Below are 57671 nucleotides of genomic sequence, written 5' to 3' on the forward strand. Positions count from 1 at the left end.
CAGATTAATTATGCCTTAGATAAGGATTTGGGCTACGAAAAAGATCAATTGATCTTAGTGGGTTTAGATGGAGAGCTATTCGGAAAATATGAAATCCTAAAGTCCAGATTAGAATCCAATCCCAAAATCGAATCGGTCACTCGGACCACACATAATCTCATTGGGAGAAGCAGCAATACGGGAGACATCAATTGGGAAGGAAAGGATCCCGAATTCAATGCGCTGTTTGAGCGGTTTTTTGTCGATTATGATTTTGTAGAAACGCTTGGGATGGACCTAATCGAAGGTTCGGATTTCTCAAGAGAAAAAGGCGCGGACTCTATCCAATCCGTGATTGTCAATCGGCGCGCCTTGGAAATCATCACTCAGAAAGATCCTGACCTCAGGACCATTTCGATAGGGGATGAAGTAAGACAAATTACCGGGGTGGTCGAGAATTTCCACTTTCAAACCTTTCATGAAATCATCGAACCGGTCTTTTTCGTGCTCAATCCTTCGTTTGGATTCAATTCATTCGTTCGGGTGAAGCCAGGTGAAATGGAGGCTACTCTAAGCTTTATCCAGTCTGTCGCCGAGGAGCTCAACCCTGAGTTTCCATTCGAATACCGATTTATGGATGAAAACTATGCCCGAATGTATCAGGACGATATTCGACTCCGAGATCTTGCCCAGTATTTCAGCATCCTCACGATTTTGATTTCTTGTCTAGGTCTGCTCGGATTATCGGCCCACGTGGCGGAGCAAAAGACCAAGGAAATCGGCATTCGCAAAGTCCTCGGTGCTTCTACTTTCAACATCCTTCAGGTGATCAATCGGGAGTTCATCCTGGTAGTGATGAGTTCGATTATTCTTGGTTCTGGCTTCGCATACTGGTTTATGCAGGATTGGCTGGAAGGCTACGCCTACCGGATTGATTTTGAGTGGTGGTTTATTCCTTTTGCAGCAATTTTAATTTTAGGCATTGCCTTGATTACAGTTACTCTGCAATCCATCAGAGCTGTGAGAAGCAATCCCGTGCAGGCGATTAAATCTGAGTAGGTTGAAAATCAGAAAAGAAACAAAGAGAACTAGCAAGTGACATTAGTCCAAAGTCTAAAGATTTTGGACCAATGCAAATCCTACAACTAACCGCGCATACTTCACCATTTACCCTACCTACCGATGATTAGCAATTACTTAAAAATAGCATTCAGAAGCTTGCTCAAGCGCAGGATGTTCTCCTTGGTCAATCTCCTCGGTTTGGTACTGGGTTTGGTGACTTTTCTGGTACTCTTTGCCTATGTGGCTACCCAATGGAGCTACAATGACTTCCATACCCGAAAGTCAGATCTCTACCGGATCGTAGTCACAGAAGGTCAGGGAGACTATGAAATATTTCTTCCACCTGGCTATACGTCCATTCTGGAACAAAACTTTGAGGAAGTTGAGTCGGTCAACCGTATCGCTACAGGTATCGGCAGCGGATTGATCGCTGTTCCAGGCACTGACTTGGCCTTTACCGAAGAGCAAATCAACTTTGTGGAAGGAGACTTTTTTCAGGTTTTTTCATTCGATAAAATCCGCGGAGATGCCGATCTCACCGCTCCCAAGTCGGTGGTCATCACCGAATCCCTTGCCCAAAAACTATTTCCAGATCAGGACCCTTTGGGAAAAATCTTTACCCTGAGCAACCAATTCGGCAAAACCGAACTCACCGTCACGGGGGTAATTGCAGGTATTTCGTCCCGGTCTGATCTCAGGGGAGAGGTTTTTGTCTCTATTCATACCCTCGAAAATCCAGCCTATAGACAAGGCAATGACTGGGCAGATCCTGACGGGCTGGAGTCCGGCTTTGTCAATCTGCTGCTGCTCACCCGACCCGGAGTATCAAGTGAGGAATTTGCAAAAAGGCTGACTTCGTTTATACAGAAAAATCCGGGTTCCGAAAAAACCCAAATTCTCCTGCAGCCATTGGACGCTATTCATTTGGGCAGCAGCATCAGCGATCCTTTGCCGAGCTTTTCAGAAATGGGGAGTGTCTTGATCTTCATGGCTATTGCCATTCTGATTTTGGGAATCGCCTATGTCAACTACCTCAACCTATCTTCAGCTTCCATCCTCACACGAATCAAGGAAATCCGAATGCGCAGGGTTTTGGGGGCTCAATCTTGGCAGCTAGCCCAGCAGTTTATGACAGAGACACTCATGCTGCTGTTAGTGGCACTGGGGATATCCCTTGTTTTGGTCATCGGTATTGCTCCCTATCTGGATGAGCTTTTTGGTACGCAGATTTGGATAGGCTCGCTGCTCCAGCCGATGGTGATATTGGTGATTTTTGCTGTTCTGCTTAGCTGCAGTCTGAGTTCGGGACTGTATGTGGTAGTGCTTTCCGGTAGATTTGATCTGAAGTCGAAATTAAATGCTAAGCCCGAACAGCACGGGTTGAGGAAGTCTCTGGTGGTTTTCCAATTTGTCATTTCTGTGGGAATCATCATCTGTACCCTGCTCATCAGAGACCAGTTGACCTACATGCAGGATCAGACGCTGGGAATGAATATTGACCAAAAAGTGGCAATAGCCGGCCCAAATGACCTCGGTGAGGACCGATCATCCCAAATGAACGCATTTAAAGAAATGCTCAGGTCAAAATCTTACGTCAAAGAGTTGGCGGGATCAAATAACCTTCCTGGCGTGGGTTATAATTTTTCAGCAAGCGGTATCAGCCCTATGGTACCGCGTCCCGAAGATGAAGAACACAACTATTCCATGTTGATTATTGATGAGCAGTTTTTGCCGGTGTATGAGATCGAACTCTTGGCCGGAAGAAACTTCACACCGGAGGAAGCACTGGCTAGCTGGAATTCTGCCCATAAGGTCATTTTAAATGAAAAAGCAGCCAAGCAGCTGGGGTTTGAAAAGCCGAAAGATGCAGCAGGCCAGACGATTCTCTGGGGTGAACCGTTTGAGGTGGTAGGAGTGGTAAAAGATTACCATCACATGTCGCTCCGGGAGGAGATCAAGCCTAGTTTGTTTCTTCCAAGTCAGGCAGTCGGATTTTTCACTCTGGTTTTGGAGCCTTCCCAACTCAAGGAACGATTAGCCGAGATTGAGGGGCTATACAAGCAGGTTTTTCCCGGAAATCCTTTTTCGTATGCTTTCACAGATGAATTGTTTGCCAGGCAATACCAGCAAGAAGCACAGTTAGGATTGGCATTTACCATAGCAGGGATACTTTCTATTGTGATTTCCTGTTTGGGCCTTTTTGCGCTTGCAGCTTTTACGGTCCAGCAGCGTACCAAAGAGATCGGCATCCGAAAAGTATTGGGAGCCAGCAGTCAAAGTCTCGTGGTGCTGATCGGAGGAGATTTTCTTCTTTTGGTGATGCTTGGGATTGGAATTTCCATCCCTATTTCCTGGTATTTGATGGATACTTGGCAGGAGAATTTTCCTTATCGTGCGGGTCTTTCCATTACTACATTCATTTGGGCGAGTGTAGGTAGTCTTACCATAGCCCTATTGACAGTTGGCCTACAGGCTATCCGTGCTACTTGGGCCAATCCGGTCGACTCCATTCAAACCGAATAGGATGGGAATAATCTTCTTTCTAAAAAAAGTCTGAGAAAAATTAAAATGGGATGCAACCTTCCTGTTTGGTCACGCATCTACTCATTGAAATCTAAACCAACTCTATCTAATTTTCTTTTTTTTCAATCATCAAAATATCAAGGTATTAACTAATTATTCAACTAAGAAAACATGAAAAACAAGACATTACTTTCGCTTTTGTTTGCCTTGGTCCTTCTAGTAAGCCAGGCAGTTGCTCAAAAATCCGAAACCCGCACGCCAGGCTCCTTCTCCAAAGTGGAGACAGGCGGCAGTTGGGATGTGATCATTACTAAAGGCGGCAAAGACGAGATCAAATTGGAGTCTTCCTCTTTGGATTTGTCAAAAGTGATCACCGAAGTCCGTGGTGGGAAACTTGAAATTAAGCTCGAAAAGGGCAACTACCGTGATGTGGATCTCAAGGTATTCATTATTGTCAGAGAACTCGAATCTGTGGGCGTATCCGGATCGGGAAGTGTTAAACTGATGTCTGATTTTGGGGCGAAAGAGTTTGCACTTGGTTCTTCTGGTTCGGGAGTGATCGAAACCCAACAAATCAACGCCGAGCGATTGGCTGTTGGTATGAGTGGTTCGGGTGAAATCCGTGTTGGTGGAGGTCGGGTAGAGGAGCTGACTATTGGGCAGTCTGGTTCGGGAGATTTTGAAGGAATGGACCTGGTGGCTCAATCTGTGAAAATAGGAAAATCCGGTTCCGGCGAAACTTCCATTACAGTAGAGCAAAGCCTGACCGTAGGTTCATCTGGTTCAGGGAATGTGTATTACCGAGGAAATCCAACCGAGAAAAGCATTGGAAGCAGTGGTTCTTCCCGTGTGATCCAAAAGTAAATGAAAATCTAGTTTAGTCAAGTTGATTTCCTGCCGGCACCTCAAGTGCCGGTTTTTTTTTAGAATGAATGCTTAGGATAAATCCACTTGAAGTGAGGGAGCTAATCTTTTGCGGAAACTGTTCTCGACCGTTATCGGACAATTTTGTTCGGGATATTTTTTCTTCGAGGAAGAAAAGGCCATTTCATGCATCTGGGGCAGTATGTGCTATGGCACAGAAGTGGAACTCGCTGTGCCAAAGCTAAACCAAAACTACCATGAAAATCCACCTACTTCTTAGCCCGATCACTAGTTTGGGTTTGGTAATAGGCTTTGCTTCCTTACTGTTGGCCTACCTTGCCGGTTCATTGCAATCCTACCGGGTAGCCCTCCAAAATCCTGTTAATTCCATCAAGGCGGAGTAAACCTTGCTTACCTACCAATTAAATTCCCTTCCTCAATGCGATACATCTTCTTTTTTCTAGTTCTATTAACTGCTCAACAAGGCATGTGTCAAGAGTCTCTTTCTCAACTGGTGGATCAATATGCCAAAGAAAATAATTTCAGCGGGGTAGTATTGGTGGCCACTGATGGCAAAGTAGATATCCTAAAAGCTGTAGGCCTGGCAGATCGCGAAACTGACAAAGCCATGCAGACAGACAGCAAATTTCGGATCGCTTCCATGACCAAGGTGTTTACCGCCGTGCTGACCATGAAGCTGGTGGATGAGGGGAAGTTGGTTTTGGACAAGCCAATCTCAGCCTATCTTCCTGAGTATGTCGGCGAGGGTAAAGACAAAGTCACCCTGCACCACCTCCTGACCTATTCCTCGGGAATCGAAAATACCGCCGAACCCTTGGGTATGAAACCCTATCAGACCCTACTTTCCCTCGATGAGTATATCTCCCGCTTTTGCTCCGGTCCACTTGTCTTCGTGCCTGGAAGTGAAAGTCGCTACGGAAATACAGAGTACATTTTACTTCAAAAAATCATCGAGAAAGTCTCGGGCCGATCCTTTGAAGAGAACCTGACAGCCCATATCCTTGGCCCGCTCCAGCTCCGCAATACAGGCATGTACACAGGAAAGAATCCCCCTAAAAATGAGGTCACTTCCTATACCTTGAAGGATAGCCTCAAGACGCTGACTCGTGATGAACCCTACCTGCCCGAGATGTATTTTGGGGCAGGAGGGATGTATTCCACAGCCGAGGATTTGCTGGCGTTTGATCAAGGGCTATTTGGGGAAAAGCTCCTGAGTCCTCAATCTACCAAGCAGCTGCTTACCTTTCACCCGGATTTGGGCTATTCGGCTTATGGACTTTGGGGTTCGGATGGCTGGGGCACCTTTTCCGAAAAATTCTACTACCGAACAGGTGGGATTTTGGGATCCACATCCAATTGGATTCATACCCTTGATAGCAAAAAGACCATTTTGATCCTGAGTAATACCAATCAGACTAACCTCTTTGGTCTATCGGAGGAATTGTATCTTTTGGGTACAAAGGAAGAGACCTTGCTTAACTCTGGAAGTATAAAATGAGAATGCCCGCTATCGACCAAAAACGTTCGAGTTGGGCTTCTTGAGTTTTCTGAAAATGCCCTTTTGACCCATTTTGAAGCATTTTCTGCTGGCATAAAAGTGGAACTATCCCGATCATCGAATGCACTGAACCTACTGATACTATCCTGATATGCTCAAAAACTACTTCAAAATCGCCCTTCGAAATCTGCTTCGTAACAAGCTCCGGACTTCGATCCATATACTTGGCTTGTCATTGGGCATTTCGATCGTTTTTTTCATTTTCAATGTCATCTGGCATGCCTACAGCTTTGACCGATTTCATCCGGATAGGGAGCGAATCTTTCGGATCAATACCCTGACCGAATGGGATATGGGAGAAAGCTATCCCACTCCCGGGACTAATGGGCCTTTGGGAGAAGTGATTGATTCGGAGATTTCATTTATTGAGGCGAAGGGGCGAATTTATACATTGTGGGAGGTCTTGACCTTAGTCCCTGAGGGCAACCGAGTCTTGGGAAGATCCAGTGAAGTTACATTTGCAGATCCCGGATTTTTTCAGATTTTCCCCAGAAAATGGCTCGCTGGCAATCCTGCTTCGGCGCTGGAAAAGCCACTTTCTGCGGTGATTACCCAAAGTAATTTGGAAAAGTATTTTCCGGGTGTTCAACCTTTGGATGCGTTGGGCAAAGAGTTGGTCTGGATCGATGCCGATACGATTCGTGCGCAAGTCACCGGAGTGGTGGAGGATTACACCGAAAATTCGGACTTCATCTTCAAGGACTTTATCTCCTTTGCCACCATACAGACCGAGGAGCAGAAGGAATGGTACGGGCTACACCATTGGGGCAATGTCAACTCCAGTTCCCAGCTTTTTGTGAAGCTGGAAGAGGGTTCGGATAAAAATCAGCTCGAAGCCTCACTTGCGGCCATTGTTGATAAAAATTTAGAAAAAGATGATCAGGCATCCACTACCTTTTTGGCGGAACCTTTGGCAGAAATGCACTTCGGAGAGACCTATTCGGGGACTTCGGTTTCCAAGGTCTTTCTGAATGGACTGGTTTATATTGGTCTGATTATCTTGGTTTTGGCTACGCTCAACTTTGTCAATCTGGAAACTGCCATGGCCATCGGGCGCAGCAAAGAGGTGGGCATCCGCAAGACACTCGGCGGGAGAAGATGGGAGCTGATTTATCAGTTTTTGGTAGAGACGTATTTGATGGTCCTATCCGCGGGGTTGATCGGATTGGCTTTGGCAGAGTTGATCAGGAATCTGTTTAGCAGCTATTTGCCTACAGGTTTTGTGGTCGAGTATTTACAGGTGTCCAACTTGGCGTTTTATGCGCTATTTCCATTGATTCTGACGGTTTTATCCGGGATTTACCCCGCTTTGATCCTTTCTTCCTATCAGCCTGTGAGGGCGATCAAAGGAGAAAGAGTTGCGTCCACTGGTTTTTCTTTAGGGGTCTTTTTGAGGAAAAACCTCACCGTTTTGCAGTTTTCGGCTTCCATTGCCTTTATCATTTTGGTATTAGTCCTACAGGCACAGCTGCGCTATGTGTCCAGTCAGCCGCTAGGCTTTGAAAAGGATGCAGTGATGTATGCCAAGCTCCCCTTTATGTCCGATCCGGATCAGATGCTTAGAGTACAGCAGTTGATGAATCAGGAGTCGGGAGTTTCAGGGGCAAGTCTCAGTGGAAGCTTGGTGTCCTCCAACAGCCTCTGGACTTCAGATGCGTGGATTCCAATGGATACTACTGAAAAGCAGATTTTCACCCAAGTAATGAATGCGGATTCGGCCTTTGTAGCTGTGAATGGCATTCCGCTATTGGCAGGGAAAAAGTCGACAAACCGGGATGATGAGATTTTGGTCAATGAGAATTTTCTCAAGGAAGCCGGCTATTTGGATGCATCTGCTGCACTTAATCAGACGATCCGATTTGGAGGGGAAGAGCGAAAAATCGTTGGTGTCATAAGCAACTTTCATTCCCGCAGTCTTCGGGAGGAAATCCGTCCGCTGTTGTTGACTTACAACCCTAGGTTTTTCCAGACCATCTCCGTCAAGCTCCAAGCGGGCCAAAACCTTGCCCAAGCCAAGCTGGCTTTGGAGAGTAGGTATAAGGAAGTATATCCCTACGAAAGTGAAGAGTTTCACTTCTTGGATGAGGCAATTGGGGAGTTTTACCAAGAGGATCTAAAAATTCGAAATGTCCTCACGGCGGCTACCTTTTTAGCTATTTTGATCTCTGCTATGGGCTTGTTTGGGCTTTCGTCTTACACCATTGCGCAGCGAACGAAGGAGATCAGTATTCGAAAAGTGCTTGGTGCTTCGGTGATTCAGATTTTGAGTTTGATCTCCAGGGAATATGTCATTTTGGTTATGGTCTCTTTTGCCCTTGCGATCTACCCGGCTTATTATTTTCTCAAAGATTGGCTGGCCGGATTTTCTTATCGCATGGACATGCCTTTTGGTTTGTTTGGTGTGGCAGGGCTTGGGGTACTTTTGCTATGCTTGCTGATCGTGGGGCTGCATTCTTATCAGGCAGCCAAGGCTAATCCTGCGAGGGTGCTGAAGGATGAATGAAAGCAGGAAGATGGAAGATGGAAGACAGGAGACAGAAGACAGAAGACGGGAGACAGAAGATGGAAGACGGAAGAAAGAAGGAAGAGAGAACAGAAAAGATTTCGGAATTGGGATTTCGGAAGTGCATGAATGCGGCTGAAAGGTTACTGAAACCTAAAACAAATCCAACGTTTTTCGCCGTCGGTAGGATAGCGACTACTTGGAAAATGTTCATTAGTGAAAAAATTGAAAGGAGATTTTAAAAAGCTTACTGGTAGTCAAAACTCTATTTGGAAATATCTGAGAGTGTTTTTGTAATTATCCTGAGCTGAAAGGCAGGTATCCATCAAGTATTCGTTGACTTTGCCCCATTCCTGTAAGCCTCTGTAATAAAAGAACTTGACGTCGTCTCCAATGATAAAGGGGACGATGTCATTTGCGAGGCATTCCTTAAACATAATTAGTCTTCCCACACGGCCGTTTCCATCCTGAAATGGATGGATGAGCTCAAACTGATGATGAAAATCCAAAATATCATGTAAAGTTTTGGTTTCCTTGTTGTGATAGTTTTTAAGCAAAGACTTCATTTCAAGTGCTACAGCATCAGGTGATGTGGTCTCATTTCCTCCCACCTCATTAGGTATTTTTTTGTATTCTCCCACATTAAACCAGTCTTTTCTACTGTCGGATGTTCCTGATTTGAGTAGGAAATGGATCTCTTTGATCAGTTTTTCAGAAAGTTTAGCAGTTGCCTTTTCTATGATAAAATCTATGCATCTGAAGTGATTGGTCGTTTCGATGATGTCATCGACATTGATTATTCCATTGTATTCTCCGATGGTATTGGTCTCGAAAATCAATCGTGTCTGATCTTGGCTTAGTTTACTTCCTTCTATCCGGTTGGAATTATAGGTCAGTTCGATTTGGGTTCGATGATAAATACCACCTTTGAGCCTCATCTTTTGTTGTTCTTTTAGCTGATGAAGCAAGGGATTTCTTTCTGAGGAAACAGACTTATTTTTCTTTAGTGGTAGTGTGGCGTCTTCGGGAATGTTCCATGTTTTGCCGGTAAGAAATGCACCTTGAATCTTTCCAAGAGCACAGTAATTCCGAACTGTTCTCTCTGGAGTTGCCCATTTCTGGGCAAAGGATGCGACTGATAAATAATTCATTTGTTTTTTTTCTTGCCGATATCGGCAAAAATAGCTAGAAATGATTTGCCTTTTTTTATTTCTTGCCGATAGAGGAGAATTTTTCTCTCTCCACCTTCAAGGGGCCAAAAACTTTTTGGCTGCGCATACAGGTTGCAAGCGTAAAAAAAGTGTGATAAAAAGAGCTCAGAATGATCAACTGATAAACCTAATCAAGTTTACTTTAGCCCTGAATTCCCCAATCAAACAACCATCTAGGATTTTGAAATAAAATCCCATGAAAAGTCGATTTCTCCGATAGATTTGTATATCTCTAGTATCTAAACCCAGAATAAGATGCAATTCAAAGTTTTCCGAACATTTGTAGTCCTACTTTTTATCTTTTCGCTTTGCCTGACAGCAAAGGCCCAAAAAGCAGAAAAAGGTTTTACCCCACTTTTCAATGGTAAAAACCTAGACGGTTGGGTGGGAAATAAAGATTCCTACCAAGCCAAAGACGGTATGATCGTCATCGAACCCAAAGGTGGAGGTGGAGGTAATCTCTACACCGAAAAGGAGTATGGAGATTTTATCCTGCGTTTTGAGTTCCAGCTTACACCCGGAGCAAACAATGGTCTGGGAATACATGCTCCGCTGGAAGGAGACGCGGCCTATGTAGGAAAAGAACTTCAGATTCTCGACAGTGAGCATGAGAAATACGCCAAACTGGAAACCTACCAGTACCACGGTTCGGTCTACGGTGTGATTGCTGCCAAAAGAGGCTTTTTGAAGCCAATTGGGGAATGGAATCAACAGGAAGTAATCGTAAACCATCCCAAAATCAAGATCATCCTCAATGGCACCACCATCCTTGAAGGTGACTATCTCGAGGCGAGTAAAAATGGAACCTTGGATAAAAAAGATCATCCCGGATTGCAAAGAAGTTCTGGCCATATTGGCTTTTTGGGTCACGGCGATGTAGTCCGATTTAAGAATATCCGAATCAAAGAATTAACTAACCCTCAACCCTAAACTATCAAGAATATGAGTAAGAATTATCAGGTCGTAGACCGAAGAGACTTTTTGAAAAAGTCCGCATTAGGCATTGCAGGATTGGCTTTAGCTCCTTCTTTGCTAGCCAAGGCACAGGCCGCAGGCAAGCTCAGAACCGCCCATATTGGTTTAGGAGGAATGGGAATGGCCGACCTAGCTGCAATCGCATCTCATCCCGAGGTGGAAGTAGTGGCTTTGTGTGATGTAGACAGCAATGCGATGAGCAATGCCACTGCCCTCTTTCCCAAAGCAAAGACCTATGCGGATTACCGGGTATTGCTGAAAGAAATGGAAGATCAAATCGACGCTGTGGTGGTTTCTACTCCAGACCACACCCATGCCCCGGCATCCTTGATGGCTATGGAAATGAACAAAGCGGTCTACTGCCAAAAACCCCTCACGCACCATGTGACTGAAGCCCGTGCGATGAAGAAGATGGCCGAAGACAAAAAACTGGTGACCCAAATGGGGATTCAAGTGCATTCTTTCTACGATTACAAATTAGCCACACTTCTGATCCAGTCAGGCATTATTGGTAAAGTCCACACGGTACGGGCATGGTCTCCCAAAAACTGGGGCTATGATGGAGGCGAACCGAAAGGAAGTGATCCTGTACCGTCAAACTTAAACTGGAACTTGTGGCTGGGAACAGCAGCTGAGCGTCCATACAAAGAAGGGGTGTACCATCCGGGCAACTGGAGAAAACTGCTGGATTACGGTTGCGGTACCTTGGGTGATATGGGTGTGCATATTTTTGATACACCTTACAATGCGCTGCAGCTCGACGTGCCTCGCACGATTGTGAATCAGTGCCGTAAGCCAACCGGTTTTGGCTTCCCTGAAAACAACATCGTGACTTACGAATTCCCTCAGACCCCCTACACAGCCGAGACGCTCAAGTGGGTATGGTATGATGGACCTGGTGCTCCGGCTGATCATGAAGATCTCAAACTACCCAATGGTGATGCTTTGCCAGATCAGGGCGCAATGTTTATAGGAGAAAAAGGCAGATTGCTTCTTCCTCACTTCCAGCAGTTGCCTCGATTGATCGTAGATGGGAAGTACAAAGAATTTGACGTTGCTCCCTTCAAACTTGGCGCACCTGTGAAAGATTATGAGGGAGAAAGCAAAAAGCACTACCACCAATTTGTGGACGCTTGCTTGGGCAAAGGAGAATGCTCTGCACCATTTGAGTATTCAGCCCGACTCACGGAGACGATTTTGCTGGGTGTGATTGCAGGTCGATTCCCAAATGAAACACTGCACTGGGACAGCAAAAAGGCCAAGTTTGCCGAAAAGAAAGCGAATAAGTTCCTAGGCGGGAAGTATCGGAAGTTTTGAGAAAAAAGTTGGAACACAATAGATGCAAGACTTTAGGTACAAGATGCTAGAACCTAGGAATAAGGTTACTATTCATTTAAAATCTTGATTATTGAGAATTGGAAATTGAAAATTGCCTTCGTCCGCTGGCGAACAAAAATGTTCGAGAAATCTAATCTTCAAATTTGAAAAATAGCCTCTGAAGCGATTCAGGGGCTTTTTTGTTGGCATGAATCTCGAATCTGTTTTGCTAATCTTATTGACATGATTCAACTCAACGAACTGGACAAATACATCGAATCCCGATTTCAGCGGGTGTTTCTCCTCAAAGGAATCAACCTTACCATCAAAGAAGGGGAGTTTGTGACACTCATGGGGCCCTCAGGCGCCGGCAAATCTACTTTGCTCAATATTCTGGGCCTTTTGGATGAGGATTACGAAGGGACTTATTCCTTTTTGGGAAAAGATATCCGCGCGATGAAAGCCAAAGAAAGGTCCAATCTCCACAAAAGCGAATTTGGGTACATCTTTCAGGCTTACCATCTCATCGATGAGCTGACCGTCTATGAAAATATCGAAACGCCTCTGCTGTATCGAAATGTGTCCACGACTGATCGTAAAAGTCTGATTGCGGAACTTTTGGACAAGTTTAACATAGTAGCAAAAAAGGACCTTTTTCCAGCCCAGCTTTCTGGAGGTCAGCAGCAACTCGTGGGTATTGCCCGCGCCATTGCCGGTAAGCCAAGAATTCTCCTTGCCGATGAACCTACGGGAAATCTCCACTCGGCTCAGGCGAAGGAAATCATGCAGGTGTTTCAGGAACTGAATACCGAGGGCACAACCATCATTCAGGCTACGCATGCCAGAGAAAATGCAGATTACGGAACCCGATTAATACAATTGATAGACGGAAGAATAACAAGTGATGAAGCAATTACATACTAAGGTTTGGATCACCTTCTTGATTTTGGTGGGTTTTGTGTCTTTGACAAAGGCTCAGGATACCCTTAAGTTGACATTTCAAGAGGCTGTATCCATGGCATTGGCCAAAAATCTGGAATACCGGATCCTTGAAAACAATCAGGAAATTCTCAAAAAAGAAACCCTCACGGCTTGGTCAAATCATTTGCCCTCAGCCAACATCAATTCATCCTTTTTGCGTCAGACGGGTCAGCAGTTCCAGCAGATCGAAGGGGAAATTGTCGTGACCAAGGAATCCAATGAGATTCTTTCTCCCGGACTTTCGGTGAGTATGCCGGTGTTCAATGCCGGAAGGAGAATATTGGATACCCAATCGTCCATACTCGCTCAAAAGGCAGGAGAAAAAGGACTTGAAAGGGCCAGGCAACAAGTGGTTTTTGACGTGTCGAGAAGATACATGCAGGTTTTGCTCGATCAGGAACTCTTGAAAATTGCTCACGAAAATGTGTTGAATCAAAAGCAAACCTTGATTCAGATCGAGGGATTTGTGGAGGCAGGACTACGTACGATCTCTGACCTGTATAATCAGCAGGCGGAAGTGGCACGATTGGAATCCATCCTGCTCGATGCCGAACTGACCCTCGAAAACGACCGATGGCTGTTGGTGGAATACCTTCAGATGGAAGTAAATACCATTCCCGTTTTAGAAAATGTATCACCTGAGGAGCTGATGGGAGAGTTGAGCGATCAAGATATGGATCAGCTCGTTCAGCTGGCACTGAGTAAGCGGCCCGATTTGCAGCAACAATCTTTGCTGACCTCCTCCTTCAAAAAGGATGTGCAGGCGATCAAAGCCATGCTGCTGCCTCGTGTGAATGCATTTTACAACTATGGTACGTTTTATACTTCGCTGGACAATCGGAGCGTGAGCACACAGTTGTTTGAGATTTATCCACAAAATACGATAGGTCTTTCCTTGGGTATCCCGATTTTCAATGGTTTCCAATCTAGATTGGATGTGGCAAGGGGAAAAATGGCATACCAAAATCAAGTGCTTCGCAAAGAAGCTCTCGATCGGAAAGTGTATCAAGATGTCAGGCTGGCTTACCAAAACTATCAGGTGGCCTTGAAAAAAGTCAGCAACGCCTCGATTAGGCTCGTTGCTGCAAAAGAAGCCCAGCAAGCTGTCAGTGAGCGCTTTCGATTGGGACTTTCGGATTTTCTGGACTTGTCGGTAGCCAATCAGACACTTGTCAGTGCGCAGTCTGATCAGGCACAGGCTAACTTCACCCTTTATTTTCAAGCAGTGTTGATGAATTTTGCTTTGGGCAATTTATGAGAATCGTCCGTTATTGGAAGTCAAACTATTGATAAGATACATGGTCAATAAGACAAAAAAACACCTCTCATAGTGGAGAGGTGCTTTTTTGATGTGCTGATGGCTATGGATTGACCCAGTTATTCCGTAAACTTATTCACTATCTTAAATTCATTCATTACTCTGTATGCTGCTCTAGTAATGTCTGCCGAGAAATTTGGAGAGGCGAGATCAAAGTCTGCCGCAGTGTAACCCTGCCAAATGGTATTGCCTTTTTTGCTGTCGATCACATAGATAACCAGCATACCTTTGTTTTGCGAGTATCTTACTTGATTGTAAGTCTCATCCTTCTCTTGTTCGCGCTCTATCTCTCCTTCATCGTTTCTAAAGGTGTATCCTGTCCGATTCATCCAATAATCAAACTCAGGCTGAACATATCCTCTGTACCGGATTGAATCTGTGAAAATCTTGTAGCTGACCAACAAGTCTGGTTTGGATTCTTGCTCACGAAATCCTTGAGAACCCAACCTCGCACCAATGGTAGCCGTTAGCACTGGTGAAATTACAGTTGTGTCTAATTCAGGGGATTCTACAAAAGCGAAGGTCTTATACTTTTTGAAGGAACCCGTGTAGTTGTAATCGTAGTCTGTGACATAATCCTTAGATGAAAAACAGGAAGCAGTCAATACAAGTAGAAAGAAAAGGAAAATAGAAGGAGCTTTCATAAGGTAGTGGTTGAGTCGTAAAATGATAATCTACTTTGACCTTGGATTTTAATAGGGCTAACCTTTGGTTTAAGAATTTTGTTTGTTCAATAGTTTAAAATTCAGAGGAATACCTTTCTAATTTAGAGATAGGGCAAAAAAAAATCCAGTCTAATGCTGGATTTTAATGAGCGATGACTAGGATTATTTACTGAGGAGCTGATGGTGGATTCCTACTTGAAGTTGGCCTTTAGAAAGCGAATTGGTGGTTTGCTCCATGAAACCGAGTTGAATAGCGAAACCTTTTTGAAGTCTAAATCCAAGTCCTGCATAAATCCTGTTTCGGTCAAAAAACTGCATCGCGGGAGTTAGTCTTTCGCCATTGATGAAAATTTCGTCATAAATCTGGAAGTAAATCGAACCTTTTTCTGAGAGCTCTTTAGAATTGAGGGGCACGTTTAGAAATAATGCATATCGGAATCTTGTTCTAAAATCCTGGTTTTCGATCCAACGCTGTTCGTAGCGATAGCGATGCATCAAACCAATTTTTCCAGCTTTTTGACGAAGAATAGCTTCTTGATACAGTCGATTTTCATGCAGCGTTGCATCTGAATCACCGGCAGTTCCATTGGTAATACTTGCATATCCTGCCAAAAAACTAGTCTGACCGGATTTAGAATTGTATTGAATCCCGCTTCGGATGAGCAGTTGATCCAGATCTGAGGTGGTGTTGAAATTCCTCAATTGCATTTCTCCATGAATGGCCCAAGGAGAGTCTTTCCAACGGAAATTGCCGAAATACATGTACCATCCACCCAAGTCATTAGGATTTTGAGCCAGTAACAGGCTTGGGGAAAAGAATAGGATAAGAAGTGCGCAAAGTTTTTTCACAGATCAAAAATCAAAAAAAGTAGCGAGCTTGTACTAAGGATATTTATTTAATGTTCGATTCACTTTTGAATTTGGTTACTTCATCAGCTGTACACAAGCAAAGGATTACGCATCATCTTCAAGTGATAAATGTCCCAAACCGATCGTTAGATCTTGATTTACTTTTGCAGATTCATAATGAATGTTGCTCATGAAAGAGTTTTGGAATACCCGATATCAAGAGCGTGATTATGCTTATGGCACTGAACCCAATCGGTTTTTTGAAACCGAGATTCGCAAAATTCCGATCGGAAAAGCGCTTTTTCCTGCAGAAGGAGAAGGGCGAAATGCTGTTTTTGCGGCGTCTTTAGGCTGGGAGGTAGTAGCTTTTGACCTAAGCGAGGCAGGAAAAACCAAGGCGCTTAAACTAGCCGATACCAGAGGTGTATCGATCACCTATGAAGTGGCTACACTTCAGGAGTTTGAGGCCGAAAAAGAAGGCTTTGATGCGTTAGTCTTGGTATTTGCCCATTTTCCCAACCCTTTGCGAAAGACATTTCACCAAAAACTGACAACCTTTCTCAAACCAGGAGGAATCGTAATCTTGGTAGGATTTTCAAAGAAGCATGCAGCTTTCAATTCTGTAAATGAACAAGCTGGAGGGCCTAAAGATCCGGCCATGCTTTTCTCCAAGAAGGAATTGGAGGGGGATTTTGATGGATTTGATATCCAACTTCTCGAAGAAGCCGAAGTGGATTTACAAGAAGGAAATTATCATTTGGGAAAATCGGCAGTGATTCGATTGGTAGCCAGAAAGAAATAGGAATCAGGATCTTATTTTTTCAAACTAACTTCCCTAAATTCAGAGAAACTTTTTTTTGATATGCAAACTGAAAAACGATTTTGTCAACACTGTGGCAAACCGATTCAAGGTCGCCCCGACAAGAAATTTTGTGATGATGCCTGCCGAAATACCTTCAATAATCAGCAGAATGCCGTCACCACCAATTTTATCCGAAATGTGAATCATGCGCTCAAGCGCAATAGGAACATCCTGTCTGAACTCCTTCCCGAAGGAGAAAAAATGGCCAAAACTACCCGAGATAAGCTAAATCTAGAAGGATTTAATTTTCGATATTTTACTCACATCTTCCAAAACCAAAAAGGGAATGTGTATCACTATTGCTATGATTTTGGATACCTAGCCTTGGAAAATAACTGGTTTCTGATCGTGCGTGGCAAAGACTGATCGTGGCCTTATTTTTCTGAAATTCTTCCGGGCTCTCGATTGCCTGTTCCCTGTCTTTGGGTGAGTTGATCGCCCATATCTGACCTTGCTTTTTCGGCAAATTGATGAAGCATCTTTACGATTTCAGGGAAGTTGCTGTAAATGTCTGTGGTTTCTCCTGGGTCATGGGATAAGTCAAAAAGTTGTTCCTTTTCCAGTCGGATATGAGCGTATTTCACAGGTAATCCATCGTTTCGGAGTTCTGATCCTGCCGAAATCGTGCGGTAAACATGAGGAAAAACCAGTTTCCATTTGTCATAAATGACCGCCTGCAGTTCGTTTTGGTTGTAATAGGCGAAATAGGGGGTTGGTTTGACTTCTTTTCCCTGAAGCAGGTTCCACATCGAATTCCCATCGATTTTCAAGGGAGGCAAAGTAGCACCGGTGATTTCTGCCAAAGTAGGAAGGATGTCGATCGTCATGGTCGGTTGCTTCAGCGTGGTGCCTGATGGGATTTTTCCCAGCCAAGCCATCAATGCTGGGACTCGAATGCCTCCATCCCAGGAAGTACCTTTACCTTCCTTGAGCCCACCCTGGAGTCCTGCATGACCTCCGTAGGAAAGCCAAGGACCATTGTCGGAGGTGAAAATGATCAGCGTATTTTCTTCCAATCCAAGTTCCTTCAGCTTTTTTCGGATTTGCCCCACTGACCAATCGATCTCCATCATCACATCTCCGTAAAGTCCTTGGGAAGATTTCCCTTTAAACTTCTCCGAAACAAAAAGCGGTACATGAGGCATGCTGTGAGCGAGGTATAGGAAAAAAGGCCAATCCTGATTTTTATCGATAAACTCCAGCGATTTTTGAGTATACCAAGTAGTCAGCTCGCTTTGATCCTCAAGAAAAGCAAGTGTTTTTTCTCCTTGAATCAGGGGCAGGGGAGGGTAGTAATTTTTGGTTTCGGGATGGTTCGGCCACATGTCATTGGAGTAGGGAAGGCCAAAGAAACTGTCAAATCCCTGCCGGGTGGGTAAAAACTCTGGGTGGTGGCCCAAGTGCCATTTTCCGACCATGCCTGTGGCATACCCTTGAGATTTGAGCATTTCGGCGATGGTTGTCTCCTTTGGATTCAATCCATGCTTGGCGCTGTGGTCGAGTGCTCCATGAATCCCGATTCGATTGGCATAGGCTCCCGTCAGCAAAGCTGCCCTAGAAGCACTACAGACAGCATGAGGCACATAAAATTGCTCAAACTTGGCTCCGTCAGCCGCCAACTGATCGAGGTTGGGAGTCGTCCAACCCTTGGCTCCATATACCCCTAGGTCTCCATATGCCAGGTCATCGGCAAAAATCAAGATGATATTCGGCTTATCGGATTCTCCCTTATTGGCTAGAGGCAACTGAAAAAATCCTAGAAGCAAGAGGAGGGTCTGAAGAATCATGGGGATTACGGGGCTATGGTGATTTTGTCCAAGATATGTCTTCCGATTTTTTTTCCTTGGGCAATTCCGTTTTCGATTCCATCACGAAAGTGAATTCCTCCATAAAGTCTCGAAATAGAGGCCTCGTCTGCGGCTTGATAGAAAGAAGAAAACTGTCTTTCAGGCAAGCCAAAGTAAACTTCAGAGGTGTCCAAAAAGGAAAAATTATCGCCAAAATAAGCAGTCAAGATCTCTGCTGATGCACTGCTTATGACCGAGTGTCCTGAGGTGTATTCGGGAAAAGGAGGGGTTTGCAGTAAGGGTTTCCAGGAGTTGTCCACCTTTTGGTTGATGACTGTTTCCGGGCGGATTCGGTTGGTTTCATACTTGGCTTTCCAGCAGGATACAAAAGCGTCGTGAAGGCTCATGCCTACCAAGGCATGGATATAGGCAGTTTCAGCAAAACTGAGCTTAGCCTTTTCGGCGGCGATTCCCGTGATTCCTATCCAATGTCCCCCGGGAGATATCTTTTTTACCCCAATCGACATGTGCCCGGCAAATTCCACTTTGAATGGATTGCAGTCCCAGAAGTTGGCGATCAGCTTTTGTTCCTCGTTCAAAGATTTGCCGATTTGGTAGACTTCCTGAAGTTGGATTTGGAAAGGGCTGCCTTCGGTAAGGTCAAATGGGGCCATTTCCCTTGGTTTGAATTTTTCCAAGTCGGTCAGGAAAAAGGTCTTCATGGTTTTCCATTCAGGCTCTACCGCTGCCATGTAGGCAGGCGGAGTGGGATACCAGTTTCCTTCCCCTTCTTTCGGTGTATAGCGGGTCAGGGCGGTCAGTTGGATGTAGCCATCAGTTTTTGCAAGGTCAAGCACTTTTGCAGCCACTGTTTGAGCATACTGCAGGTGAGCTTCCAGTGATTTCTTGGATATGTACTTTTCCTTCAGCCCTCTCTTGATCCAGTTTTCCTGAGCTTTTTTTAATACATACCCGGAAGGCATGATTTTTTCACCCACCAAAAACATGGCATGTATTGCTGTAAATTCTAAAGAATTTAGGGAAGGAGTGGGTAGGCTCAATCCAGAAAATCGGGTAGCAGGAAGAATGTCAGGGTGCTTAAATGGATTGGTCGATTTTGAAATAGCGAGGTACGCGGCGAGATTGGTATACGCATAGATTCTCGCAGCTACGGGGGGACTTGCCACATCGGTCACCATTACTTCCGTAATGTGAAAAAGCTCCTCAGCGTAGATTTTTGGCCAATTAGTAGGGTTCTCTTGACCAAAAACAGAACCAGTCAAAATCAGTAAAACGCAAGATAGGAAAAGCCTTCGCATCATTTCAGTCGGTAGATTTCGGGTAGGTGCTGGTTGATTCCGAAAATAAACAATCTTTCACCGGCAGATTGGATTTCCACAATGGATTTGATGTCTTTTTGGAGGGTAATTCCCGAATCGATCGGACTCAAAGGCGAAAATTCCCCTTTTCCTTTTCCCAATAGGACCAGACCCAGTCCCGCGTCAATTTTACCAATCCGGATTCTGGCTTGGCTTTGATTGCCCCCCAGAATCAGATCCTGGACTCCGTCCTGATTGAGGTCAGTCACATGGATGGAATAGATGGGGAAATACTGAGCTTCACTGGGTAAGGCGTGGGCTTTGAATCCGTTACCAGTATTCTCAAAGTAAAAGGACTGAAGCGTATTGATTTCCAGCTTTTGAGCTGATTCCAACTCAGTTGGAGTGAATAAATCGGTCAGTTTAGCTTTGGAATACGAAGCGTAATCGGTGAATTTGCTCCGCATGCTTACCATTTGATCCAGAAGTTCATCTCGGCTGGCAAAAGGAAACAGGCCATCGCCGATCTGACTTTCAAAGATCGGATCAATGCTTCCGTTTTGGTCAAAATCTGCCGCGTAGAGTCTGAGCGGAAATTCCTTCGATGCCTTCAATTGAGAGTTGAAGCCAAAGTTGCCCACAATCAAGTCCAAGTCCCCATCTCCATCCATGTCAGCCTGACTGAGGCTATTCCACCAACCTGAGAGTTGATCATCAAAGTAGCTACCTGATTCTTCCAATCCTGAAGTACCATTGAGGAAGACTTTTGGCATCATAAATTCACCGACTAGGATGAGGTCATCGCGACCGTCACCGTTCAGGTCTTGGCTTACTCCACCAGTCAGCAAGCCGATTTTCGGATTTTTGAGAAAGTTGGATGTTTGGTCACTGAAGTTTCCTTTGCCATCGTTGATCAGGATTTTTGAATCGGGAATCTCCGGATAGCGCCCCGGAATGATTTTTCCTCCCACAAACAAATCCGGAAAACCATCTTGGTTTAAGTCCAAAGTCACTGCAGTTCCAGTGCTGATGAAATACCTTGGAAAGGCAGCCTGAGGCACCAAAACGCCGGAGCCATCATTGAGATATAGCCTGTCTCTTAGCGCTTCATCGGTGCTGAGGTAGTCGTGATATCCTCCGCTTCCCACAAAAAGATCCACTTTTCCATCTAGGTTGAAGTCCTCAAAAAGTACCACTGCATCCGTAAAGTCCGCAGAAGATCTAAACCCTCGGTAGACTTCCCAAGAATCCGCTGTTTTGGTATAAATCCGTGCCGGATTGCCTTTAGACCCCCCAATGAATAGTTCGGGATTACCGTCACCATTCAGATCTGCGGAGGCCATGATGGGCCCCAAATGACTTGGCATGGTAAGTAGCAGGGGCTGTCTTTTAAAGTCATTGACTGTCGATAGACTGGGATTAAAATCTAGACTTTGGTCAGCTTTTTCAAATAGCGTTGAATTCCCAGAAGTAATTGCTAAAGAATTGGAAGTCCCTTTGGCTGATAGGGTAAGGATCTGATTCGATTTTATGCCAAACAGTTTATCTATGGATTGATCCGGCCAAATGACCACCAAACTATCGATCATCGTGGCATTGCCTAGCCCGAAGTGAAGTCGGTAAGAACTCGAAGATTGGAATCCCCTGACAGGCTGTTGCTCCTGAAATTGAAGTTCACCACCCGCATAGGCAGTAAGTTTTGTTCCGATGGCAAAAGGATTTTTTCCGGGAAAGCTTACATCCACTTGAAGCCAATTTCCCTTTTGGCTTTTGTTTTCGAGGATTTCAGAAACCTGATTCAGGTGGTTTATGACCAAATCCAGATCTCCGTCATTGTCCAAGTCACTGTAGGCTGCTCCGCTGGAAAAGTTTTTTTCTGAAAATCCTGCCGTCAACGAGCGGTTTTTAAAAGTGATATCTCCTTGATTTTCATAAAAGTAATTATGAACTGGAGTAGAACTCATCGAAGTCACCAAATGAAGCGTGTCTGCTTTTTCTTTCGCTATGGCCTGCTTGAAATAGTAATCTCCTTTGTACTTCAGAAAATCGCGATTGGTGTAGTCTCGATAGTAGCCATTGGAAATGAAGAGGTCCTTTTTTCCGCTGTTATTGGCGTCAAAAAAAAGTGCTGACCAGCTCCAGTCTGTGTTGGAGATACCGGCTGCTTGTCCGATTTCCGAAAAAACACCCTTTCCGCGATTGAGGTGCAGCATATTTCGCATCAGTTGATGATGAAATCCTTGTTTCAGCATCAGGTTGTACTGCTCGTAGTTTTCAGGGCCGTAGAGGAGTTTTTGCCGTTCGTTGTCCTCGGGCAGCATGTCCAAGGTGAAAATGTCGGGCAGTCCATCATTGTTGACATCGGCGATATCTGCCCCCATGGAAAAATGGGAAATATGGGGAAGTAAACTGGAAGTCTGATCTACAAAGGTCCCGTTGCCTTGATTGATATACAGGTAGTCGGTCTCAATGTAGTCATTGGTCACCAAAAGATCCATCCAACCATCCTGATTGATGTCCGACGCGATCACTGCCAATCCAAAACCTAATGCAGAGCCTTTAATTCCTGCGGATTCACTGATGTCAGTAAATTTTCCCTGATCGTTTCGGTAGAGTTTATCTCCTGCGTAGGGGTGTCTTTGATTTTTTTCCCGATCAAATTCAAGTTCGGTAATCACTTCGATGTGGTGATTAAGGAGGTATAGATCCAAGTCACCGTCGTGGTCAAAGTCGAAAAACAAACCTTGGGTACTATTGGACGGATCATCGATTCCAAACTCAGTTGCTCTTTCCGTGAATTTGAAATTTCCGGCATTGATCCAAAGTTCGTTTCGTCGGGATTCCGGTGATTTTTTACCTGAGTAGCATACGTAAATGTCCAAGAGGCCATCGCCATTGACATCTGCCATGCTTACTCCGGTGGTCCAGGTATCTTTTCCTGCTATGCCGGCAGATTTGGTGATGTCTTCAAATTTAAGCCCACCCAAGTTTTTATAGAGCTTGTTTCCGGTCATATTGCCGGTGAAAAAAATATCATCCAGTCCGTCATTATTCAGGTCACCTACGGCAACTCCACCGCCATTGTAAAAGTATTCGTACCGGAGGATGTTATTTTGCTGGTCTTCTTTAAGTTGATTTTTGAAGGCTATGCCAGACTTTTTTGCGGGTATTTTTTCAAAAACGCTCTGGAATTGCTGACAGAATCCTTCGGAAGATGAAAGGAAAAAAATAGCAACCAGAATCTTTGTGTGAAAAAATACCCGCATCATCTCAATCTGATCTCTTAACCCAACCTGTTGATCACATCATCAAACAGTTTTTCATTTACTACAGCTACTCCTCCCATCAGACCGACATCTTTACCAAGTTGATACAAGGCCAACTGAGTTTTTTCTCGTGATTTGGCCATACTGTAGATATTCAAAGCCTGCTGAATTGGAGTGATGAGGTATTGATTTGCCTCAGCTACTGAACCACCGATAATGATCAATTCGGGATTCAGCAGCTGGATTAAGATGGAGATTCCCCGGCCAAGGTCTAGCCCAGCTTCGGAGAGAATTGTGATCGCTCGCTGATCTCCGGCGAGCGCAGCCTCGACTACTATTCCCGGTTCGATTTCTCCCTGATGATCTCTCACCATTCTTCCTAAAATGCTGTCTCTGTCCATTTTCATGGCTTCTTCTGCCATTTTTACGATTGCTGTTCCTGATGCTACGGATTCCAAACAACCTTTTTTGCCACAGGCACATGTAGTATCTCTGGACTCGAAAATTGGTGAATGAGAAAATTCACCTGCAAATCCTGAGGCGCCCTGATAGATTTTTCCATCGATGATAATCCCGAGCCCGATACCCCACCCAATGAAAATGCCCAGGACATTTTTGTAGGTATGTTCAGAGCCAAATTTGAATTCGGCCAGCGTCATTGCTCTGGCATCATTTTCTAAGAAGATCTTCTTGTTGAATCTAGCTTCTAGATTTTCTAGAAGGGTTTTCTTGCCAAACTTCAGGTGAGTGTAGTTGACTCCACCAATCGAATCGACCAATCCAGGCATCGAAAAGCCAATGGCAATTACTTTTTCGCTTGGGATACCGGAGGATTTGAGGAAATGATCAATATGAGCACAAAGAAGGTTGAACGTTTCTTCCTCATTATTTAAAGTCACTTTATGGTTTTCCTTCCCAAAAGCCAGCTCATGATTGCAATTATACAGAGCCAAGCACATAGTGAATTTGGATAGGTCTACGGATAGCACGTAAAATGCATCAGGTGCTAATCGATAGAGATCCGGTTTTCTTCCACCCTGAGATTCAGCTCGTCCTTGTTTGATCACCTCTCCGGAGGTCATCAAGTCGCTCAAAAGTGCATTGACAGTAGGAAGTGAAATACCCACTTCATTGCATATTTCACTTGCGGTATTGGCACCTTTCAGGTAGAGATTCTTTATGATCTTTATTTTATTGATATAACTTTTTATCTCTACAACTCCCTCCATTTTGGAGATTACTTCCTGAGGATTGATTAGGTTCATAAGTATTAAGTATGGCTTGAAGTAAGGCAAATTTTAGGTTTCAAAAAATACTTTATGAAAAAAATTAAATAATGTTCTCCAATTTCAAAAAACTTGTTCGACTTTATTTCTATTTGTTTCCAAATTTCTCAAAAAGATTTACAATTTCTTCTTTGCCGCCTGTAAGGTTGAAATTGTTAATTTTAGCCTTTCTATAACTTATTCATCATGTCTGTTTTGAGTCTTAGCCCTGAAATGGGGAAAAATGAAGTATTTAAGCAAGTTGAAATTTTTTTGGCTGAATCGGGTTTTAGGATTCACTCCAGTGATCCACAGCGTCCGTGGGGTGGATTTTTTGTTTTGGAGGAAGGTGATATTCGAAAGTTTAAAGACACCTTCTTTCCCTCAGTGGTACTTACTGAGGATCAGTTTGCTCAGAAGCTTAGTCCCAAATTTCTTTTGGTATCCCCTGGTGCGAGGCTCTCTTGGCAATACCATTTTAGAAGATCTGAATTGTGGACTTTGATTGCAGGTACAGGGTCAATTTCCAGGAGTTTGATAGATGATCAGTCTGCACCTGTTTCTCTGGAGATCGGAAAGGTAGTGGAACTGGCAAAAGGGGAAAGGCATCGGCTAATCGGTAATTCTGGCTGGGGAATCGTGGCGGAAATTTGGGTTCACACGGATCCTAATCATCCTTCGGATGAATCAGATATTGTAAGGTTGCAAGATGACTACTCCAGAAATTAAAAAAGCCTGGGGCATCACACCCAGGCTTTACAAAAAATCTGATTTTGTTGTTCGAATCCTCAATCACCCTTAAAATAAACTTTCACAGTTTATACTATGAATCCGAACGATATAAAAAGGGACTGAATCTAATGATTTGAAATTGAAATTCAAATATTTGTATATAAAAAGTCATTACATGTTTTGGAATGACTTTTTATTTCAAACGAGCTTGTCGATTTTTTTTGCGATCTCCTCAGCCTCTGCCATTAGCTTGTCAGCGGCTGTTCTATTGGAGTGTGATAACTTATGTGCATCAGCCATCATCTTGGCGTAGGCTTCCTGCAGCTTTTCTTTTTCAGATTTCTTTTTAAATAGTCCAAACATGGTTTTGTGTTTTCTAGACCAACAGGACTTAGAGAGGGATTGTTTTAAGGGAAAAACTGAATCGTTTTCGACTGCTCTTCTACGACTTCGTCATCTTTGAAATTAACAAGGTCTTCCAATCTTCCTGAAGAATTATAAAACCGCCAAGGTCCCTGTTTTTTACCTTCTTTCATGGCACCTTCAGAAGCTTTTTTGCCGGTTTCATGATAATAAATCCAAGTACCATCTGCTTTGCCTGATTTATAGCTGCCCTCAGACTCTTTCAATCCATTGACATAGTAGGTAATTCGGGTTCCTTCTCCGTTTTTGAGAGTTCCTTTGTCCAAGATCTTTTTTCCATCCAAGGCGTAATATTCCCCTACATTTAGTAGCCTGCCATTATCCCAAAATTCTTCCTGGGTCAACTGTTTGTTGTCATAAAAAAGCCCCCAGATGCCATTTTCAAATCCTAGGTTGTAGGATCCGACTGATTTCAATTGACCTCCATCGTAATAATAAAACCATTGACCATTTTCTAAGCCAAGGGTATATTCTCCCTCAGCAATGAGGATCCCGATTTTATTAAAAAATTTCCACAGCCCGGTTTTCAGGTCGTTTCTGTATTCTCCTATGGAATACAGTTGACCATCGGGATAGAAGTTTTTCCAAATACCGCTTTTAGATCCGCTGATGTATTGTCCCTGCACAGAAATCTGACCTGAACTGTGGTATTCCACGTACTCGCCTACAGGTACTCCCAATTCGTATTGCTTCTTTTTGGAAACTGCCTTATTAGGAAAATATTCCTCCCAAATTCCTATGGCGATGTCGTTTGCGTATCGCTCAATTCTGGCAATTCTTCCCGTTTGATAGTAGTATTTCCATTCTCCTGTTTTTTTTCCGGATTCATCGTAATACTCCTCAGATTCGAGTGTTTTTGTTCCTGGGAAATAACTTTTCCATTCCCCAATCTTTTTTCCATTTCGGTAATTTCCCGATTCCAATACCACATTTGGGAATGAATACCGTTTGAAATTCCCTTCAAACTGACCTTTGGAAGCCATGGCTTCTACAACCACATTTCCCTCGGGATCATATTCCAAGTAAGGACCTTCACGTAATCCCTCACTGTAAAACTCCCGGATTGCAATTTCTCCAAATTCAAAAAACGTGACCCATTGGCCTGTTTTTAGTCCCTTGTCATATTGGCCTTCTACCTTTACACTTTTGGGATCCACATAAGCTGGGGCGTTAGTGGTACCAAAATACTCGATGTATTTTCCTACTAAGACGCTGTCTTGAAAAATCATCTCTCGCTTGAGAGATCCTGCCTCATCATAGAATCGGGCAGGTCCAAAAAGCTTTCCATCTCGGTAGGCAGCCATTTCCTTTAATTTTCCATTAGGATAAAAAGTTGACCATGTACCATCTCTCTTTCCGTTTTTGAAGGTGCCCTCTGTGATTAATATGTTGGACTTTCGATTATAAAATTTCCATAGACCTGTTTGAATATTTCTATCCAAGACGCCAGTGCCCATGATACTTGAATCGGGACTATAAATCACCGAGACTTTTGGCGACTGTGAAAAGGAGTAAAAATGAACAAAGGAAAATACCGCGAGCAGCAAATATTTCATAAGTAGAGTTTTTCGGCTAGGGTGGGGGGCTTGCCCTTGGTTAACGTACATAGAGATAGTTATGACATAGGTACGTGTGAATTCTTTTACTGTTTAAAATTAATTTAAATCCCAACTTAGGAACTATGTTTTAATTCAAGACTGATGATTTTTTTTATTTCACTTACAAGGAGTCGGACAGTGGATTTTAGCTCTCCAAAAATTGGAACCTCTTTGATCCAGAGCTGGAAGTCAGCCGCTCTGATCTCTGTCCGGATTGGTGAAGCAGTAGTTTTTTTATCCAAAATCAAAGCTCCAAAATCCCAAGGATCGTCCACCTTGCCCAGTTGAAAATCACAGTTAAGTAGTTCATTCGAGGGGATTTCAGCCCTTTTGCCCAGAAAAATCAGGATAAAAAATCCATGGCCAAACCAATTGAGAAGTCGAATATTGCAGCCGACCGCTTTGTCAAAATCCCTTATCAGGTCAAGTACTTGATAAGGATAGCCGAGTAGGTCATTTCCTTTGGTGACTTTTTTTCCCCTGGAGGCTTTAAAAAATGCAGTAAGCTCTTCGTTTGATATGGAATTTCCTACCGTCTCCAGGAGGTGGAGGAATTGGTTCTTAAGCTGATTTTGCCTTTCCATGACTGACCTATCCAGCCAAAGATCAAGATCCAAATCCTCCTGATTTTCTTTCATTTTACCATCTTAACAATGCAGATGCCCAAGCAAAACCAGACCCAAAGGCAGCCAAACAAACCAAATCACCATCTTTCAATCTTCCTTGTTCCCAAGCTTGGGATAGTGCGATTGGGATTGTTCCCGCAGTCGTGTTGCCTAGGTACATGATGTTGTTAAATACTTTTTCATCCGGAAGTTGAAGCTTCTGTTGGATGTACTGACTGATTCTAAGATTGGCTTGGTGCGGTACGAGTAGGTCAATTTCTTCCTTGCTTACTCCATTGTGGCTCAAGGCCTCCTGAATTACTTCCATAAATCGAACTACGGCATGCTTAAACACTGCGTTTCCGTTCATTTTTAGGAAAAAGTCACCCCGCTCGATCATTTCTTGAGAAATTCTGACTTTTCCGCTGGAGCTTGGTGCGATGCAATAAAGTTCTTCAGCATGAGCTCCTTCTGAATGGAGGTGAGTACTCAGGATTCCAGGATGGTCATTTTCTGCTCTGCCCAAAATCACAGCACCGGCTCCATCTGCAAAGATGACCGCGCTGGATCTTCCCTCGTCGCTCTTGTCCAAGGCAGAAGACTGAATCTCAGCACCGACCACGAGGATTTTTTTATACATCCCAGTCTTGATGAATTGATCAGCGACTGAAAGAGCATAAATAAAACCCGAACATGCATTTCGAATATCCAATGCACCAATCGATTTCAAACCAAGTTCTCTTTGGAGCAAAACCCCATTGCCAGGCAAAAAGTAGTCTGAGGTGATGGTAGCGAAAATGATAAAATCTATTTCTTCAGGAGCCGTTTTTGACCGTTCCATTGCCAATCGGCTGGCTTTGGCTGACATGTTGGTGACAGTGTCCACTCCAGGGGTATACCATCTTCTTTCTTGAATGCCGGTACGTTCGACGATCCATTCATTGGAGGTATTCATCATTTTGGAGAGGTCCTCATTGGTGACGATTCTCTCCGGCACGTAGTGCCCTGCACCAAGAATTCTTGAATTATACATGTTTATTTGGGTCTAATACATTTGGAAAAGCTGTAAATATCGGTTGTGTCACAGACTCCTACAAAATTCCATAGGATTTGGAGTTGTTTATCCAAACAAGGTGTAATTGCCAAACTGATCCATGGGGGAGGTTCTCCTCAATATGCTTGGAGAGTCATTTAGCACCGAATTGACCAAAGGAGATACGGTATAGCTCTGCATCAGTTCTGCTGGATAAGTAGTGAGCATTTTAGAGAGATCTTCTTCCGAAGTGTATTTATCCAGCCATTTTTTCTCCTGATCTCTTTTTAAAATTACTGGCATGCGGTCATGAACTTCCTCTACTAGTTCATTTGGAGTAGTAGTAAGGATCAAAAAAGTGTGTTGTGATTCGCCAGAGACGGTTTCATATTCTTCCCAGATCCCCGCAAAGGAGAAAATCTCTTCTTCTCTTAAGGTAAACCGGTAGGGTATTTTGGTCTTTTTCCCGAGTTTTTTCCATTCAAAAAAGCCATCTGCAGGTATCAGGCATCGTCTTCGCTGAAAAGAACCTTTGAATGATATTTTTTCATTGACGGATTCTGCCCGTGCATTGATGAGTTTTTGAGCTACGGGTTTATTTTGTCCAAAATCAGGAGTGATTCCCCAATAGAAAAAAGAAAAGCCTTTAGGACTATCTGAGGTGATCACAGGAACTAGCTGTGTGGGTGCGATATTAAATCTAGGTTTGAAGTCAGCAAGCATCTCTGCCTGAAAGCGTTCCTCAAGTTCGATTTTACTTTTATTCAGTGAATAGCGACCGCACATGTGCTTGATTTTTAAATATTCGGTGGGAAGTTAGAGATCATGGTTAATAAATTCAACTGCCCGAGCTTCAGAGTAATAGGTTTTTTCTGCCGAATTGGATGCAAAGCCAACATGTCCTCCATGCTTTGGGAATTCAAAAAATACAAGATCCAGTTTTTTTGCAAGAGAAAAAGGATAGCAGGTTTGGCTGAGAAAAGGATCATTCTGGGCATTCAGAATCAAAGTGGGGACTTCAATCCTGTCAAGAAACTGCAGTGAAGAATTGACCTGATAGTATTCTTTTGCATCGGCAAAACCATGCAAAGGCCCTGTAATCATATCATCAAAGTCACGAAGAGATTTTACTTTTTGAAGTTTTTCCAAGGGCAATTCATCCGGAAAAAGAGCTGCTTTCCGTGAGACTTTTTCTTTGAGTGTTTTTAGAAATCGCTTGGAGTACATCAGGTTTTGCCCGGTGGAGATTTTGTCACAAGAACCTCCCAGATCCAATGGAACAGAGATGGCAGCGGCTTTTTTTATTTTAGGAAAGCTGTTTTTTACTTCACCCAGAAATTTCAAAGTGAGATTTCCGCCCAGGCTAAATCCAACCAAGTAAACTTCCTGGTAATTTTTTTGGGTATGTGTGAACACCGACATCAAATCATAGGTGGCGCCACTGTGGTAGAATATTGCTTTTTGATTGAGCTCTTCGCTACAACCCCGGTAGTTCCAAGTGAGAACATCAAACCCTTCGGAGAAGAATTTTTGCGCCATTCCCAGCATGTAAGGTCTTGAACTGTTGCCTTCTAGACCATGACTAATGATGACCAATCGAGAATGGTTTCCTTTATACCAATCCAAATCCAAAAAGTCGCCATCGGGTGTTTCAATGCGCTCTCTATGGGGGTTTTTGAAAGTTACCTGTCTAAAAAGAGCAGGGTAAATGGTTTCTAAATGTCCATTAAAAAGCCATTTTGGTCTTTTGTAGGAGCTGTTAGGAAGTAATGGCATGGTGATAAGAGACCCAAAAGAGGTCGGAAAATACAGGATATAAATTTGAATAAAGCGTTTTTAAAAACTATTTTTGGGCTCTTTAAAAAACGACAAGCTCTAAATTACCTATGGCCGAAATTATAAGAATGCCAAAAATGAGTGACACCATGGAAGAGGGTGTGATTGCGTCATGGTTGAAAAAAGTAGGTGACACTGTGAAGCCAGGGGATATCCTTGCCGAGGTGGAAACTGACAAAGCTACCATGGAGCTCGAATCCTACGAAGAAGGTGTTCTTTTATACATTGGAGTTCAAGAGAAAGATTCCGTGCCTGTCAATGGCATCATTGCGATAATCGGAGAAAAGGGAGAGGACTTTCAGCATTTGTTGAATGGCTCTACTCCAGCTCCAGCAAAAGCTGCTGAAGTACCAGCTGCTCCAACAGCTGTAGAAGTGAAGCCTGCTGCTGCTCCTGCCGAGAAGATCGATACCTCATCCATCAATGCGACGGTGATCACGATGCCAAAAATGAGTGATACTATGCAAGAGGGAACTATTGCTTCTTGGCTCAAAAAAGTAGGCGATGTGGTGAAATCAGGTGAGATTATCGCTGAAGTCGAAACTGACAAGGCTACCATGGAATTGGAGTCTTATGAAGACGGAGTCTTATTGTATATAGGTGTAGAAGCTGGAAACAGTGTGGCTGTAGATGGCGTGATCGCGGTGATCGGTGAAAAAGGTGCCGATTACCAGACGCTTCTCAAAGCCCAGCAATCCGGTGGTTCAAAATCTGCTACACCAGCTGAATCAACTCCAACGCCAGCCATAGAAGTAAAGGCTACTCAAGCTAGCCCAGCTCCTGTAGTAGCTGCCCCAGTGATTGAGACATCAAATTCTTCTGCAAACGATCGACTTAAAGCTTCTCCTTTGGCCAAAAAGATTGCCGCTGAGAAGGGGGTTGACATCCGCCAGGTGCAAGGTTCAGGCGAGGGAGGAAGAATCGTGAAGAAAGACATTGAAACATTTGTTCCTGCCGCTCCAAAAGCAGCTTCTGCTCCAGCACCAGCAGTGTCTAGTCCAGCATTGGGTCAGGAAAGCTTCCGTGAGGAGAAGGTTTCACAAATGCGTAAAACCATTGCCAAGCGATTGGCAGAAAGTAAGTTTGGCGCTCCGCACTTCTACCTCACCATGGAAATCAACATGGATAAGGCGATCGAAGCGAGAAAGAGCATGAATGAGTTTTCATCAGTGAAGATCTCCTTCAATGATATGGTGATCAAAGCTGCAGCAGTTGCTTTGCGCCAGCATCCCAAAGTAAATTCAAGCTGGTTGGGTGACAAAATTCGTTACAACGACCACATCCATATCGGGATGGCAGTAGCAGTGGAGGAGGGACTTTTGGTTCCGGTGATCCGCTTTGCTGACCAACTTTCACTTTCTCAGATATCCAATCAGGCGAAAACGCTGGGTGGTAAAGCCAAGAACAAAGAGCTACAGCCAAAAGATTGGGAAGGAAATACCTTTACCATCTCCAATTTGGGAATGTTTGGTATTGAGGAATTCACTGCCATCATCAACCCGCCTGATGCTTGCATTTTGGCAGTAGGTGGTATCAAAGAGACAGTGATCGTAAAAGACGGTCAGATGAAGATTGGAAATGTCATGAAAGTGACGCTCAGCTGTGACCACAGAGTTGTGGATGGAGCGGTCGGTTCGGCTTTCCTTCAGACTCTAAAAGGTCTTCTGGAAGATCCGGTCAGAATCCTGATCTAAGAATACCTGCCAAAAAGTCCTGTTCTGATAGCTATCGGAACAGGACTTTTTGCTTTTGTATGGTTCTTGTGTAATTCAGATCGAGAATTATTTAGAATTTAATTGTCACCTGTTTACTGTTCGAAGTTCAACGTTTTTGATATCGAACCTTGAACTATGAACTCTTCTAACCAATAAAGCCACAAATGGAAAAAATCAAATCAACCACTGTCGTTGCCATCCGCCACAATGGAGAAGTCGTCATCGGAGCAGATGGTCAGGCGACTTTGGGAAATACAGTCGCTAAAAGTACGGTCAAGAAAATCAGAGTGCTGCAAGGTGGGAAGATCGTGACTGGATTTGCCGGTTCGACAGCCGATGCATTTACCTTACTGGAAAAATTTGAAGAGAAGCTAGGCGCCTTCGGAAACAACATGAAGCGTGCAGCAGTAGAACTTGCCAAAGAATGGCGTATGGACCGTATGCTGAGCCGATTGGAGGCGATGATGATTGTAGCGGACAAGGATGATATTCTGATTATTTCCGGTACCGGAGACGTCATCGAACCGGATATGGAAATTGCCACGATCGGTTCCGGTAGCATGTTTGCCCAGTCAGCTGCCAGAGCCATGAAGAAGTTTGCTCCTAACCTGACAGCGGAGGAAATGGTGAGAGAAAGCCTCCACATTGCTGCCGATGTCTGTATCTATACCAACCATAATTTGGTGATCGAAAAAGTGAAGGCCTGAATTACTGATCAAATTCATAGTCGAAGCCGGAATTCTTTTCCGGCTTTTTTTGTGTTTCACAAAACCTGAAGGGGTTCTTGGATGTTATTCCAGTGTATTATCTCATTCCGATGGAAACACCTACTGTCAAAAAGACAAGCAAAAAAGACTACCGCAAGCTGATTTTGGAAGGTTTTGTAAATCATGTCTTAGAACATGGGACTCAGCCCAATTCCGTATTCAAGTTTGCAAAAGAGTTGAAAATGAAAGAGGAGGAATTCTATACCTATTTCACCTCCTTCGAAGCAATCAAGTCGGCCATTTGGGTGTCGATCTATGACTTTACATTAGAATCAATCGAATCTCAGGAAGTATTCAAAGAATACAGTGCAAGAGAGAAATTTCTTAGCTTCTTGTTTACCTGGATTGAAGAATTAAAGAAAAATCGTTCCTACCTGTTGAGTTTGTATTCAGACAAAACTCAATCATTCAAATCTCTTCCCGTCGACACGAAGGAGTTTAAGGAGAAGTTTAAAGACTTTGCCAATGAGATCGTATTAGAAGGGAAAGAGACCCAGGAAATCGCAACTAGGCCTTTTATCACGGAGAAATACGACGAGGCACTTTGGCTTCAGGTAGCCTTTGTCTTTAGATACTGGCTGGATGACCGCAGTCCAAGGTTTGAAAAAACAGATGCTGCGATTGAAAAATCAGTAAATCTCGCTTTTGACCTGATGGGAAAAAGTGCATTAGATACCTTCTTGGATTTCGCCAAGTTCCTCTACCAAAATAAATAATTCATGTCTGGCAAAGTAAAAGAGCAGGAAGCCATTCCGGTTTCCAAAGTGCAGCGGGCGGCCAAATTCATATCCACAGGAGCTAAAGTAGGAGGAAATTACGTCAAGCATTACGCAAAAAAGATGGTCAATCCATCCCTTGACAAAGAGGAGTTGCACCAAAACAACGCTTCGGACATCTACAACTCTTTGAGCGAACTTAAGGGTTCTGCCTTGAAGGTAGCTCAAATGATGTCCATGGATAAAAATCTACTTCCTAGAGCTTATCAGGACAAGTTTACGATGGCGCAATATTCTGCACCGCCTTTGTCTTATCCGCTTGTGGTCAAGACCTTCCAAAAGTACTTTGGAAAGACACCTGAACAGCTTTTCGATACCTTTACCAGATCAGCTGTCAATGCTGCCTCGATTGGACAAGTCCATCAAGCCACTAAAGACGGTCAAACTTTCGCAGTAAAAATTCAGTACCCGGGTGTTGCAGACTCTGTAAGTTCTGACCTCAAATTGGTAAAGCCTTTCGCTCTCCGAATTTTGAATATGAACGAAAAGGAACTTGACCATTACATGGAGGAGGTAGAAGAAAGGCTTGTAGAAGAAACAGATTACCACTTGGAGGTCGAGCGTTCGCGAGAAATCTCAAATGCCTGCACTCATATTCCCAATCTTAAATTTCCCAAATACTACGATGAGTGGAGTTCTGAGCGAATCATTACGATGGACTGGATTTCCGGCAAGCACATCAAGGAGTGGATGGAAACCAATCCGAGCCAAACGTTAAAAAACCAGGTTGGTCAGGCGCTTTGGGACTTTTACCATCACCAGGTACATCATCTGAAGCAGGTACATGCAGATCCGCATCCGGGTAATTTCATCATCGAACCGGACGGTACGTTAGGAATCATTGATTTTGGTTGTGTGAAGGTTATTCCAAAGGACTTTTATCAAGGTTATTTTGCCTTGATCAAAAAGGAATTAGTCATGAAAGAAGAGGAACTCAATCAGGTGTTTTATTCGTTGGACTTCATTTCGGATAAAGATACCGAGGAGGAAAAATTGTATTTCAAAGGCGTATTCAAGGAAATGATTTCGCTGTTGGGAAAACCTTTCCATGTGGAGCGGTTCGACTTTGCGGACGACAGTTACTTTGAGCAAATCTTCTTGCTGGGTGACCGAATTTCCAATGACAAAATGTTTAAAAAATCCAGACAGGCTAGGGGATCAAGACATGGCTTGTATATCAACAGAACCTACTTTGGGCTTTACAATTTGCTCAATCAGCTACAGGCTGAGGTAGACACAACCAAGCCTGAATGGCTAAGATGATCAGTTTAGTTAGTAATGAAATTCCTCGATTTTATCGGGGATTTTTTTTGAGCTTAATTTGCCACAGATGCACAGATGGATATTCAAAAAATTAATAGAATAAAGGTTCTATCAAGGGCACTGAGATTTTGAAAATGCTTAATCTTTAGATGTTCTTAATCTTAATTACTTTTTGGTGCTGATCATTTTGAACCATTAAGGAAATGAAGAAATTAAGGATTTTTTTCTCAGGGAATAGTTTGGTTTAGGTTTCGATTTCATACTTCCCTCATCTTAATGCCCTAAATTTCTTACTGTTTAAATCAAAAAAAGAGGCCGAAGGCCCCTTTTTTATTTACTTGGAATAAGTCACCCGATAGATACAGTTGGCCATATCGTCGGAGATAAGCAGACTTCCGTCCGGCAATTCTTGCACGTCCACGGGTCGGCCCCAGACATCCTGGGTAGCCGGATTGAGCCATCCTGAAGCAAATACTTCCTGTCCGGTAACTTTTCCGCTTGCATCGATTTTTGCCAAAACAACTTCATAGCCGGACTTTTTGCTTCGATTCCAACTTCCGTGTTTAGCGATGATGGCATTGTTTTTAAAATTGGCAGGGAACATGCCTCCCTGATAAAAGCGCATTCCAAGTGGAGCCGTATGCGCTCCCATTTTTGCCGCAGGAGCCACATAGGCAGAGGCCTCTTTTCCTTTGCTTCCAAATTCAGGATCTTTTACCGTACCGGCATGCCAATAGGGATAGCCGAAGTGTTGACCTTTGGCAGTTGCTCTGTTTAGCTCACAGTCAGGGACATCATCGCCCATCATATCCCGTCCATTATCCGTAAACCAAAGCTCTTTGGATTGCGGATGCCAAGCAAAACCGACTGTATTTCTAACCCCATGGGCATAGACTTCAGGTTTTGCTCCGGGTTTGCTCACGTCCAAGCGGGTGATGCTGGCGTAGATAGGGTTTTCCTTTTCGCAGATGTTGCAAGGAGCACCGACCGGAACGTAAAGCATTCCATCAGGTCCGAATGCAATAAATTTCCAGCCATGATGACCGTCAGTCGGGTAGCCATCATAGACTACTTCATATTTTGGAGTGGTCAGGTTGTTTTTGATGTCTTTGAACCGTAGGATTCGATTAACCTCGGCAACATAAAGGTCACCGTTTTTGTAGGCTACTCCATTTGGCATGCGAAGGCCTTCGGCAAGGATAAATTTGTAATCCGCTTTGCCATCGGCGTTTTCATCGACAAGGGCATAGACATTTTTCTCCTGACGATTTCCCACGAATACAATCCCGTTTTCTGAAATTGCCATGGATCGTGCATTTGTCACATCCGCTGCCCAAACGCTGATTTTAAAACCTGCTGGGAGTTTGATTTGATCGAGCTTTACATCAGCTTTGGCAGTTCTGATGTCTTTTTTATTACTTCCAGATGAGGTGGAAACAGGGGAGAGCTTGCCTTGGCAGCTTGCGTTCAGCGTGAGAAATCCCAAGGCTAGAGAAAGTACTAGTAGTTTGATGGAATTCATGAGATTGGGTGTTTTTGTAAAAATAAGCTAATACTTCCTATAATGTTTTGCCAGATCAAGTGGATAAGCGGGGCAATGGTTATTTTTGCGCCATGTTATCGATTAGCAACCTTTCCTATTTCATCGGCGGACGAGCTCTTTACGAAAATGCCAACCTTCATATCAAGCCAAAAGACAAAATTGGTCTCGTTGGTCAAAATGGTACAGGCAAGTCCACTTTGCTCAAAATCATCCATGGAGATTATCAAGCTACTACCGGTGAAGTACAAAAAGCGAAGGATTGTACGATTGGTTTTTTGAACCAAGATCTTCTTTCCTATCAGTCTGACGAGAGTATTCTGAATGTAGCCTTGGCGGCATTTAAGGAAACTTTGGCACTTCAAGACGAAATCGACAAGGTGCTCAAGCAGATGGAGACAGACTATTCGGAGGAAGTAATCAATCGACTGGCTTATTTACAGGATCGATTTGAATCCAATGAAGGCTATACGATCAAAGCCAAAGCAGAAGAGGTTTTGGAAGGGATCGGTTTTCAGACTGCCGATCTCCAAAAGCCACTTCGTCAATTTTCCGGAGGTTGGCGAATGCGCGTGATGTTGGCCAAGCTTCTTTTGGAAAAGCCATCCTTGCTGATGCTGGACGAACCTACTAACCACCTGGATTTGCCTTCCATTCAGTGGGTGGAGAATTACCTGAAAAACTATGAAGGTGCGGTAGTGGTGGTTTCTCACGATCAGACTTTTCTCGATAACTGCATCAGTACAACGGTCGAAGTGGCCAATCAAACACTAACTTCCTATCCGGGGAATTACTCTTTTTATAAAGAAGAGAAAAAGCTCCGCATGGAGCTGCAGCAAAATGCCTACGAGAATCAGCAGCAGATGATCAAGCAGACCGAGCGATTCATTGAGCGTTTCCGGGCTAAGGCGACCAAATCCAATCAGGTTCAGTCCAGAATCAAAGCATTGGATCGTATGGAACGGGTACACGAAGTGGTGAATGATGAGGCTTTTGTCAATTTTAAATTCAAGTTTTCCCAGAAATCAGGTAGAGATGTGGTCGTTTTGGATCATGTGTCCAAGGCCTATGGTGATCTGGTGATCCTGAAAAATACCACTGCACGAATCGAGCGTGGAGATAAAATAGCACTCATTGGGGCTAACGGAAAAGGTAAATCGACTTTGCTTCGGATCATTGCCGGAACGGAGCAAATTCAGGGAAGCCGTAGCGAAGGTCATAACGTAATCAAATCCTTCTTTGCGCAGCATCAGTTGGAAGCGTTGACTTTGGACAATGAGATCATTCAGGAAATGTCTCAAGCGGGAAGTGGAAAGACAGAAATGGAGCTTCGTGGTGTTTTGGGATGCTTTCTCTTTTCCAATGAGGAGGTTTACAAAAAGATCAAAGTTCTTTCTGGGGGTGAGAAATCCCGGGTGGCTTTAGCGAAAACCCTGATTTCAGAAGCTAACTTTTTGCTCCTTGACGAACCTACCAACCACTTGGACTTTCAGTCGGTGAATATCTTGATTCAGGCCCTGCAGCAATATGAAGGTACTTTTATTACCGTGTCTCACGATCGACATTTTATCAAAGGGGTGGCTAATAAGATTTGGTACATCGAAAATCATGAGATCAAAGAATATCCTGGCACGTATGAGGAATATGAATTCTGGCGTAGTCAGCAAGTGGAAATAAAGCCTCAAATTCAGGAGCTTTCGAAAGTGGAAAAAAAACCAATCGAAACTCCGAGAAATACGCCCGAAATTCAGCAGGCAAAGAGAGATCTGAAAAAGCTTGAAGAACAATTGGGTAAGATTGAAAAAGAGATTGAAACTCTGGATCTCTTGAAACTTGAAGTTGAACAAAAAATGGCGGATCCCGACCTGTATTTGGATGAAGGGAAGGCCCAAAAACTTCAGGAAAGCTACCAAAGTGTGCAAACCAATCTTTATGAGGCCAATGCTAAATGGGAGAATTTGGTGGATCAGATTTCTATCTTGCAGGAGCAGCTGAAATAAATTAGTGTTCGAAAATCTGAAAAATGTATGAAGTGGATTGGGATTGTTTTTGCATTAATTCTTGGACCGGGTATAAGCAAAGCTCAGGTTTTAGAAGACAGGATTTTTGTTGATCATATTCAGTCTGCAAGACTTTTCCCACAAGGACCAGGAGTAGACAGTCAATTGGATGCGCCGGTGGTTTCCTTATCCGATGCGAGGCAGTTGGTTTTGGTATTTGATGACTTGGCCTATGATCCGGAGTTGTATACCGCTAAGCTGATTCATTGTGATGCTGATTGGAAAAAGTCAGCCTTGAGAGACAATGATTTTTCTGTTGCTTTCAATGAGTATAATGTCCAAGATTATTCCTACTCAGTCAACACGAGGATTCCCTACATCCATTATTCTTTTTCCCTACCTCGCGTGACTAAATCCGGAAATTATATTCTAAAAGTATATAAAAACCGAAATGAAAATGAGGTAGTACTGACTCGGAGATTTATGGTCTATGAAGAGTCAGCAGTGGTGGGAGCCAGTATTGTTCCTCCAAATCAAACGGAGGACAGGCGAGAACTCCAACAGATCAATACAGTAATCAATTATTCCAATCTGGATGCAGTAGATCCCACCACCCAATTCAAAGTGGTGATCCGACAAAATCAGCGATGGGACAACGCTAAGTTCTTATCTAAACCAACTTTTTTGAATCAAAGCTCCAAAATCATGCGATTTGAGCCTTTTGAAGGTGAAAGTACTTTTAAAGCTGGAAATGAATTTAGGTTTATCGACTTAAGGTTTATCAGAGCGACTGGTGTAAATGTGGGTTCGGTAAAAGTTGAAGAAACTATCATTTTGGCAGAAGCTCTATTGGATAATCCCAGACCGGGAGGAGCATATTCTCAATATTTGGATTTGAATGGTCAATACCTTGTTCTTACCAATGATCGCCCAGGAGGAAATCCAGAAGTGGAATCAGAATACTTGTATACCACTTTTTTTCTAAAAGCAGATCCTGGCCAGTCCATCAGAATGCTGGGCTCTCTTTCCGGATGGGGAAAAATCCCTGAATCCAAAATGGTATATGACGCCAAAACTAAGCTATATACAACTTCCCTGTTACTCAAGCAGGGTTGGTACGATTACCAATACGGGGAAGAAGTTTCCCTTGGAACCTTTGAATCAGACTCCTTTGAGGGTAGTCATTTTCAGACTGAAAATCAATATGAAGTTTTGGTTTATTACCGAGGGCTTGGTTCCCGATACGACCAGCTGGTAGGTTATGCTTTTATCCAGCCAAATCGAAGAAGGTTGTAGCAAAAAAAAATCCCCATTTGGGGATTTTTTTTAAAACTCTTCTGTTGGATCTATTTCGTCAGAGGTTGGAGCGACGTTTTGTCTTACTCTTTCTGTAGGCTTGTAAGGAACAAAGCCTTCTCTTTTGAATTTGTAAGTGGTCGTTCTGTTACCTGCTGGGTGATTAGCTAAGTCAAGCATTCCAAAGCCTTTGTGCGTAAATGCACCCAATCCACATTTGAATACGAAATCCTGTACTTCCGGAGCTGCATACAGAGTGAATGGTAGGGTGTAACCTCTCACTTCATATTTCACATCCATATCATACACCGCATAGATGCGGGCAAATTTCTTTTGTTGTTCCTTGAGTTTATTTACATAAACCATATCGGGTACAACCTGGAATTTGTAGAAAGATTCCATTTGCTCTGCAGTATACCATCCTGATCTTTCCATTCGAGTCAAGGTAGACTCATATAAAAGATCAGAGAATTCGTCACTGTCAGGATTGATAAATCTTTTTCCGGCTTCCTCATTGAATGCCGGAGTAATCAGTACCAAAGGAGAAATACATACAAACTTGTTAGAAGTTTCCAAAGTTGGTTCAACTTCCAGTTCGGTGTATTCTGGAGATAGGATAAGGTTACCGAGTTCGATTTTTGGTGTGGCAAAAACCTGCTCGAGCAAGTAATCCATAAATTCTTCGCTTTGTGACGAAAGCACAAGAGTCACCAAGCTTGAATAGTAATGCAAGCCGCTTCTACTTACTTTAGTCTGCCCTTTAAGGCCAGAGAAATTGAAGTAGTTGTAATTGAAGAATTCTTCTCGACCGCCTTTGACAATCAAACCTTTCAGGAATTGCGCAAGGATGTACTGATGATGAAAAGGCAGATAGGAGCCTTTGTTTTTTAGGGAAAATATTAGTCTAACTCTCACGGTGATTAAAAATAATATGAGACAAATTGGTAATGTAAAATACTTTTTTTGTTTGGGTGGATAAGCGTCGTAAAACTACAATTATTTTCCAAGAAATGTCAAACATTGAAGCGAAAATGCATGATATCGCCGTCCTGAACGGTATATTCTTTGCCTTCGATGGAAATTTTTCCGTTTTCACGGCAACCTGCCTCGGTTTTAAACTGCTGGTAATCTCCCAGTTTAATTACTTCTGCCTTGATGAAGCCTCTTTCAAAATCTGTATGAATCACCCCGGCGGCCTGTGGTGCTTTCCATCCTTTTCGAATAGTCCAAGCTCTTACTTCCTGTACCCCGGCTGTAAAATAGGTGATCAAATTAAGAAGTGAATAAGCTCCTGAAATTAGTTTGTTTAAACCGCTTTCTTCAAGACCATATTCTGACAGAAACATTGCTTTTTCATCTGCATCATCAAATTCAGCGATCTGAGATTCGATAGCAGCGCAGAGTACAATGACATCGGCATTTTCTTCTTTTACTTTTTCTCTGAGTTGATCGACAAACTTGTTGCCTGTCAAAATGCTACCTTCATCCACATTGGCCACATATAACACAGGCTTGATCGTCAAAAGATGTAGATCTCTTACAGCTTCAAGTTCTTCTTTATCCACTTCGATCGCTCGGGCATTCAGGCCTGCTGTAAGCCCATCCTTGAATTGGATTAGTATTTCAAGTTCTCTTTTAGCTTTTGCATCACCTGATTTTGCGATTTTTTCAATACGCTGGATTTTCTTTTCTACTGATTCTAAATCCTTAAGTTGAAGTTCGGTGTCAATTACTTCTTTATCGAAAATAGGATCAACACCTCCTGCTACGTGTACAATATTGCTGTCTTCAAAGCATCGGATTACATGGATGATTGCATCTACTTCCCGGATATTTGCCAGAAATTTATTACCCAATCCTTCTCCTTTGGAAGCTCCTTTAACTAATCCTGCGATATCAACAAATTCTATAATTGTGGGTACCACACGCTGGGGATTGACAAGTCCCTCCAAAATTTGAAGCCTTTTGTCGGGGACAGAAACCACTCCTACGTTTGGCTCGATGGTACAAAAAGGAAAGTTAGCTGCTTCAGCTTTTGCGCTCGAAAGCGCATTAAACAACGTTGACTTACCCACATTTGGAAGTCCCACGATGCCACATTGTAATGCCATTAATTTGTTGCTTTAATTTTGAATATGCGATAGGATTTGTATCCCTTGTAAAACTCCATTACCGTCACTCTGAAAATGGTATAAACAGGGATGGCGAAAATCATCCCTACAATCCCGGCGATTTTTGCACCGGCAAAGATAATAACAAATATCTCAAGGGGATGGGCTTTTACAGATTTCGAGAAAATCATGGGCTGCAAAGCTACATTGTCTGTGATCTGAACAATTGCAAAAACCGAAGCAATTTTGATGAGAAAATAGGTGTACTCTGCATCAGAGGAGAAATTTCCGGTGGAAATCCCCACCACTATACCGAACAGCGTCCCCAAGATTGGTCCGGCATAAGGGATAAGGTTGGCTATTGCTGCGAAAAGGGCAATAGTTAAGGCGTATTCGACACCCGCTAAAGAAAGTCCAAAACCTGCCAATGAAAAAATTGCCAAAACCTGGATTAACAAGCCAAAGAGGTAATTGGATAGTAATTTTTCGACTTTTGTAAAAGTCGCTACGGATAATTCAAAATACGCATTGGGGATGAGGTTGAGTAGATTTCTTCGTAAAAGACCATTTTCTAAGAGTAAGAAAAATGTAATAAACGCTACGGCTAGGGTTCCTATAAGGATACTGCTGGTCAAAGAAATAAATCCTGTTATAAATCCTCCAATGTCAAATTTTTTGATCAAGGCCAAAATGGACTGTTTGATTTCATCCAATAAAAAGCCCTCCTTATTTTCCAATAGTTGATATCGAACCAAAAAACGCTCAAGCTTTTCGATCGGCGCTTGGATTTGGAAATAAATCCCATCAAGATCCAACTCACTTAAAATCAAAATCTGCTGATTGACAAGGGGGAAAAATACCAGACTCAACAAAAAAATCAAGGATATAATCGCCGAGTAGGATACTAAAATGGCCAACCATCTTGGGATGTGCTGTCCTATTAAGTGAAAATCATTGATTCGATTTGTCAGTGGTCTAAGAAGTGCAGCCAAGATCAGGGATATGATCATGTAAATAGTGATGTTAGAAAAATACCATCCAATGATCAAGAAGATCAATACGGACAGAATAGCGTAGACAAAAAACCTTTGCATAGGCAGGATAAAACAAAAGGAGGCCAAAGCCTCCTCAAATATACATTCTTAGATGTTTTTCAGGTTATCAAGTTGGGAAGTGATTATTCCCATCTTAATTCATCATTCATTTCATTTTCCGAATCTTCATTTTCAAATTGCTCAAAATCAAAATCCGGCATTAAGTCATTTTTCACATGGTCAACTGCTTCATTCAGTGCATTGACAAATTTGAAGAAGTCCTCCTTATAAAGGAAAATTTTATGCTTTTCGTAGCTGAAATTGTCTCCGTTTACCCTTCGCTTGCTTTCAGTGATGGTGAGGTAATAATCATTTCCTCTTGTAGACTTGATATCAAAAAAATAAGTTCGTTTACCTGCTTTTACTTTTTTTGAGAAAATTTCGTCTCTGTCGTATCCTCGGTGATCTTCCACAGTGCTTTAATTTGGGGTTGGTTATCTACACTTTAGGCGTCTAAGATAAAACAAAAGGCGGCTAGTTTTCAAAAGAGGTTTGGACTTTTTTTTAAAGACTAGTTGAAATCTGGGTATAAAAAGTTAAAAATCAGAAATAAAAATGAAGTCGTTAAACAAGCTTTTGGGGAGTAAATGAATTGAAATTCTAGACATCAAAATAAAAAAGAGTGGCCTAAGCCACTCTTTTTTATCTTATTCGCCATGCATAAAAGCTTTCTTTGCAAGCAGTTCTTGTTCTGTCTCCCGGTGATCAGGATCATCCACGCAACAGTCAACCGGACATACAGCAGCACACTGTGGTTCCTCATGGAAGCCATTGCACTCTGTGCATTTTGCCGTCACGATATAATAAAATTCATCAGAAACGGGAGTCTGCTTTTCTGTGCCGCTTACGACAGTGCCATCTTCTAGAGTTACCTCTTTCAGATTGGTTCCGCCTCCCCAAGTCCACTCGACACCACCTTCATAAATTGCTGTATTTGGGCATTCAGGTTCGCATGCACCGCAATTGATGCATTCGTCTGTAATCATTATAGCCATAGTTCTTCAATTTTGATTGTCAAAAGTACAACCTCATCAACTTTAAGGCAATAAAAAAGTTGTCACACTAATTAATTTAAATTTATTCCAAGCTAGTCGCCTTTTGGATACCTTTGTCAAATGAGTCCATATCCAAGCTTTCAGTCCCGAATTCAAGCCTTTATTCAGCTAGGGTTACAATTAGCTTCAATTGATGAAGAGGAGAAATATTCACTTTTTAGACGGGTAGAGAATCAAAATGCATGGTTTATTCCTAGTTCAGTCAGTAATGCGCTGGAAGGTATTCAGCTCTTTTTGGAAGAAAAAAATCTGACCGATTGGCTTTCCAAGTATCAAATCATTGAGCCGTCGAATCCTAAAAACATCGGCATTTTGATGGCGGGAAATATACCTGCGGTTGGATTTCATGATCTTCTTTGTGTCTTGATTTCAGGTCACATTGCTTCCGTTAAGCTTAGCTCTTCGGATTCGGTCTTGGTCACATGGCTCATTGGTCAATTGATCGCAATCGAACCAAGCTTCGCTTTACTTATCAAAATAGAAGATATGCTAAAAAGCAAAGATGCTTACATAGCAACTGGAAGTGATAATTCTGCTAGGTATTTCCATTACTATTTTGGTAAATATCCTCATATCATCCGGTCCAACAGAACTTCTGTAGCGATACTTACTGGTGAGGAGACAGACCAAGATTTGGAAAATTTAGGAAGGGATATTTTTCAATATTTCGGCCTGGGTTGCAGAAATGTATCCAAAGTTTTTGTGAAATCGGAAGACTCCTTGGTTAGTCTTTTGGGAGTTTTGGATAAGAAGGACTGGATTTATTCCCATCATAAGTACCTCAATAATTATGACTACAATAAGTCCATTTATTTGGTCAATGGGGAGCCTCATTTGGATAATGGTTTTCTCCTACTGAAGGAAAGCCAAGAGTTGGTTTCTCCGATTGCTGTCCTTTATTATGAAAAATACCAAGATGAAAAAGACTTGGATCAAAGACTTGAATTAATTAAAGACAAGGTTCAGTGTATAGTCGGGAATCAAGTTGGATCGATAGCTGGTCTTATTCCTTTTGGCCAAGCACAGCTGCCATGCCCGTGGGATTACGCTGATCATGTAGATACTTTGCAATTCCTGAATTCTCTTTCTGAAAACTAATCGGCATACCAAATTGGCAATTTGATATAGAATTGGGATCCTTCTCCCAAGTTGGATTCAATTCGGATGCTGCCATTATTTTTAGCCAAATACTCTTTTACCAGTAGCATTCCCAAGCCAGTGCCGGTTTCGTTATTTTGTCCCCTGGTGGTAAAGGAAATCCCTTCTCGGATTTTAGTGAGATTTTCAGGAGAAATGCCTGCCCCAAAATCCCGCACACAGATTTGATAGTCTTGCCCGATTTCTTCACAAGTGATTTCAATCTTTGAGTTTGATCTAGAAAATTTAATAGCGTTTGAAATCAAATTTCTAAAAATCAATTCCATCATATTTTTATCAGCTTTTACCCAAGTGTTTTCAAATCCATGCATTTCGATGTGGACTGACTTTTCGGAAGCTATTCTTTCCAAAAGACTTTTTTGGCCAGTGACAATACGATTAAGGTCAATTTTTTGAGGCTGAAGGTATTCTCCTTTTAGCTGAGAACTTGTCCAGGCGAGTAGATTTTCCAACAAAATGGAGACTTGTTCCATATTTCTGGATACTTCTGGAAGCATATTATAAAATTCATCTTTCGGGATAAGTCCTGTTTGTGTCAGATGTATCAGCTCCTTCACCCCAAAAACAGGTCCCTTCAGATCATGTGAAATAATGCTGAAAAATTTGTCTTTCAGGTTATTTAACTGCTGAAGTTCCGTGGCTTGATTTTGTAGTCGTTCGTTGATTTTGATTTCGGCGGTAATGTCATCAAAAAGAAGTAAAACCCCGGATAAGAAAGGTCCTCCTTCCAAGATGGGTATAGCTTCGATCTTGATTATTGCCTCTCCATTGGCACCATTAATTCTACTTTCAATGATTTTTTGTTCGGAAGATTTAAGAAGTGTGAGAATCTCAGGTCTGTCTGTAAAAATGACCTCACCATGTTGTCCCATTTTTATTTTTTCGGGATGGAGACAAAACTTTTTAACCGCCAGATTAAAGTCCACCACTTTATCTCTATGGTCAAAAACCAATACACCCCTGGACATCACTTCCAATATTTTATCCCTGGCAAATGGCTTTAGGTTCAGAAGGTTGAATCTCAATATCGCTATTCCTAATAGAAAATAGGTGAAAATGAAAGCGTAAGGGGTCATGTCTAAACCTTCGTAAGGTTTGAACCAGGAGGTTTGATAAAAGACGTTTATGATCAACGGAAAAAAACCTCCAAGTATTAGAAGTCTAGTCTGAAGTTTATAGTGTTTATTGGCAAATTGAAATCGCCTCCAAAGAATATAGGTGCCCCAAAAATAAAAAAAGTAAGAATAAATGACCTGAACCATATACATAGGCCCTTTTTCAATTCCAAGCATTGGAAATGGGCCTGAAGTGATTAGCCAGTTTGATTTATAGTGGAGGTGGTGAAAAGAATTGGTGAGAACAATTGAATAAATGAGGATTGGGAAAATGAAAAGTGAAGGATATACCCATTTGGATGAAGAATTGTCATATCCTGTATATTTCAAAGAAAACATGACCCAACATGCAGGAGCCATCACCAAACCAATATATTGGAGTTTGGTAAGAAATAGCATGCTGTCAATTGAGGTTTGGGTAAGTTCGACTCCATAGAAAAAACCCCACAGTGAGAACGATATCATCGTAAATGCTATCCACCTGACAGAGTCTTCCAGCTTAAATCCTATGTAAAAAGAAAGTCCCAATACCATGGTACTGGATACCAGTAGCGTAAGGGCATATGGGTTAAACAAAAATTCCATTATCTTAAAATTATCACTTGGGCTTCTAAGGCCTCATTTCAAATAATTCTCTATACTAATTCAAAAAACTCAACTATAAAAGTATTGAAAAACAACACCGCCAAAAACATTTTTAAGTCCTTTTTGAGTCCGGTGGGATTGGTGCTTCTGCTCACACTTATGACTTTTATCACAGGGTATATCCTGATGGACCAAACCGAATCAGATTCCTCTTTATCAAAAGTGGTAAGGCTTTTGGCTTATTGGCAGGAAGGTTTTTTTAGTCTGCTTGGATTTACGCTGCAGATGATCATGATTCTGGTTTTTGGATATGCTCTTGCAGTTTTTGCTCCGATTAACAGGGTCCTAAAAGTGATCGCCGGGATTCCAAAAAACTTAACCGCCGCGACCTTGTTGACTGCGGTTATTACCTCATTCGCAGGTATTCTTAATTGGGGATTTGGATTGATTGTAGGAGCGATCTTGGCCAGGTTTGTCCATGAATCCTTGATTTCAAAAGGCTTTAAATCCAATTCAGCACTTTTAGCATCAACGGGTTATTTGGGAATGGCAGTTTGGCATGGAGGACTATCAGCTTCTGCACCACTTACTGTAGCGGGTAAAGGTCATTTTCTGGTGGATACCATTGGGATCATTCCTGTATCCGAAACACTATTCTCGTCCTTCAATGTATGGATTACGTCAGGCTTGATTTCAGTTTTTCTGATTACAGCCTATGTACTTTCCAAAACTTCATTGACAACTAGTGATTCTGTGGCCTCCAATCCGCTAAGGCCTATTGAATCTGGAAAGGAAGGTTCTTTAGCAAGAGGGGTAGGTCTATTCATGATTCTGGTGATGATGGTAGGACTTATTTTCGCAGAAGAAGCTAGTTTGGGCATGATTACATTGAATTGGGTTAATTTCCTTCTATTCTCGTTGGTGTTAATAGCCTATAAGTCATGGGAAAGATTTAGCCTTGCAGTTGGGCAAGGATTAAAAACTTCCTCCGATATATTGATCCAGTTTCCCTTTTATGCGGGGATCTTGGGTTTATTGAGTTCCTCTGGTGCCTTGTATGAGCTTTCTCAATTAATCCAATCTCAAACGAGCAAAGAGTTTTTTCCTTTGATCACGTTTTTCTCTACTGCATTTGTGAATTTATTGGTTCCATCGGGCGGCGGGCAATGGGCTATTCAAGGTCCTGTGATTATGGAGACAGCTGCCAATTGGGGTTTGAATTTTGCCAAACTGACCATGATATTTGCATATGGCGATCAGATTAGCAATCTCCTCCAGCCATTTTGGGCCTTGCCTTTACTTTCTATTACCGGTGTGCCCGTGCGCAAGTTGTTGCCTTACTGCGCCATGCTGTTTCTTTCAGGGTTTGTTTTCCTGACTTTAGCTATCTGGTGGATGTATTGATTTTTTCAAATGGATTTAGCGCTTTTAAAAAATGATGGTAGAACCTTAAGAATGAATTGAGCGTTCCCTTTTCAGTCTCTTTTTCCTATATTCGCGAGCGAAAAATTGAACCTTTTATCCACCTAAATATCCAAAACGATGGCTTTTGATATCGAAATGATCAAAGAAGTGTATGCCCGGTTTCCGGAGCGTATCGCAGCTGCAAGAAAAGCTGTAGGTAAGCCGCTTACTTTGACAGAAAAAATTCTTTATGCCCACCTTACCGAAGGCCCTGCTAGTCAGTCTTATGCGAGAGGCAAGTCTTACGTAGATTTTCAGCCTGATCGAGTAGCCATGCAGGATGCAACGGCTCAGATGGCTTTGCTTCAATTTATGCAGGCTGGAAGAGATAAAGTGGCTGTTCCTTCTACCGTACACTGCGATCACTTGATTCAAGCAGAGATCGGGGCTGAAAAAGACTTGAATAAGGCGAAGGATAAGAATAAAGAAGTTTATGACTTTTTGGCTTCGGTATCCAATAAGTATGGCATTGGATTTTGGAAGCCAGGTGCAGGTATCATCCATCAAGTAGTACTGGAGAATTATGCGTTCCCTGGTGGAATGATGATTGGTACTGATTCTCACACCCCAAATGCCGGTGGACTTGGCATGATCGCAATCGGTGTAGGTGGTGCAGATGCATGCGACGTTATGGCGGGACTACCTTGGGAACTTAAATTTCCCAAGCTGATTGGTGTGAAATTGACAGGTAAAATGTCCGGTTGGACTTCTGCAAAAGATGTGATCTTGAAAGTAGCAGGTATCTTGACAGTAAAAGGCGGTACTGGTGCTATTGTGGAATATTTTGGAGCAGGTGCCCGTTCGCTTTCAGCTACCGGAAAAGGCACAATCTGTAACATGGGCGCTGAAATTGGTGCTACCACTTCTATTTTTGGGTATGATGAAAAATCTGCCGCCTACCTTCAGGGAACAGGTCGTGCTGACATCGCAGCCATGGCAGACGCTATCGCTGCGCATTTGACTGGGGATGATGAAGTTTACGCTAACCCAGAGCAGTACTTTGATCAAGTGATCGAAATTAACCTTTCTGAGCTGGAGCCACACGTAAATGGTCCTTTCACTCCAGATTTGGCTTGGCCAATCTCTAAGTTTGCCGCTGCTGTGAAAGAAAACGGCTGGCCAGCTAAGTTGGATGTAGGCTTGATTGGTTCTTGTACCAACTCTTCCTATGAGGATATTTCCCGAGCAGCTTCACTTGCTCAACAGGCTGTAGATAAGAAGCTTAATGCAAAATCAGAATATACCATTACTCCAGGTTCGGAGCAGGTTCGTTTCACAGTGGAGCGCGACGGCTTTTTGGATACCTTCGGTAAAATGGGTGGTGTGGTTTTAGCCAATGCCTGTGGACCATGTATTGGTCAGTGGGCTCGTCATGGAGCTGAAAAGCAAGAGAAAAACTCCATCATCACATCTTTCAACAGAAACTTTGCTAAGCGTGCAGACGGTAACCCAAATACCCACGCATTTGTGGCTTCTCCGGAAATTGTGACAGCATTGGCTATTGCAGGTGATTTGACTTTCAATCCATTGACAGATACGCTTACCAATTCAGAAGGTCAGCAAGTAAAACTGGATGAACCTAGAGGGCTTGAGCTTCCTGCAAAAGGTTTTGCAGTAGAGGACGCAGGTTACCAAGCACCGGCAGAGGATGGTTCTTCCGTTCAGGTTTTGGTGAGCCCGACATCTGATAGACTTCAGCTTCTTGATTCTTTCCCTGCGTGGGAAGGAACTGACCTTAAGGGTCTCAAGCTATTGATTAAAGCTAAAGGTAAGTGTACGACAGACCATATTTCCATGGCAGGTCCTTGGTTGAAATACAGAGGTCACTTAGATAATATCTCCAATAACATGCTTATTGGTGCTGTGAATGCATTTAATGATGCGACCAATAAGGTCAAAAATCAATTGAATGGAGAATATGGAGAAGTGCCTGCAACACAAAGACAATATAAAGCAGCAGGAATCGGGTCTATCGTAGTGGGTGATGAAAACTATGGTGAAGGATCTTCCAGAGAGCATGCTGCGATGGAACCAAGATTCTTAGGAGTTCGCGCTATTTTGGTTAAGTCATTTGCCAGAATTCACGAGACTAACTTGAAAAAACAGGGTATGTTGGCATTGACTTTTGCCAATCCGGCTGACTATGAGTTGATTCAGGAAGATGATGCTATAGACATTGTAGGCCTGACTGATTTTGCACCAGGCAAGCCTCTTCAGATCATTCTCAATCATAAAGACGGTAGTACTCAAGCTATCTTAGCTAATCATACCTACAATGAAGGCCAAATTGAGTGGTTCAAAGCAGGAAGTGCTTTAAATCTTATCAAAGCAAAAGCCTGATCTAATTGAAAAAAACTAAAAGCCGTAGCGAATAATCGTTACGGCTTTTTTACATTATATCCCATGAAAAATTTCCTACGGATCTTATCGGTTTCGATCCTTTTATCCCTTGTGGGTACCCCTGCAAAAGCCCAAAATGAATCTGATGAGAGGGCTTTGTTGGAAGTCCAAAATGGGATTAGTATTTCAAAAGATTCATTGTTTAAACTCAATCTCCGGTTTAGAATGCAAAATCGATTTGGATTGAGAACTGAGAGTGGAGAGGATTTATCCATTGAGCAGACTGATTTCAGAGTAAGAAGGATGCGATTAAGACTCGATGGCTACGTACTGAATCCCAGAATCCAGTATTATATCCAGTTAGGTTTTTCAAAATCAGACATGGATCTGGATGGGGGTAGTTTTGCTCAACCCATACGGGATGCAATTATCTATTATTACTTTAATCCTAATTTTTATGTGGGTTTTGGGCAGTCCAAATTGCCCGGAAACCGTGAAAGGGTCGTGAGTTCTGGTAACCTTCAGTTTGTTGACCGCTCTATCGCCAATGGTGTTTTTACCTTAGATCGTGATTTTGGCTTTTTTGCATATTATACTCTTCCTACCAAAGGAAAGGCTCAATACCAACTGAAGGGTGCTGTCAGCACGGGAGAGGGTAGAAATCCATCCCCGGGAGACAATGGGCTCAGCTATACAGGACGAATTGAATTTTTGCCATTTGGAAAGTTCAAGAATGGGGGAGACTACTCGGAGGGTGACTTGGAGTTTGAACCTAAACCAAAGTTATCTCTCGCCCTTACCCTAAATTCAAATCAAAATGCAGTGAGGGCAAGAGGACAGTTGGGTTCTGATCTATATGCAAAACGAGATCAGAAGGTACTGATCGCAGATGCTATGTTCAAATACCGAGGATGGGGTGTTTTGGCTGAATATTTTCAAAGAAAATCCCCAGATCCAATTACTCGAAATTCGGCAGGAGCGACTAGGGTGGTGTGGATTGGAAAGGGGCACAATATCCAGCTGAGCAAAATGATCTCTTCCAAATCTGAGTTGGCTTTGAGATATGCTGAAGTCAGACCGGAAGATGAGATTAAACCATACGAAAGCCAAGGTGATGAAGTGGCGTTGGGATTTTCCAGATATCTCAATGGACACAGAATAAAACTTCAGGGAAATCTAGGATATGGGTGGGCAAACAATGAATGGAATCTGGTTAATACCTCCAATTTTTGGTTCGGTACATTTCAGGTAGAGTTTGGTATTTGATTTTTTTTTACAAAAAAATGTATTTATAATTTCAAAAACTTGCCATGAAATACAATTTGCTGTATGTTTACTTCCAAATGAGGGTGAAAAACCTTTTATTTTAAAGAAAGCACTACATAAGGCTGAAAAATGCAGGATAAAGGGATCAATAGCACATTTAAAAAAATCATTTACGAGTCATCGGAAATGGTTTTTTTGGCTGATGATACCTACCCCTATTCTATTTTTTATACCAATGAAGCTTTTGATGAAAAAATTGGAGACACTTTAACCGATCGCAACTTGGTAGGTCTGGGATTGGACATCAATGCCTACATTTTCAAGGAGGAATTGGTATTGTCCCACGGGCAAAAAGAATATTCATTTAGGCTGGAGCTACCTCAGGACAGTGGATCCAATTATTTTTTGTTCTACAAAGGAAAGGAAATCAAATCTTTTGGACTGCCAAGTAAAAAAGAGGCGTATCAGTTTTTTACCTCCAAACTTGATGTCATAGCCATTGGAAAACATGACCATTTGACCTACCTCAATTCTATGGTTTTGCCTGTTTTAGGCTATGAACCGGTTGAATTGCTCAATACCAATCTTTGTTCTTTTGTTCATGCAGAAGACTTGGAACATTTACAAAATGTATGGAAGATTCACTCCAAATCTCTGGAACCCATCTTTCATTCTTTCCGATTTAAGGCAAAGAACAGTTCCTATAAACTCTTGGAATGTGCAATCCAGTTTACGCAGGAATCTTTCTTTGTAATTGCACGGGATATTTCTACAAGGAAATCCGGACAGGAAGATGAGGCGTTGCTCACCAGCCTGATTAACAAAGTCCCTTCCTTATCCAGGTCATTAAGTTTTAAGTACTCCAGTGATTCAAGAGAGTTGAATTGGGGATTATCGGAGGCGGATCTTTTGGAAAAATTTCAAGTTTCTGTAAAAGAGAAAGATGTCCTTTGCGAAAGGATGATTTCTTTTTTGGCAAATTTTGATTTCGCTAAGGATGAAAATCAATTCTTGGAAGGTAAATTTTCTCCCTTGGTTGGATTTGACTTCAGCTATTCTATTTTTCAGCCAAAAACATCGCCTTCTTCTGTTTGGGGGGTAATTTGGGATCAAAAAGAAAAAAGTGACCTGCTAGAACAAGCTTCCGTCCTAGGAAAATACTGGGATGAATGCCCCGAGGCTATGATGATTTTAGGCTGGGGGGGTGAAATAGGGAGCATCAATCAAGTGGCCAAAAGTTTATTTGATCTCGATGATTCATCTGTCAATAAACACCTGAATTCATTGAATATTTTTTCTGGGGAGGATAATAGCTGGTCCGAATGGAGAGGCAAAATTGAAGACGGAAAAAATCAATCCAAATTTTCTGTCCGATGCTTTGAAGAATCTGAAAATCCCCTGACCATCGAGGTCGCTCTGAAGAAGTTGCAACTAGCTTCGGGTGATCAGGCCATTGTTTCGTTCCGAAACATCAGTGAAAAAGTAAGCCTTGAAAAAACCTTAGAGCAAAGCAGTGACTTCTTGATGAACCTAACCGAGCAGGTTCCAGGAGGACTTTACCAGCTTGTGCTGAATGCTGAAGGACAAATGAATTTTTCATTCCTTTCCAAAGGAATCAATTCAGTGTTGGGTATTTCTCAAGAAGAAATACATCAGTTTACCGACATTTCCTCTGCTATTTCTAAAGTTCACCCTCAGGATCTTCCTACAGTAATCATGTCATCAGTGGCATCAGCTAAAAAGATGGACCCGTGGCAATGTCAGTTTAGGGTGAAATCCGGTGATCAAGAACAGCCTTACCGTTGGGTGCTTGGAGCCGCTCGTCCACAGGCAATGGAAAATGGAGACATGGTTTGGTATGGCTATTTGACAGACATTACGAAGCAGAAAGAATTTGAAACCAAACTGGATGAAGCTAGAAAGGCTGCCGAAAAGGCTACTCAAATCAAATCTGATTTCCTTTCTATGATCAGCCATGAATTGAGAACGCCACTCAATGCCATCTCCGGATCTGTATACTCGCTTTTCCATGAAAATCCGACTGACTCCCAAAAGTCAGCCTTGAATACCATCAATTTTGCGGTCGATAATTTGATCATCATGATCAACGACCTACTTGATTTCCAGAAAATTGAGGCTGGTAAATTGACCATTGAGCACAATCCTCTTAACCTGAAGGGACTGTTGGAGCAGATCATCAAAGGTCTATCCTTCCATGCGGCAGATTCGAAAAACAAACTGTCATTGCACCTTTCCAATGGCTTGGATCTGGCTGTCAAAGGAGACAAAACAAGACTTTCTCAGATACTAAATAACCTGATCACCAACGCCTTGAAATTTACCCAAGAAGGCAATGTAGATGTCAAAGTCGAACTATTGGGTCAGGTAAGGAATAAAGTGAAGATCTATTTTGAAGTGAAAGATTCAGGGATTGGCATCGCTCCTGAAAATCAGGAAAAGATCTTTAATGATTTTGACCAAGTTCGTCCAACTTTCAGTACCAAATACGGAGGTACCGGTCTCGGACTTTCCATCACGCGAAAGCTACTCAAACTAATGGGTGGAAACATCGCCTTGGAATCCCAAGTTGGTAAGGGAAGTAAGTTCTTCTTTGAACTTGAATTTGAAGTGGCAGAACAGGAGTTGGCGGTGATTCAGGAAGTGAAAAGCAAGTCGATTTCATTCGATACTCTTCATCTGCTAATGGCCGAGGACAATGATGTCAATTCCCTTGTTTTGGGAAAAATTATCAAAAAATGGGGCTTCACTTACGACCGAGTCCTAAATGGACTTGAAGCAGTCGAAGCTGTCAAAAACAATTCTTACGACTGTATCCTAATGGATATACAGATGCCAGAGATGGATGGCTTTGAAGCGACTACGGAGATCAAGAAGTTTTCCGACATTCCCGTCATTGCGCTTACCGCTGCGGCCAAACTTGAAATCATGGAGAAAATCGATGCCTGTGGATTTGAAGGCTTTGTAGCCAAACCCATCGATGCTGCCGAGCTTCTGAAGAAAATCAAAGAGGTGATTACCGAGAAAAACTACAAAGCCTGAGCTTTTTCAAGATACTCAGCTACCAAATCCATCTCTGGATAATTTTTTGCCAAGTCTGTCAGGTAGGAAAGTGCAGATACTTTATCCCCAGTCATGACATAGTAAATTCCCTTGTTCCTTAATGCAAATGGGTTTTTGGGATCCATCTGAATGCTTTGATTGATTAGATCAAGCCCTTCTTCTTTATTATTCAGAAAAAGCAAATAGAGGCCCTTGTTATTGTAAAAATAGGCCTGCCTGTTATCCAATGTGATTGCCTTTTCCACGGAATTCAATGCATTTTCATAATCTCTTTCATCAAAAAGAATCATAGATCTGAGATTGTGCAGATTAGGTTCGGTCGGATTGAGTTTTTCTGCTTCATCCAAAACGGACTTAGACTCCGTGTATTTTTTTTGATAATAAAGAATGGTGGCTTGATTGACCATTAAGTCTGAATTTTCAGGAGCAAGTCGAGAAGCTGATTGAAAGGCAACCAAAGAAGCAGGGAAGTCCTTCAATTTCTCCAAAGTAAGACCCTGAAGGAAAAATGACTTCCAGTTTTCCGCATCCAGTTTGATCAATTTTTCTGCATCTTCTCTCGCTTTGTAAAATTCGCCGTTATCCAAATAGCCCAATCCCCTTTGAAAAAGCGCTTCGTAATAGTCAGGTTTAAATTGTATTGCTTTTGAAAAATCACCGATGGCATCCTCTAGCTGATTCAATCTCAGGTGCGCCATTCCTTTATTGAAATAAGCATCGGAATACGTAGAGTCTAGGCTGATGGCCTCCTGATAGAATCCAATAGCGGTTTTAGGGTCATTTTCCTCCATTTTTTCATTTCCTTTCAGAAGGAATCGACCTTTTTTATCATCCAAGCTATCGCAGCTTATCCAAAAGATAGCTGCCAGCAATACGATCTTATTCGGAAATTTCATGTGATTATAATTTGATTATGAAAGGCCACATGGAATCTCGCAAATCTTATAATCATTCCAGTGTGTGACTTTTTAGTCATGCTCGATTTCATCAGTAGAAGTACTCGGTTTAGTTTCGGTTTTTTCTTCACCCAAAAGTAAGGCAAAGGGTTGTGTGGATTCAGAAAGCTCGAAGATTTCCCTCAAGATAGCCATGGTAGGAATCACCAGAATCATCCCTGCTACTCCCCAAATCGAACCTCCGATCAATAATCCCAAAAAGGTCATGAATGCATTGAGGTTTACATTGCCTCCCACGATTTTTGGGGTTAGGAAGTTTCCTTCCAATGTTTGAATCACCTGATAGGAGATAAGCACGAATACAGGGGCAAGCAAACTGTCCATGGTCAGGAATGAATAGACCACAGGAAGTATCACCCCGATCAGCGGCCCGATGTAAGGAATGATATTCAGGATAGCTCCCAAAAGGCCAAAGAATATGGCATGCTCGACACCAATCACACTATAAGCAGTAATATTAAGAACTGCTAAGATGACCATGACCTTGCCTACGCCGGAAATGTAATTTTGAACAAGTTTGCGTAGGCTGATGATTCTCATCTTGACCAATGATGGATCTTTATCTGCATAAATTTTTACCATCATTTGCGTCAAATGATCCCGATAAAGAAGGAAGAAAAACATGAAAATCGGAATCAGGATTAGCCCGGTAAGTGATCCAATGGCATTCAATGCAAAAGCTGAAATGCTACTGCTGTTTTCATTGATGTAATTTAAAATTACCTCTGAATTGAATTTTTCAGCCAGCTTTTCATTCACGCCAAACGAGCTCGCGAGCCAAGTTTCAAGTTGGATTAAGATACTCGTCAGACGATCGGATACATTTTCAAAATCATTGGCAAAACTTACCACATTGGCAATGATAAAGCTGACCAAGCCAACCACGATCCCGATCATTAGCAGAAGCGAAACTACGCCGGTGACGACCCTGGGCACTCGATAGTTTTCCAACCAATTACTCAAAGGTGTGAAAAGAACCGCAAAAAAACCTCCCATAAATAAAGGTACCAGCAGGCTTTTACCAATGACCAGCAAATACACTAGCACGATGATAAACAACATCACGGTCAGTGCTTTGAGATAAGGAGGAAGGTAAAAGGTTCTCTTTTCCATAGAGTAGGGTCAAAAGTTTTTCAAAAACGAATCCCTCAAGTTAAGCATTTAGCAATCCACTTCTTTTCAAGAGAGCCTCAGGTTTGGGATCTCTGCCGCGGAATCTTCTATACAATATGGAAGGATGCTCACTTCCTCCGGCAGAAAGTATATTTTTTGCAAAAGACTGTGCCGTCTCAGGATCAAACACACCTTTTTCCTGAAATAGCTCAAAAGCATCTGCATCGAGTACTTCGGCCCACTTATAGCTGTAGTATCCGGAAGAATAGCCCCCTTGGAAGATGTGGGAAAAACTGGTACTCACCATAGTTCCTTCAACCTTCGGAAGTAAGTCTGTTTTCCTCATCACTTCCTGTTCAAATTCCCGGATGCTTTGAATTGTATCAGGATTTTGACTGTGATAGGCCATGTCCAAGAGTCCAAA

At 42.7% G+C, this 57671-nt stretch carries 48 protein-coding genes (2 of these 48 cut by a window edge); 25 read left to right on the plus strand and 23 right to left on the minus strand.

The features are described 5' to 3' along the window. From ACFPIK_RS01180 to ACFPIK_RS01210, 7 genes are all read left to right on the plus strand, one after another. Positions 1 to 1038: the 3' portion of an ABC transporter permease gene (locus ACFPIK_RS01180; protein ID WP_377911360.1), read on the plus strand. It extends 1332 nt beyond the left edge of the window; only the last 1038 of its 2370 coding nucleotides appear in the window; its start codon lies off the left edge, out of view; its stop codon occupies positions 1036 to 1038. 123 nt (positions 1039 to 1161) lie between these two features. Further along, complete coding sequence (locus ACFPIK_RS01185) at positions 1162 to 3564, plus strand: ABC transporter permease (protein ID WP_377911362.1); 2403 nt, start codon at positions 1162 to 1164, stop codon at positions 3562 to 3564. Between the two features lie 171 nt (positions 3565 to 3735). Next, complete coding sequence (locus ACFPIK_RS01190) at positions 3736 to 4428, plus strand: head GIN domain-containing protein (RefSeq protein WP_377911364.1); 693 nt, start codon at positions 3736 to 3738, stop codon at positions 4426 to 4428. 257 nt (positions 4429 to 4685) lie between these two features. Beyond that, positions 4686 to 4832 (plus strand): hypothetical protein, encoded by a 147-nt coding sequence (locus ACFPIK_RS01195; protein ID WP_377911366.1) that lies wholly within the window; start codon positions 4686 to 4688, stop codon positions 4830 to 4832. A gap of 35 nt (positions 4833 to 4867) precedes the next feature. Next, complete coding sequence (locus ACFPIK_RS01200) at positions 4868 to 5947, plus strand: serine hydrolase domain-containing protein (RefSeq protein ID WP_377911368.1); 1080 nt, start codon at positions 4868 to 4870, stop codon at positions 5945 to 5947. 151 nt (positions 5948 to 6098) lie between these two features. Next, a complete protein-coding gene (locus ACFPIK_RS01205) occupies positions 6099 to 8510 on the plus strand; it encodes an ABC transporter permease (RefSeq protein WP_377911370.1) in 2412 nt (803 codons plus the stop codon). 10 nt (positions 8511 to 8520) lie between these two features. Continuing rightward, complete coding sequence (locus ACFPIK_RS01210) at positions 8521 to 8649, plus strand: hypothetical protein (RefSeq protein WP_377911372.1); 129 nt, start codon at positions 8521 to 8523, stop codon at positions 8647 to 8649. A 118-nt stretch (positions 8650 to 8767) separates the two neighbouring features. Here ACFPIK_RS01210 and ACFPIK_RS01215 read toward each other — a convergent pair whose 3' ends face one another. Continuing rightward, a complete protein-coding gene (locus tag ACFPIK_RS01215) occupies positions 8768 to 9661 on the minus strand; it encodes a Fic family protein (RefSeq protein WP_377911374.1) in 894 nt (297 codons plus the stop codon). Positions 9662 to 9976: 315 nt separating this feature from the next. Between ACFPIK_RS01215 and ACFPIK_RS01220 the strand changes: the two genes are divergently transcribed. The 4 genes from ACFPIK_RS01220 to ACFPIK_RS01235 all read left to right on the plus strand — a co-directional run bounded on the left by ACFPIK_RS01220 (position 9977) and on the right by ACFPIK_RS01235 (position 14252). Further along, positions 9977 to 10651 carry a 3-keto-disaccharide hydrolase gene (locus ACFPIK_RS01220; RefSeq protein WP_377911376.1) on the plus strand — a complete coding sequence of 225 codons (675 nt, stop codon included), beginning with the start codon at positions 9977 to 9979 and terminating at the stop codon, positions 10649 to 10651. 12 nt (positions 10652 to 10663) lie between these two features. Continuing rightward, a complete protein-coding gene (locus ACFPIK_RS01225; RefSeq protein WP_377911378.1) occupies positions 10664 to 12013 on the plus strand; it encodes a Gfo/Idh/MocA family oxidoreductase in 1350 nt (449 codons plus the stop codon). A gap of 243 nt (positions 12014 to 12256) precedes the next feature. Further along, the gene (locus ACFPIK_RS01230; protein ID WP_377911380.1) at positions 12257 to 12937 is read left to right on the plus strand and encodes an ABC transporter ATP-binding protein; all 681 of its coding nucleotides are present in this window, start codon (positions 12257 to 12259) and stop codon (positions 12935 to 12937) included. Then, the gene (locus tag ACFPIK_RS01235) at positions 12918 to 14252 is read left to right on the plus strand and encodes a TolC family protein (RefSeq protein WP_377911382.1); all 1335 of its coding nucleotides are present in this window, start codon (positions 12918 to 12920) and stop codon (positions 14250 to 14252) included. Before ACFPIK_RS01230 ends, ACFPIK_RS01235 begins: the two co-directional genes overlap by 20 nt. Positions 14253 to 14371: 119 nt before the next feature. Here the strand turns inward: ACFPIK_RS01235 and ACFPIK_RS01240 are convergent, their stop codons facing one another. Together ACFPIK_RS01240 and ACFPIK_RS01245 are read right to left on the minus strand one after the other, a co-directional pair. Next, on the minus strand, positions 14372 to 14956 hold the full coding sequence (locus ACFPIK_RS01240) for a DUF4136 domain-containing protein (protein WP_377911384.1): 585 nt from the start codon (positions 14954 to 14956) through the stop codon (positions 14372 to 14374). A 183-nt stretch (positions 14957 to 15139) separates the two neighbouring features. Beyond that, positions 15140 to 15826: a DUF2490 domain-containing protein gene (locus ACFPIK_RS01245; RefSeq protein ID WP_377911386.1), complete on the minus strand. Its 687-nt coding sequence runs from the start codon at positions 15824 to 15826 to the stop codon at positions 15140 to 15142. Positions 15827 to 16007: 181 nt separating this feature from the next. Between ACFPIK_RS01245 and ACFPIK_RS01250 the strand changes: the two genes are divergently transcribed. Together ACFPIK_RS01250 and ACFPIK_RS01255 are read left to right on the plus strand one after the other, a co-directional pair. Beyond that, positions 16008 to 16628 (plus strand): class I SAM-dependent methyltransferase, encoded by a 621-nt coding sequence (locus ACFPIK_RS01250; protein WP_377911388.1) that lies wholly within the window; start codon positions 16008 to 16010, stop codon positions 16626 to 16628. A gap of 60 nt (positions 16629 to 16688) precedes the next feature. Next, positions 16689 to 17054, plus strand: coding sequence for a DUF2116 family Zn-ribbon domain-containing protein (locus tag ACFPIK_RS01255; RefSeq protein ID WP_377911390.1), 366 nt, complete (start codon positions 16689 to 16691; stop codon positions 17052 to 17054). Between the two features lie 8 nt (positions 17055 to 17062). Here the strand turns inward: ACFPIK_RS01255 and ACFPIK_RS01260 are convergent, their stop codons facing one another. From ACFPIK_RS01260 to ACFPIK_RS01275, 4 genes are read right to left on the minus strand one after another with little or no spacing between them, the layout of a single operon-like run. Further along, positions 17063 to 18475: a sulfatase family protein gene (locus ACFPIK_RS01260; RefSeq protein ID WP_377911392.1), complete on the minus strand. Its 1413-nt coding sequence runs from the start codon at positions 18473 to 18475 to the stop codon at positions 17063 to 17065. Positions 18476 to 18480: 5 nt separating this feature from the next. Then, positions 18481 to 19797: a vanadium-dependent haloperoxidase gene (locus ACFPIK_RS01265; protein ID WP_377911394.1), complete on the minus strand. Its 1317-nt coding sequence runs from the start codon at positions 19795 to 19797 to the stop codon at positions 18481 to 18483. Next, on the minus strand, positions 19794 to 23063 hold the full coding sequence (locus tag ACFPIK_RS01270; RefSeq protein WP_377911396.1) for a VCBS repeat-containing protein: 3270 nt from the start codon (positions 23061 to 23063) through the stop codon (positions 19794 to 19796). Before ACFPIK_RS01270 ends, ACFPIK_RS01265 begins: the two co-directional genes overlap by 4 nt. Before the next feature lie 14 nt (positions 23064 to 23077). Then, a complete protein-coding gene (locus ACFPIK_RS01275) occupies positions 23078 to 24325 on the minus strand; it encodes an ROK family transcriptional regulator (protein ID WP_377911398.1) in 1248 nt (415 codons plus the stop codon). 207 nt (positions 24326 to 24532) lie between these two features. Here ACFPIK_RS01275 and ACFPIK_RS01280 point away from each other — a divergent pair, with 207 nt between their 5' ends. Further along, positions 24533 to 25054: a cupin domain-containing protein gene (locus ACFPIK_RS01280; protein ID WP_377911400.1), complete on the plus strand. Its 522-nt coding sequence runs from the start codon at positions 24533 to 24535 to the stop codon at positions 25052 to 25054. Between the two features lie 201 nt (positions 25055 to 25255). Here the strand turns inward: ACFPIK_RS01280 and ACFPIK_RS01285 are convergent, their stop codons facing one another. The 6 genes from ACFPIK_RS01285 to ACFPIK_RS01310 all read right to left on the minus strand — a co-directional run bounded on the left by ACFPIK_RS01285 (position 25256) and on the right by ACFPIK_RS01310 (position 30492). Further along, positions 25256 to 25420, minus strand: a complete 165-nt coding sequence (locus ACFPIK_RS01285; protein ID WP_377911402.1) for a Lacal_2735 family protein — start codon at positions 25418 to 25420, stop codon at positions 25256 to 25258. Between the two features lie 44 nt (positions 25421 to 25464). Further along, positions 25465 to 27036, minus strand: a complete 1572-nt coding sequence (locus tag ACFPIK_RS01290; protein ID WP_377911404.1) for a toxin-antitoxin system YwqK family antitoxin — start codon at positions 27034 to 27036, stop codon at positions 25465 to 25467. A 116-nt stretch (positions 27037 to 27152) separates the two neighbouring features. Beyond that, positions 27153 to 27716 carry a hypothetical protein gene (locus tag ACFPIK_RS01295; protein WP_377911406.1) on the minus strand — a complete coding sequence of 188 codons (564 nt, stop codon included), beginning with the start codon at positions 27714 to 27716 and terminating at the stop codon, positions 27153 to 27155. Between the two features lies 1 nt (position 27717). Next, positions 27718 to 28716: a 3-oxoacyl-ACP synthase III family protein gene (locus ACFPIK_RS01300; protein WP_377911408.1), complete on the minus strand. Its 999-nt coding sequence runs from the start codon at positions 28714 to 28716 to the stop codon at positions 27718 to 27720. A gap of 87 nt (positions 28717 to 28803) precedes the next feature. Continuing rightward, the gene (locus ACFPIK_RS01305; protein WP_377911410.1) at positions 28804 to 29502 is read right to left on the minus strand and encodes an SOS response-associated peptidase; all 699 of its coding nucleotides are present in this window, start codon (positions 29500 to 29502) and stop codon (positions 28804 to 28806) included. Positions 29503 to 29532: 30 nt separating this feature from the next. Continuing rightward, complete coding sequence (locus ACFPIK_RS01310; RefSeq protein WP_377911412.1) at positions 29533 to 30492, minus strand: YheT family hydrolase; 960 nt, start codon at positions 30490 to 30492, stop codon at positions 29533 to 29535. A 110-nt stretch (positions 30493 to 30602) separates the two neighbouring features. On the opposite strand from ACFPIK_RS01310, the gene ACFPIK_RS01315 reads away from it, so the two are divergent. The 4 genes from ACFPIK_RS01315 (at position 30603) to ACFPIK_RS01330 (ending at position 35073) form a co-directional block, all read left to right on the plus strand. Next, positions 30603 to 32246, plus strand: coding sequence for a pyruvate dehydrogenase complex dihydrolipoamide acetyltransferase (locus ACFPIK_RS01315; RefSeq protein WP_377911414.1), 1644 nt, complete (start codon positions 30603 to 30605; stop codon positions 32244 to 32246). Between the two features lie 185 nt (positions 32247 to 32431). Next, a complete protein-coding gene (gene hslV, locus ACFPIK_RS01320; RefSeq protein ID WP_377911416.1) occupies positions 32432 to 32974 on the plus strand; it encodes an ATP-dependent protease subunit HslV in 543 nt (180 codons plus the stop codon). 110 nt (positions 32975 to 33084) lie between these two features. Continuing rightward, positions 33085 to 33750: a TetR/AcrR family transcriptional regulator gene (locus ACFPIK_RS01325; RefSeq protein ID WP_377911783.1), complete on the plus strand. Its 666-nt coding sequence runs from the start codon at positions 33085 to 33087 to the stop codon at positions 33748 to 33750. Positions 33751 to 33753: 3 nt separating this feature from the next. Beyond that, positions 33754 to 35073, plus strand: a complete 1320-nt coding sequence (locus ACFPIK_RS01330) for an ABC1 kinase family protein (protein ID WP_377911418.1) — start codon at positions 33754 to 33756, stop codon at positions 35071 to 35073. Between the two features lie 334 nt (positions 35074 to 35407). Here ACFPIK_RS01330 and ACFPIK_RS01335 read toward each other — a convergent pair whose 3' ends face one another. Beyond that, positions 35408 to 36595 (minus strand): PQQ-dependent sugar dehydrogenase, encoded by a 1188-nt coding sequence (locus tag ACFPIK_RS01335; RefSeq protein ID WP_377911420.1) that lies wholly within the window; start codon positions 36593 to 36595, stop codon positions 35408 to 35410. Between the two features lie 92 nt (positions 36596 to 36687). On the opposite strand from ACFPIK_RS01335, the gene ACFPIK_RS01340 reads away from it, so the two are divergent. Beyond that, positions 36688 to 38613, plus strand: coding sequence for an ABC-F family ATP-binding cassette domain-containing protein (locus ACFPIK_RS01340; protein WP_377911422.1), 1926 nt, complete (start codon positions 36688 to 36690; stop codon positions 38611 to 38613). Positions 38614 to 38640: 27 nt separating this feature from the next. Continuing rightward, the gene (locus ACFPIK_RS01345) at positions 38641 to 39909 is read left to right on the plus strand and encodes a type IX secretion system plug protein (RefSeq protein ID WP_377911424.1); all 1269 of its coding nucleotides are present in this window, start codon (positions 38641 to 38643) and stop codon (positions 39907 to 39909) included. A 30-nt stretch (positions 39910 to 39939) separates the two neighbouring features. Here ACFPIK_RS01345 and cas6 read toward each other — a convergent pair whose 3' ends face one another. From cas6 to ACFPIK_RS01370, 5 genes are all read right to left on the minus strand, one after another. Further along, positions 39940 to 40824 carry a CRISPR-associated endoribonuclease Cas6 gene (gene cas6 / locus ACFPIK_RS01350; RefSeq protein WP_377911426.1) on the minus strand — a complete coding sequence of 295 codons (885 nt, stop codon included), beginning with the start codon at positions 40822 to 40824 and terminating at the stop codon, positions 39940 to 39942. Positions 40825 to 40922: 98 nt separating this feature from the next. Then, positions 40923 to 42020: a redox-regulated ATPase YchF gene (gene ychF, locus ACFPIK_RS01355; protein WP_377911428.1), complete on the minus strand. Its 1098-nt coding sequence runs from the start codon at positions 42018 to 42020 to the stop codon at positions 40923 to 40925. Then, positions 42020 to 43114, minus strand: a complete 1095-nt coding sequence (locus ACFPIK_RS01360; protein WP_377911430.1) for an AI-2E family transporter — start codon at positions 43112 to 43114, stop codon at positions 42020 to 42022. The genes ychF and ACFPIK_RS01360 overlap by 1 nt, the downstream gene beginning before the upstream one ends. A gap of 83 nt (positions 43115 to 43197) precedes the next feature. Then, entirely contained in the window at positions 43198 to 43527 is a 330-nt protein-coding gene (locus ACFPIK_RS01365) for a DUF3276 family protein (protein ID WP_377911432.1), read from the minus strand. A gap of 234 nt (positions 43528 to 43761) precedes the next feature. After that, positions 43762 to 44109, minus strand: a complete 348-nt coding sequence (locus tag ACFPIK_RS01370) for a 4Fe-4S binding protein (RefSeq protein ID WP_377911434.1) — start codon at positions 44107 to 44109, stop codon at positions 43762 to 43764. A gap of 120 nt (positions 44110 to 44229) precedes the next feature. On the opposite strand from ACFPIK_RS01370, the gene ACFPIK_RS01375 reads away from it, so the two are divergent. After that, complete coding sequence (locus ACFPIK_RS01375; protein WP_377911436.1) at positions 44230 to 45267, plus strand: acyl-CoA reductase; 1038 nt, start codon at positions 44230 to 44232, stop codon at positions 45265 to 45267. On the opposite strand, the gene ACFPIK_RS01380 is transcribed toward ACFPIK_RS01375, so the two are convergent. After that, a complete protein-coding gene (locus tag ACFPIK_RS01380) occupies positions 45264 to 47027 on the minus strand; it encodes a sensor histidine kinase (protein ID WP_377911438.1) in 1764 nt (587 codons plus the stop codon). The genes ACFPIK_RS01375 and ACFPIK_RS01380 overlap by 4 nt on opposite strands. A gap of 84 nt (positions 47028 to 47111) precedes the next feature. Between ACFPIK_RS01380 and ACFPIK_RS01385 the strand changes: the two genes are divergently transcribed. The 4 genes from ACFPIK_RS01385 (at position 47112) to ACFPIK_RS01400 (ending at position 55157) form a co-directional block, all read left to right on the plus strand. Continuing rightward, entirely contained in the window at positions 47112 to 48431 is a 1320-nt protein-coding gene (locus tag ACFPIK_RS01385) for a TIGR00366 family protein (protein ID WP_377911440.1), read from the plus strand. A 138-nt stretch (positions 48432 to 48569) separates the two neighbouring features. Next, positions 48570 to 50831, plus strand: a complete 2262-nt coding sequence (locus ACFPIK_RS01390) for an aconitate hydratase (RefSeq protein WP_377911442.1) — start codon at positions 48570 to 48572, stop codon at positions 50829 to 50831. 63 nt (positions 50832 to 50894) lie between these two features. Then, positions 50895 to 52097 (plus strand): porin, encoded by a 1203-nt coding sequence (locus ACFPIK_RS01395; RefSeq protein WP_377911444.1) that lies wholly within the window; start codon positions 50895 to 50897, stop codon positions 52095 to 52097. A 129-nt stretch (positions 52098 to 52226) separates the two neighbouring features. Further along, on the plus strand, positions 52227 to 55157 hold the full coding sequence (locus ACFPIK_RS01400) for an ATP-binding protein (protein ID WP_377911446.1): 2931 nt from the start codon (positions 52227 to 52229) through the stop codon (positions 55155 to 55157). Here the strand turns inward: ACFPIK_RS01400 and ACFPIK_RS01405 are convergent. The 3 genes from ACFPIK_RS01405 to ACFPIK_RS01415 form a co-directional block, all read right to left on the minus strand. Continuing rightward, positions 55145 to 56074: a tetratricopeptide repeat protein gene (locus ACFPIK_RS01405; RefSeq protein ID WP_377911448.1), complete on the minus strand. Its 930-nt coding sequence runs from the start codon at positions 56072 to 56074 to the stop codon at positions 55145 to 55147. The two genes, ACFPIK_RS01400 and ACFPIK_RS01405, sit on opposite strands and share 13 nt — an antisense overlap. Before the next feature lie 72 nt (positions 56075 to 56146). Continuing rightward, positions 56147 to 57247: an AI-2E family transporter gene (locus ACFPIK_RS01410; protein WP_377911450.1), complete on the minus strand. Its 1101-nt coding sequence runs from the start codon at positions 57245 to 57247 to the stop codon at positions 56147 to 56149. A 40-nt stretch (positions 57248 to 57287) separates the two neighbouring features. Then, on the minus strand, positions 57288 to 57671 hold the 3' end of the coding sequence (locus ACFPIK_RS01415; protein ID WP_377911452.1) for a M3 family metallopeptidase. 1656 nt of this gene lie beyond the right edge of the window; 384 of the gene's 2040 nt are visible here — the last part of the coding sequence; its start codon lies beyond the right edge, outside the window; its stop codon occupies positions 57288 to 57290.

The sequence above is a fragment of the Algoriphagus aquatilis genome (assembly GCF_042657405.1).
Lineage (GTDB): Bacteria > Bacteroidota > Bacteroidia > Cytophagales > Cyclobacteriaceae > Algoriphagus > Algoriphagus aquatilis.

What these genes read in the sequence shown, in the direction of transcription:
- ACFPIK_RS01375 (WP_377911436.1), top strand. Translation starts at nt 44,230, where the DNA reads ATGAGTCCATATCCAAGCTTTCAGTCCCGAATTCAAGCCTTTATTCAG.
- ACFPIK_RS01265 (WP_377911394.1), bottom strand. Translation starts at nt 19,797, where the DNA reads ATGATGCGAAGGCTTTTCCTATCTTGCGTTTTACTGATTTTGACTGGT.
- ACFPIK_RS01190 (WP_377911364.1), top strand. Translation starts at nt 3,736, where the DNA reads ATGAAAAACAAGACATTACTTTCGCTTTTGTTTGCCTTGGTCCTTCTA.
- ACFPIK_RS01310 (WP_377911412.1), bottom strand. Translation starts at nt 30,492, where the DNA reads ATGCCATTACTTCCTAACAGCTCCTACAAAAGACCAAAATGGCTTTTT.
- ACFPIK_RS01305 (WP_377911410.1), bottom strand. Translation starts at nt 29,502, where the DNA reads ATGTGCGGTCGCTATTCACTGAATAAAAGTAAAATCGAACTTGAGGAA.
- ACFPIK_RS01300 (WP_377911408.1), bottom strand. Translation starts at nt 28,716, where the DNA reads ATGTATAATTCAAGAATTCTTGGTGCAGGGCACTACGTGCCGGAGAGA.
- ACFPIK_RS01315 (WP_377911414.1), top strand. Translation starts at nt 30,603, where the DNA reads ATGGCCGAAATTATAAGAATGCCAAAAATGAGTGACACCATGGAAGAG.
- ACFPIK_RS01335 (WP_377911420.1), bottom strand. Translation starts at nt 36,595, where the DNA reads ATGAATTCCATCAAACTACTAGTACTTTCTCTAGCCTTGGGATTTCTC.
- ACFPIK_RS01405 (WP_377911448.1), bottom strand. Translation starts at nt 56,074, where the DNA reads ATGAAATTTCCGAATAAGATCGTATTGCTGGCAGCTATCTTTTGGATA.
- ACFPIK_RS01260 (WP_377911392.1), bottom strand. Translation starts at nt 18,475, where the DNA reads ATGATTCTTCAGACCCTCCTCTTGCTTCTAGGATTTTTTCAGTTGCCT.
- ACFPIK_RS01185 (WP_377911362.1), top strand. Translation starts at nt 1,162, where the DNA reads ATGATTAGCAATTACTTAAAAATAGCATTCAGAAGCTTGCTCAAGCGC.
- ACFPIK_RS01325 (WP_377911783.1), top strand. Translation starts at nt 33,085, where the DNA reads ATGGAAACACCTACTGTCAAAAAGACAAGCAAAAAAGACTACCGCAAG.
- ACFPIK_RS01410 (WP_377911450.1), bottom strand. Translation starts at nt 57,247, where the DNA reads ATGGAAAAGAGAACCTTTTACCTTCCTCCTTATCTCAAAGCACTGACC.
- ACFPIK_RS01230 (WP_377911380.1), top strand. Translation starts at nt 12,257, where the DNA reads ATGATTCAACTCAACGAACTGGACAAATACATCGAATCCCGATTTCAG.
- ACFPIK_RS01205 (WP_377911370.1), top strand. Translation starts at nt 6,099, where the DNA reads ATGCTCAAAAACTACTTCAAAATCGCCCTTCGAAATCTGCTTCGTAAC.
- ACFPIK_RS01330 (WP_377911418.1), top strand. Translation starts at nt 33,754, where the DNA reads ATGTCTGGCAAAGTAAAAGAGCAGGAAGCCATTCCGGTTTCCAAAGTG.
- hslV (WP_377911416.1), top strand. Translation starts at nt 32,432, where the DNA reads ATGGAAAAAATCAAATCAACCACTGTCGTTGCCATCCGCCACAATGGA.
- ACFPIK_RS01220 (WP_377911376.1), top strand. Translation starts at nt 9,977, where the DNA reads ATGCAATTCAAAGTTTTCCGAACATTTGTAGTCCTACTTTTTATCTTT.
- ACFPIK_RS01340 (WP_377911422.1), top strand. Translation starts at nt 36,688, where the DNA reads ATGTTATCGATTAGCAACCTTTCCTATTTCATCGGCGGACGAGCTCTT.
- ACFPIK_RS01240 (WP_377911384.1), bottom strand. Translation starts at nt 14,956, where the DNA reads ATGAAAGCTCCTTCTATTTTCCTTTTCTTTCTACTTGTATTGACTGCT.
- ACFPIK_RS01380 (WP_377911438.1), bottom strand. Translation starts at nt 47,027, where the DNA reads ATGGAATTTTTGTTTAACCCATATGCCCTTACGCTACTGGTATCCAGT.
- ACFPIK_RS01360 (WP_377911430.1), bottom strand. Translation starts at nt 43,114, where the DNA reads ATGCAAAGGTTTTTTGTCTACGCTATTCTGTCCGTATTGATCTTCTTG.
- ACFPIK_RS01275 (WP_377911398.1), bottom strand. Translation starts at nt 24,325, where the DNA reads ATGAACCTAATCAATCCTCAGGAAGTAATCTCCAAAATGGAGGGAGTT.
- ACFPIK_RS01285 (WP_377911402.1), bottom strand. Translation starts at nt 25,420, where the DNA reads ATGTTTGGACTATTTAAAAAGAAATCTGAAAAAGAAAAGCTGCAGGAA.
- ACFPIK_RS01395 (WP_377911444.1), top strand. Translation starts at nt 50,895, where the DNA reads ATGAAAAATTTCCTACGGATCTTATCGGTTTCGATCCTTTTATCCCTT.
- ACFPIK_RS01345 (WP_377911424.1), top strand. Translation starts at nt 38,641, where the DNA reads ATGAAGTGGATTGGGATTGTTTTTGCATTAATTCTTGGACCGGGTATA.
- ACFPIK_RS01235 (WP_377911382.1), top strand. Translation starts at nt 12,918, where the DNA reads ATGAAGCAATTACATACTAAGGTTTGGATCACCTTCTTGATTTTGGTG.
- ACFPIK_RS01390 (WP_377911442.1), top strand. Translation starts at nt 48,570, where the DNA reads ATGGCTTTTGATATCGAAATGATCAAAGAAGTGTATGCCCGGTTTCCG.
- ACFPIK_RS01280 (WP_377911400.1), top strand. Translation starts at nt 24,533, where the DNA reads ATGTCTGTTTTGAGTCTTAGCCCTGAAATGGGGAAAAATGAAGTATTT.
- ACFPIK_RS01400 (WP_377911446.1), top strand. Translation starts at nt 52,227, where the DNA reads ATGCAGGATAAAGGGATCAATAGCACATTTAAAAAAATCATTTACGAG.
- ACFPIK_RS01195 (WP_377911366.1), top strand. Translation starts at nt 4,686, where the DNA reads ATGAAAATCCACCTACTTCTTAGCCCGATCACTAGTTTGGGTTTGGTA.
- ACFPIK_RS01210 (WP_377911372.1), top strand. Translation starts at nt 8,521, where the DNA reads ATGGAAGATGGAAGACAGGAGACAGAAGACAGAAGACGGGAGACAGAA.
- ACFPIK_RS01295 (WP_377911406.1), bottom strand. Translation starts at nt 27,716, where the DNA reads ATGAAAGAAAATCAGGAGGATTTGGATCTTGATCTTTGGCTGGATAGG.
- ACFPIK_RS01225 (WP_377911378.1), top strand. Translation starts at nt 10,664, where the DNA reads ATGAGTAAGAATTATCAGGTCGTAGACCGAAGAGACTTTTTGAAAAAG.
- ACFPIK_RS01290 (WP_377911404.1), bottom strand. Translation starts at nt 27,036, where the DNA reads ATGAAATATTTGCTGCTCGCGGTATTTTCCTTTGTTCATTTTTACTCC.
- ACFPIK_RS01370 (WP_377911434.1), bottom strand. Translation starts at nt 44,109, where the DNA reads ATGGCTATAATGATTACAGACGAATGCATCAATTGCGGTGCATGCGAA.
- ACFPIK_RS01200 (WP_377911368.1), top strand. Translation starts at nt 4,868, where the DNA reads ATGCGATACATCTTCTTTTTTCTAGTTCTATTAACTGCTCAACAAGGC.
- ACFPIK_RS01215 (WP_377911374.1), bottom strand. Translation starts at nt 9,661, where the DNA reads ATGAATTATTTATCAGTCGCATCCTTTGCCCAGAAATGGGCAACTCCA.
- ACFPIK_RS01270 (WP_377911396.1), bottom strand. Translation starts at nt 23,063, where the DNA reads ATGATGCGGGTATTTTTTCACACAAAGATTCTGGTTGCTATTTTTTTC.
- ychF (WP_377911428.1), bottom strand. Translation starts at nt 42,020, where the DNA reads ATGGCATTACAATGTGGCATCGTGGGACTTCCAAATGTGGGTAAGTCA.
- ACFPIK_RS01255 (WP_377911390.1), top strand. Translation starts at nt 16,689, where the DNA reads ATGCAAACTGAAAAACGATTTTGTCAACACTGTGGCAAACCGATTCAA.
- ACFPIK_RS01250 (WP_377911388.1), top strand. Translation starts at nt 16,008, where the DNA reads ATGTTGCTCATGAAAGAGTTTTGGAATACCCGATATCAAGAGCGTGAT.